Source organism: Nocardia coffeae, from assembly GCF_019890715.1.
GTDB lineage: Bacteria > Actinomycetota > Actinomycetes > Mycobacteriales > Mycobacteriaceae > Nocardia > Nocardia jiangxiensis.
The window spans coordinates 228,995-286,665 of the sequence record NZ_JAINZY010000010.1 but is presented as its reverse complement, the minus strand read 5'-3'; the positions used below and the strand labels follow the sequence as shown (position 1 = coordinate 286,665).

At 68.3% G+C, this 57,671-nt stretch carries 49 protein-coding genes (2 of these 49 running past the window's edge); 20 read left to right on the top strand and 29 right to left on the bottom strand.

Translation table 11 applies throughout. From position 1 onward, the window contains the following. The 3 genes in view from K7711_RS31780 to K7711_RS31770 are tightly spaced (at most 49 nt apart) and all read right to left on the bottom strand, a layout consistent with a single transcriptional unit that may run on beyond the window. Positions 1–331, bottom strand: the start of a protein-coding gene (locus tag K7711_RS31780) for an ABC transporter permease (protein WP_222973860.1). 707 nt of this gene lie to the left of the window's left edge; the window shows 331 of its 1,038 coding nt (coding positions 1–331); it begins with the start codon at positions 329–331; its stop codon lies beyond the left edge, outside the window. Next, positions 328–1,890, bottom strand: a complete 1,563-nt coding sequence (locus K7711_RS31775) for an ABC transporter substrate-binding protein (RefSeq protein WP_222973858.1) — start codon at positions 1,888–1,890, stop codon at positions 328–330. Before K7711_RS31775 ends, K7711_RS31780 begins: the two co-directional genes overlap by 4 nt. 49 nt (positions 1,891–1,939) lie before the next feature. After that, positions 1,940–3,277 carry an LLM class flavin-dependent oxidoreductase gene (locus tag K7711_RS31770; RefSeq protein ID WP_308015042.1) on the bottom strand — a complete coding sequence of 446 codons (1,338 nt, stop codon included), beginning with the start codon at positions 3,275–3,277 and terminating at the stop codon, positions 1,940–1,942. A gap of 122 nt (positions 3,278–3,399) precedes the next feature. Here K7711_RS31770 and K7711_RS31765 point away from each other — a divergent pair, with 122 nt between their 5' ends. Continuing rightward, on the top strand, positions 3,400–4,269 hold the full coding sequence (locus tag K7711_RS31765) for a LysR family transcriptional regulator (protein WP_222973854.1): 870 nt from the start codon (positions 3,400–3,402) through the stop codon (positions 4,267–4,269). Positions 4,270–4,505: 236 nt separating this feature from the next. On the opposite strand, the gene K7711_RS31760 is transcribed toward K7711_RS31765, so the two are convergent. The 5 genes from K7711_RS31760 to K7711_RS31740 are packed head-to-tail and all read right to left on the bottom strand — an operon-like array spanning position 4,506 to position 9,594. After that, complete coding sequence (locus tag K7711_RS31760; protein ID WP_222973852.1) at positions 4,506–5,555, bottom strand: ABC transporter substrate-binding protein; 1,050 nt, start codon at positions 5,553–5,555, stop codon at positions 4,506–4,508. Positions 5,556–5,586: 31 nt separating this feature from the next. Continuing rightward, positions 5,587–6,438 carry a bifunctional 5,10-methylenetetrahydrofolate dehydrogenase/5,10-methenyltetrahydrofolate cyclohydrolase gene (locus K7711_RS31755; protein WP_222973851.1) on the bottom strand — a complete coding sequence of 284 codons (852 nt, stop codon included), beginning with the start codon at positions 6,436–6,438 and terminating at the stop codon, positions 5,587–5,589. A gap of 11 nt (positions 6,439–6,449) precedes the next feature. Continuing rightward, a complete protein-coding gene (purU, locus tag K7711_RS31750) occupies positions 6,450–7,346 on the bottom strand; it encodes a formyltetrahydrofolate deformylase (protein WP_222974117.1) in 897 nt (298 codons plus the stop codon). 5 nt (positions 7,347–7,351) lie between these two features. After that, positions 7,352–8,215, bottom strand: coding sequence for a methylenetetrahydrofolate reductase (locus K7711_RS31745; RefSeq protein WP_222973849.1), 864 nt, complete (start codon positions 8,213–8,215; stop codon positions 7,352–7,354). Further along, the gene (locus K7711_RS31740) at positions 8,212–9,594 is read right to left on the bottom strand and encodes a hypothetical protein (RefSeq protein ID WP_222973848.1); all 1,383 of its coding nucleotides are present in this window, start codon (positions 9,592–9,594) and stop codon (positions 8,212–8,214) included. Before K7711_RS31740 ends, K7711_RS31745 begins: the two co-directional genes overlap by 4 nt. Positions 9,595–9,840: 246 nt before the next feature. Here K7711_RS31740 and K7711_RS31735 point away from each other — a divergent pair, with 246 nt between their 5' ends. Beyond that, positions 9,841–11,127, top strand: coding sequence for a PucR family transcriptional regulator (locus K7711_RS31735; protein WP_222973846.1), 1,287 nt, complete (start codon positions 9,841–9,843; stop codon positions 11,125–11,127). After that, a complete protein-coding gene (locus K7711_RS31730; protein WP_222973845.1) occupies positions 11,109–12,005 on the top strand; it encodes a methylenetetrahydrofolate reductase in 897 nt (298 codons plus the stop codon). Before K7711_RS31735 ends, K7711_RS31730 begins: the two co-directional genes overlap by 19 nt. A 9-nt stretch (positions 12,006–12,014) precedes the next feature. Here the strand turns inward: K7711_RS31730 and K7711_RS31725 are convergent, their stop codons facing one another. The 3 genes from K7711_RS31725 to K7711_RS31715 all read right to left on the bottom strand — a co-directional run bounded on the left by K7711_RS31725 (position 12,015) and on the right by K7711_RS31715 (position 14,562). Further along, the gene (locus tag K7711_RS31725) at positions 12,015–13,094 is read right to left on the bottom strand and encodes a DUF3349 domain-containing protein (RefSeq protein WP_222973844.1); all 1,080 of its coding nucleotides are present in this window, start codon (positions 13,092–13,094) and stop codon (positions 12,015–12,017) included. 95 nt (positions 13,095–13,189) lie between these two features. Continuing rightward, positions 13,190–14,119 (bottom strand): universal stress protein, encoded by a 930-nt coding sequence (locus K7711_RS31720; protein ID WP_222973842.1) that lies wholly within the window; start codon positions 14,117–14,119, stop codon positions 13,190–13,192. Positions 14,120–14,136: 17 nt separating this feature from the next. Then, positions 14,137–14,562 carry an Hsp20/alpha crystallin family protein gene (locus K7711_RS31715; protein WP_235748077.1) on the bottom strand — a complete coding sequence of 142 codons (426 nt, stop codon included), beginning with the start codon at positions 14,560–14,562 and terminating at the stop codon, positions 14,137–14,139. 227 nt (positions 14,563–14,789) lie between these two features. Between K7711_RS31715 and K7711_RS31710 the strand changes: the two genes are divergently transcribed. Both K7711_RS31710 and K7711_RS31705 read left to right on the top strand, forming a co-directional pair. Next, the gene (locus tag K7711_RS31710; RefSeq protein WP_222973840.1) at positions 14,790–16,256 is read left to right on the top strand and encodes a bifunctional aminoglycoside phosphotransferase/ATP-binding protein; all 1,467 of its coding nucleotides are present in this window, start codon (positions 14,790–14,792) and stop codon (positions 16,254–16,256) included. A gap of 24 nt (positions 16,257–16,280) precedes the next feature. After that, entirely contained in the window at positions 16,281–17,108 is an 828-nt protein-coding gene (locus K7711_RS31705; protein WP_222973838.1) for a sigma 54 modulation/S30EA ribosomal C-terminal domain-containing protein, read from the top strand. On the opposite strand, the gene otsB is transcribed toward K7711_RS31705, so the two are convergent. Next, the gene (otsB, locus tag K7711_RS31700) at positions 17,092–21,189 is read right to left on the bottom strand and encodes a trehalose-phosphatase (protein ID WP_308015041.1); all 4,098 of its coding nucleotides are present in this window, start codon (positions 21,187–21,189) and stop codon (positions 17,092–17,094) included. The genes K7711_RS31705 and otsB overlap by 17 nt on opposite strands. Before the next feature lie 196 nt (positions 21,190–21,385). Between otsB and K7711_RS31695 the strand changes: the two genes are divergently transcribed. The 3 genes from K7711_RS31695 to K7711_RS31685 all read left to right on the top strand — a co-directional run bounded on the left by K7711_RS31695 (position 21,386) and on the right by K7711_RS31685 (position 24,444). After that, positions 21,386–22,519 (top strand): site-2 protease family protein, encoded by a 1,134-nt coding sequence (locus tag K7711_RS31695; RefSeq protein ID WP_222973808.1) that lies wholly within the window; start codon positions 21,386–21,388, stop codon positions 22,517–22,519. Positions 22,520–22,901: 382 nt separating this feature from the next. Further along, positions 22,902–23,342 carry a pyridoxamine 5'-phosphate oxidase family protein gene (locus tag K7711_RS31690; RefSeq protein WP_235748076.1) on the top strand — a complete coding sequence of 147 codons (441 nt, stop codon included), beginning with the start codon at positions 22,902–22,904 and terminating at the stop codon, positions 23,340–23,342. Between the two features lie 160 nt (positions 23,343–23,502). Then, positions 23,503–24,444, top strand: coding sequence for a universal stress protein (locus tag K7711_RS31685; RefSeq protein WP_222973805.1), 942 nt, complete (start codon positions 23,503–23,505; stop codon positions 24,442–24,444). Positions 24,445–24,449: 5 nt separating this feature from the next. Here K7711_RS31685 and K7711_RS31680 read toward each other — a convergent pair whose 3' ends face one another. Next, positions 24,450–25,085, bottom strand: a complete 636-nt coding sequence (locus K7711_RS31680; protein ID WP_222973803.1) for a CBS domain-containing protein — start codon at positions 25,083–25,085, stop codon at positions 24,450–24,452. A gap of 52 nt (positions 25,086–25,137) precedes the next feature. Then, on the bottom strand, positions 25,138–25,764 hold the full coding sequence (locus tag K7711_RS31675; protein WP_222973797.1) for an Rv1733c family protein: 627 nt from the start codon (positions 25,762–25,764) through the stop codon (positions 25,138–25,140). Between the two features lie 173 nt (positions 25,765–25,937). Here K7711_RS31675 and K7711_RS31670 point away from each other — a divergent pair, with 173 nt between their 5' ends. From K7711_RS31670 to K7711_RS31650, 5 genes are all read left to right on the top strand, one after another. Continuing rightward, on the top strand, positions 25,938–26,912 hold the full coding sequence (locus tag K7711_RS31670; protein WP_222973795.1) for an Acg family FMN-binding oxidoreductase: 975 nt from the start codon (positions 25,938–25,940) through the stop codon (positions 26,910–26,912). 151 nt (positions 26,913–27,063) lie between these two features. Continuing rightward, positions 27,064–28,770: a GAF domain-containing sensor histidine kinase gene (locus tag K7711_RS31665; protein WP_222973794.1), complete on the top strand. Its 1,707-nt coding sequence runs from the start codon at positions 27,064–27,066 to the stop codon at positions 28,768–28,770. A gap of 147 nt (positions 28,771–28,917) precedes the next feature. Continuing rightward, positions 28,918–29,793 carry a DUF302 domain-containing protein gene (locus K7711_RS31660; protein WP_222973790.1) on the top strand — a complete coding sequence of 292 codons (876 nt, stop codon included), beginning with the start codon at positions 28,918–28,920 and terminating at the stop codon, positions 29,791–29,793. An 85-nt stretch (positions 29,794–29,878) separates the two neighbouring features. Further along, the gene (locus K7711_RS31655) at positions 29,879–30,877 is read left to right on the top strand and encodes an Acg family FMN-binding oxidoreductase (protein WP_222973788.1); all 999 of its coding nucleotides are present in this window, start codon (positions 29,879–29,881) and stop codon (positions 30,875–30,877) included. Continuing rightward, positions 30,874–31,521 (top strand): response regulator, encoded by a 648-nt coding sequence (locus K7711_RS31650; RefSeq protein ID WP_222973786.1) that lies wholly within the window; start codon positions 30,874–30,876, stop codon positions 31,519–31,521. The genes K7711_RS31655 and K7711_RS31650 overlap by 4 nt, the downstream gene beginning before the upstream one ends. Positions 31,522–31,524: 3 nt before the next feature. On the opposite strand, the gene K7711_RS31645 is transcribed toward K7711_RS31650, so the two are convergent. The 5 genes from K7711_RS31645 to K7711_RS31625 all read right to left on the bottom strand — a co-directional run bounded on the left by K7711_RS31645 (position 31,525) and on the right by K7711_RS31625 (position 37,581). Next, positions 31,525–32,433: a universal stress protein gene (locus K7711_RS31645; RefSeq protein ID WP_222973784.1), complete on the bottom strand. Its 909-nt coding sequence runs from the start codon at positions 32,431–32,433 to the stop codon at positions 31,525–31,527. A 10-nt stretch (positions 32,434–32,443) separates the two neighbouring features. Next, positions 32,444–34,846 carry a phosphoketolase gene (locus K7711_RS31640; protein WP_222973782.1) on the bottom strand — a complete coding sequence of 801 codons (2,403 nt, stop codon included), beginning with the start codon at positions 34,844–34,846 and terminating at the stop codon, positions 32,444–32,446. After that, positions 34,843–35,781 carry a universal stress protein gene (locus K7711_RS31635; RefSeq protein ID WP_222973780.1) on the bottom strand — a complete coding sequence of 313 codons (939 nt, stop codon included), beginning with the start codon at positions 35,779–35,781 and terminating at the stop codon, positions 34,843–34,845. Before K7711_RS31635 ends, K7711_RS31640 begins: the two co-directional genes overlap by 4 nt. A 385-nt stretch (positions 35,782–36,166) precedes the next feature. Then, positions 36,167–36,901: a GAF domain-containing protein gene (locus K7711_RS31630; RefSeq protein ID WP_222973778.1), complete on the bottom strand. Its 735-nt coding sequence runs from the start codon at positions 36,899–36,901 to the stop codon at positions 36,167–36,169. A 44-nt stretch (positions 36,902–36,945) separates the two neighbouring features. Next, positions 36,946–37,581, bottom strand: a complete 636-nt coding sequence (locus K7711_RS31625; RefSeq protein WP_372460209.1) for a GAF and ANTAR domain-containing protein — start codon at positions 37,579–37,581, stop codon at positions 36,946–36,948. A 654-nt stretch (positions 37,582–38,235) separates the two neighbouring features. Between K7711_RS31625 and K7711_RS31620 the strand changes: the two genes are divergently transcribed. Then, positions 38,236–38,988 (top strand): response regulator transcription factor, encoded by a 753-nt coding sequence (locus K7711_RS31620; protein ID WP_222973774.1) that lies wholly within the window; start codon positions 38,236–38,238, stop codon positions 38,986–38,988. Continuing rightward, positions 38,969–40,882, top strand: coding sequence for a sensor histidine kinase (locus K7711_RS31615; protein ID WP_235748075.1), 1,914 nt, complete (start codon positions 38,969–38,971; stop codon positions 40,880–40,882). The genes K7711_RS31620 and K7711_RS31615 overlap by 20 nt, the downstream gene beginning before the upstream one ends. A gap of 255 nt (positions 40,883–41,137) precedes the next feature. Here the strand turns inward: K7711_RS31615 and K7711_RS31610 are convergent, their stop codons facing one another. The 3 genes from K7711_RS31610 to K7711_RS31600 all read right to left on the bottom strand — a co-directional run bounded on the left by K7711_RS31610 (position 41,138) and on the right by K7711_RS31600 (position 44,686). Continuing rightward, a complete protein-coding gene (locus K7711_RS31610) occupies positions 41,138–42,682 on the bottom strand; it encodes an AMP-binding protein (RefSeq protein WP_222973772.1) in 1,545 nt (514 codons plus the stop codon). An 8-nt stretch (positions 42,683–42,690) separates the two neighbouring features. Next, positions 42,691–43,818, bottom strand: a complete 1,128-nt coding sequence (locus tag K7711_RS31605) for a DUF5938 domain-containing protein (RefSeq protein ID WP_222973770.1) — start codon at positions 43,816–43,818, stop codon at positions 42,691–42,693. Positions 43,819–43,882: 64 nt separating this feature from the next. Continuing rightward, the gene (locus tag K7711_RS31600; protein ID WP_222973768.1) at positions 43,883–44,686 is read right to left on the bottom strand and encodes an SDR family NAD(P)-dependent oxidoreductase; all 804 of its coding nucleotides are present in this window, start codon (positions 44,684–44,686) and stop codon (positions 43,883–43,885) included. Positions 44,687–44,916: 230 nt separating this feature from the next. Between K7711_RS31600 and K7711_RS31595 the strand changes: the two genes are divergently transcribed. Further along, positions 44,917–45,582, top strand: a complete 666-nt coding sequence (locus tag K7711_RS31595) for a TetR/AcrR family transcriptional regulator (RefSeq protein ID WP_222974111.1) — start codon at positions 44,917–44,919, stop codon at positions 45,580–45,582. Between the two features lie 105 nt (positions 45,583–45,687). On the opposite strand, the gene K7711_RS31590 is transcribed toward K7711_RS31595, so the two are convergent. After that, the gene (locus tag K7711_RS31590) at positions 45,688–46,578 is read right to left on the bottom strand and encodes a helix-turn-helix transcriptional regulator (RefSeq protein WP_222973766.1); all 891 of its coding nucleotides are present in this window, start codon (positions 46,576–46,578) and stop codon (positions 45,688–45,690) included. 339 nt (positions 46,579–46,917) lie between these two features. On the opposite strand from K7711_RS31590, the gene K7711_RS31585 reads away from it, so the two are divergent. From K7711_RS31585 to K7711_RS31575, 3 genes are all read left to right on the top strand, one after another. After that, on the top strand, positions 46,918–47,955 hold the full coding sequence (locus tag K7711_RS31585) for a zinc-binding dehydrogenase (RefSeq protein WP_222973764.1): 1,038 nt from the start codon (positions 46,918–46,920) through the stop codon (positions 47,953–47,955). 122 nt (positions 47,956–48,077) lie between these two features. Further along, positions 48,078–48,920, top strand: a complete 843-nt coding sequence (locus K7711_RS31580) for an SDR family oxidoreductase (protein ID WP_222973763.1) — start codon at positions 48,078–48,080, stop codon at positions 48,918–48,920. A 237-nt stretch (positions 48,921–49,157) separates the two neighbouring features. Then, positions 49,158–50,369, top strand: coding sequence for a GNAT family N-acetyltransferase (locus tag K7711_RS31575; protein WP_308015038.1), 1,212 nt, complete (start codon positions 49,158–49,160; stop codon positions 50,367–50,369). A gap of 18 nt (positions 50,370–50,387) precedes the next feature. On the opposite strand, the gene K7711_RS31570 is transcribed toward K7711_RS31575, so the two are convergent. Genes K7711_RS31570 through K7711_RS31550 form a run of 5 tightly spaced genes read right to left on the bottom strand, consistent with a single transcriptional unit; the run spans position 50,388 to position 55,678 of the window. Further along, positions 50,388–51,731 (bottom strand): LLM class flavin-dependent oxidoreductase, encoded by a 1,344-nt coding sequence (locus K7711_RS31570; RefSeq protein WP_222973757.1) that lies wholly within the window; start codon positions 51,729–51,731, stop codon positions 50,388–50,390. Positions 51,732–51,770: 39 nt separating this feature from the next. Further along, positions 51,771–52,526: an ABC transporter ATP-binding protein gene (locus tag K7711_RS31565; protein ID WP_372460206.1), complete on the bottom strand. Its 756-nt coding sequence runs from the start codon at positions 52,524–52,526 to the stop codon at positions 51,771–51,773. Then, the gene (locus tag K7711_RS31560; protein WP_222973755.1) at positions 52,502–53,347 is read right to left on the bottom strand and encodes an ABC transporter permease; all 846 of its coding nucleotides are present in this window, start codon (positions 53,345–53,347) and stop codon (positions 52,502–52,504) included. The genes K7711_RS31565 and K7711_RS31560 overlap by 25 nt, the downstream gene beginning before the upstream one ends. A gap of 4 nt (positions 53,348–53,351) precedes the next feature. Beyond that, positions 53,352–54,437: an ABC transporter substrate-binding protein gene (locus K7711_RS31555; RefSeq protein WP_222973754.1), complete on the bottom strand. Its 1,086-nt coding sequence runs from the start codon at positions 54,435–54,437 to the stop codon at positions 53,352–53,354. A 53-nt stretch (positions 54,438–54,490) separates the two neighbouring features. Continuing rightward, positions 54,491–55,678: an ROK family transcriptional regulator gene (locus K7711_RS31550; RefSeq protein WP_222973752.1), complete on the bottom strand. Its 1,188-nt coding sequence runs from the start codon at positions 55,676–55,678 to the stop codon at positions 54,491–54,493. A gap of 354 nt (positions 55,679–56,032) precedes the next feature. Here K7711_RS31550 and K7711_RS31545 point away from each other — a divergent pair, with 354 nt between their 5' ends. After that, positions 56,033–56,998 (top strand): TauD/TfdA dioxygenase family protein, encoded by a 966-nt coding sequence (locus tag K7711_RS31545; RefSeq protein WP_222973750.1) that lies wholly within the window; start codon positions 56,033–56,035, stop codon positions 56,996–56,998. Between the two features lie 54 nt (positions 56,999–57,052). On the opposite strand, the gene K7711_RS31540 is transcribed toward K7711_RS31545, so the two are convergent. Beyond that, a protein-coding gene (locus K7711_RS31540; protein ID WP_222973748.1) for a CoA transferase subunit B crosses the window boundary here: on the bottom strand, positions 57,053–57,671 show its 3' portion. 47 nt of this gene lie beyond the right edge of the window; 619 of the gene's 666 nt are visible here — the last part of the coding sequence; the start codon falls outside the window, past its right edge; the stop codon is at positions 57,053–57,055.

Here is a 57,671-nt window from a genome sequence, read left to right as displayed (position 1 = left end):
CGGGGACCGTGGTGAACCACGATTGCCCGAGGTCCCCGTGCAGCGCGGCCCGGACCCAATCGAGGTAGCGCACCACGAGCGGCCGGTCGAGCCCGAACTGATGGTTCAGCCGCGCGATGTCCTGCGGCGTCGCGGTCTCGCCGAGCACCACGGCAGCGGGGTTGTTCTTGCTCAACGCACCCAGCGCGAACGTGATCACCGACGCGAGGAACAGCACGGTGACCGAGGTGAGGAGCAGGCGCGCGAACCGGCGAACCGGGGCCAACAGCCTGAAGGGCGTGCGCCTCGAGGCGACCGACGGATCGCCGGGCACCGATGTCACTGCCGTCATGCGGGAACCCCTTCCCAACGGAGCAGACTCGGGTGTTGTTTCAGCGGCGCAAGCGATTTGCGTCGAGCGAGGATGCTGGGCACCTCGTACAGGAAGGTGTTGGGGAACCGGGTGACCGCGATGCGCGTCGCCTCCTGCAGGGTCGCGGGGTACGACGGAGCATCGGTCGGGGTCGCGGCGACTTTCGCCAACTGCGCGACCAGCTCCGGGTCGCCCGACCGCGCCGGATTCATCAGTCCGGTGGAGCTGAACAGGACCTGGAACGCCTGCACCGGCGACTCCCGGCCCGCGAAACCGTCGTAACCGAGCGCCTTGCCGCGATTGAGGTAGACGATCTGCGTCCACTGCGACGTCGGCACCGGGTCGATGGTGAGCTCGATCCCGATCTCCGCGAGTTGGGCCTGAATCTGTTCCACCGCAGCCGGAATCGGGGCCGCCGCCGACAACGTGGAGCGCACCTTGCCGGACAGCCCGGCATCGGCGAGGATCTTGCGCGCCTTGGCGGGGTCGTAGGCGAACGCTCGCGTCAGCGCCGGGTTGAAGCCGACGTACCCCTGCGGGAAGGGCTGATAGTCGACGTCGCCGATGCCGAAGTTGGCGATCTTCCTGATCGCCTCGCGGTCGATACCGTACTTCAGCGCCTCGACGACGGCGGGGTTGTCGAACGGCGGCTTCGAGGTGTTGACGTCGAGCACGGCGACGTACATCGAGTCGAGCACCTGCACCTCGAGACCGCTGGCCTGGGCCGCCTTGATGCCCGAGGGCGGAATCTTCGCCACGTCGTACTGTCCCGAGGCCACCGATGCGACGACGGTCGCCGGGTCAGCGGCGGGATAGAGCAGGAACCGGTTGATCCCGATCTGATCCGCGAGGTGGAAATGCGGGTTCTTGCGCAGTTCCGCGTGGTCGTTGTCGACATAGGAGGTGAGCGTGAACGGCCCTGACCCGGCGGGCCGGGTCGCGAGAGCATGCGCGTCCTTCTCGAACACCGCGGGGTTGACCACCATGCCCGTCTTTCCGGCGAGCAGCAGCGGGTACTGGTAGTTGGTCCCGGTCAGATCGATGACGACATCCAGGTCTCCCTGCGCCGCAACCCGTTTCAGGTCGGCGATCTGCGGGGCGATGAGGGAGCCCGGCGCGGATCGCCCGCGTTGGATGGACTTGGCCACCGCCGTGGCGTCCAGTGGCGAGCCGTCGGAGAACTTCAGCCCGGGGCGGAGGGTGAACGTGACCTGGGTGCCGTCCTGGTTGTAGGACCACTTCTCGGCGAGCCACCCGACCGCGTTGCCGTCGCCGTCCAACGCGGTCAACGCGTCGTAGGCGAGCGAAAGCATAGTGACGTCGGAGCCGGCGGAGGAGGTCACCGGGTCCCAGGTGGTCGGCAACTGCCAGGCCCACGACACGGTGCCCGGACCGCCGCCGCCGACGGAACCCGCACCGGCATCACTGCAGGCCCCGAGGGCGAAGAGGGCGCCGGCGCCGAGGCCGAGCCGGAGCATCGCCCGGCGGCTGACGGTGACGGGAGCGGAGCGATCGGTCCGCTGAACGCTGAGAGACATGGACGGAGCTGGTTCCTTCTCGGGAGGGCGACGGGTGTACCCGGCGGCGTCAGACGGCCGCGCTGTAGCGGTTCGGCGGGACCGGCAGGCCGAGGTGACCGCGGAGGGTCTGCGCGGTGTACTCGGTGCGGAACACGCCGCGCTCCTGGAGGATCGGCACGACCTCCTCGACGACCCGGCGGAAGTTGGCGGGATGGTCGACGGCGATGTTGAAGCCGTCGCACGCGCGGGCCTGCCACCACTCGATGAGCTTGTCCGCGACCGTCTCCGGGGAGCCGACGAACTCGCTCTTGCGCCGCTCGCGGGTGGCCTCGACCGCCTGCCGCAGTGTCCATCCGTTGCGCTGGGCCCGTTCGGTGATCGATTTGGCCTGGGTGTAGAAGGAGCGTTCGCCGTGCACCAGCGCCTCGGCCGGGAACGGCGCGTCGAGGTCGTAACCGGTGAAGTCGTGCCATCCGAAGGGTCGCCCGAACTCCTCGAGCGCCGCGGTGAACGTGTGGTCTGCCGCGTGGTTCGCGGCCTCGATCTCCCGCGCGTCCGCGTCGGTGTCGCCCACCACGATCTTCACGCCGGGCAGGATCAGCAGATGGTCGGGGTCGCGGCCGAAACGCTGTGCCGCCCTGCCCTTGATGTCGTTGTAGAACGCCTGCCCGGCAGGGATGTCGGCGGCGTGGGTGAAGATGCCCTCGCCGACGCTCGCTCCCAGGTCTCGCCCCTGATCGGAGTCGCCCGCCTGGAAGATCACCGGGTGCCCCTGCGGCGAGCGGACCAGATTGAGCGGACCCTGCACCCGGAAGAAGGCGCCGTCGTGGTCCAGCCGATGCTGCTTGCTGCGGTCGAGGAATCGCCCGGTCGCCCGGTCCCGCACGAAGGCGTCGTCCTCGTACGAATCCCACAGCGCCCGAGCGAGTTCGACGAATTCCTGCGCTCGCCCGTATCGGGTGTCGTAGTCGTAGTGCTCGTCGAGCCCGTAGTTGCGCGCGGTGCCCGCATCACCGGTCGTCACGACGTTCCACCCCGCGCGACCGCGCGAGATCAGGTCGAGCGAACCCAGCCTGCGCGTCAGGTTGAACGGGCTGTTGAAGCTCGTCGTCGCCGTGCCGACCAGCCCGATCCGGCGGGTCTGCACCGCCAGCGCGCTCAGGAGCGTCAACGGCTCCAGGCGGTTGAGGTAGTGCGGCGGCGAATACGGCGTGATGAACTGGCTGTCGACGATGAACACCAGATCGAACAGGCCACGCTCCGCCAGTCGCGCCATATCGGTGAACCAGTCGATGTTCACGCTCGCGTCGCCGGGAATTTCCGGATCCAGCCAGAGAGTATGAGTGCCCGGACCACCGGTCCCGTAGGGAACGGCGCCCAGATGAATCTGCCGTCTGCTTCGCACGCCGCTCCATCCCATTGATTTCCTGCCTCATCGAAATTACGGGAATTCGCGCGGCCTATCCAACGAGCATTCATGATGAGAACCATCACGATTCGTAATGAGAGGGCATAATCGTGAGAATCATGCAAAAGAATCTCGACATCGCTCCGTTGCGAAGCTTCGTGGCAATCGCGGATTGCGGCGGTTTCCAGCGAGCGGCGACACATCTGCACCTGAGTCAGGGGGCGGTCAGCCAGCACGTGCGCCGACTGGAGGATGCGGTCGGCCGCCGGCTGGTACAGCGGTACGGCCGCGGCTCGCGGTTCACCCCCGACGGCGACGAACTCCTCGTCGTGGCCCGGCAGATCCTCGACCTGCACGACGACGCGCTGCGCCGCTTCGGCACCGAGGCCGAGGGCGCCATCACGATCGGGTCGACCGAACACGCCGCCGCACAGCTGCTACCGGCCCTCGCGACCGCGATCGAACGCGCGGCCCCGCGGTTGTCGTTCCGGTTCCGAATCGACCGCGGCATGGCTCTGCGGGAGGGCCTCGCGAGCCGCCGGATCGACCTCGCACTGCTGCTCAACAGCGACGATCCGAACGTGATCCGCGTCGGCGAGCTGGAGCTGACCTGGTATTCCGCCCCGGGCTGGCAGCTCCCGCCCCGGCCCCATCCGGTGCCGATCGTCGCCTTCGACAGTCCCTGCGCACTGCGCAGCCGCGCCTTGGAGACCCTGTCCGAGGTCGACCTCCCCGCGTCGATCCGCGCCGAGGCGCCGCAGCTGGGCGGCGTGCACGCAGCGGTCGCGACGGGCGTCGGAGTGGCGCTGCTGGCCACACTCGGACAGACGCCCGAAGGGCTCGTTCCGCGCTCCGACCTCCCCGCCGCCAAACCATTGCACCTGTCTGTGGGGGCACGTCCGGGCCTGCCCGCGGCGACGGCGAAGATTGCCGCGGACGCATTACGCCCACTGCTTTCACCGCACCTACGTTTGGCCGCGGGAGCATGAGCCCTGACGCACGGCCACTGTTGCAATCATGACGATTTGAATAAATCCGTTTCCTCGGACCGGAATTCCTTGGGCATAATTCGTTCGAATCGCCGTGATTTTATTTATTCGCCGGGAGAACCTTCCCATTTTCTCGGTGAAGCACCACTTCCCGCAGCGTGCCGAAACCAGCAGTGCCGCAGATGTTCTCTCGGCGGACCGTACTGTGACCGGGTAACCGCCCTCCCGGAGCAGGGTCAGCTCGGCAGGTACTCGTTGGTCCAACTGGTCGGCGGTAGCTTGGCGCCCCGAGGGACCGCGTTCGTCTTCTCGATGAAGTCCATGCTGGTGTTCCATCCGTCGACGCTCATCGCGCCGGTCTCGGGCCAGTCCACCTGCCGCAGGCTCGCGAGCAGGACCGGATCGGCCATGGTGGAGAACGTCGACTTCACGATGTCCACCACGTCGGACTCGTGACCGCGGATGTACGCGCTGCCCTGCTGGACCGCCCGCACGAAACGACGCACCAGCGCGGCGTTCTCGGTGGCATAGTCCTTCCGCACCGCGACGATCTGGCCGTACCCGGTCCGGGGCACCGACCACGCGGGCACGGTGTCCGGACCCGCCACCACGACCCCGTCACCGTCGTGCTGCACCGCCAGCGGAGTGGGTTCGGAGGTGACGAACCAGTCGATCTGATTTCTGGTCAGTGCCGCTTTGTCGGCCGCCGGGCTCGGCAGGGACACGTAGCGAACGGTGCCCGGGGACACCCCGTACTCCCGCAGGAAGATGCCCGCCTGTCCCTGCGTGGTGGTCGAACTCGCGCCGCCGGTGGATCCCCGCAACGCCGCGGCCACCTGCGCGGGTGGTGTGCTGCCGGTGAGATGGTGCGCCGCCGCGAATTTCGTGCTGACGATCAGACCGAGCGGGGCACCCGCACCGTCCATGGACACGGCGAGTTGCGGGATCTTCCGGTTCACCGCGTTGATGAAGGTCGTCGGGCTGGAGTTGAGGAATTGCACGGAGTTCGATTCCAGCGCAGCAGCATCCAGCGACGAGGGCAGGTCGACGAACTCGACCTTCAGCCCTGCCGCACGGAAGTACCCCTTCGCGTCGGCCACCCGTAGCGGCGCGTCGAAGATCGTGTCCGCGACGCCGACGGTCACCTTCGTGGCGCCGTCGGCCTCGCCGGAACCGCAGGCCGCGAGCAGGCTCGAGCACAGTGCGAGTACCGCGGGGATCACGATGCCCGGCCGGACGCCCCTGCCGCCGAGGCGTCGTTGCCTGTTCGTGTCGATGATGCCCATGGGCCGGCCTTTCCGTTGTCGCACAAAATAATCAGCTGAACTCGCGCGCCCACTCGGCGGCCCGGACCGTATTGGCCATGAGCATCGCGATCGTCATGGGGCCGACTCCGCCCGGCACCGGAGTGAGCCGATCGGCGTGGCCCACGAGTTCGTCGGCACGCACGTCACCGGCCAATCCCTCGGGTGTGCGGTGGATTCCGACATCGACCACCGTGGCGCCGGGTTTCACGTGCTCCGGCCCGATCAGTCCGCGCACCCCGGTGGCGACCACCAGCACGTCGGCCGCGCGGGTCACCGCGGCCAGGTCCGCAGTGCCCTTGTGCGCCACCGTGACCGTGGCATCCCGGTTCATCAGCATCTGCCCCATCGGCCTGCCCACCAGATCCGATCGGCCCACCACGACGGCGTTCGCACCGGCGAGGGTGACCTTCTCGGAATCCAGCAACTCGATGACACCGGCCGGTGTGCACGGCCGCAGCCCGAACTGATCACGCGCCAGCAATCCGGCACTGAGCGTCGTCAGCCCGTCGACGTCCTTGACCATCGGGATCCGATCGATCAACGCGGCCGCGTCCAGCCCCGCGGGCAGCGGCAGTTGCAGCAGGATCCCGGACACCGCCGGATCCTCGGCCAGCGCGTCGATGACCGACGCGATCTCCTGCTGCGAGGCGCTCGACGGAACCGCCCGGTGCAGATCACGCATGCCCAGCGTGCGCACCGTCCGTCGTTTGCTCGCCACGTACACCGCACTCGCCGGGTCCTGCCCCACCAGAACCGTGGCCAGCCCCGGCGCGGTATCCGGCGTGAACGACGTCGTGATCTCCTGCGCGACCCGCTCCCGGATCCGTCGCGCCGCGCCCGTGCCATCGATCCATCGCGTCACCCGAACCCCCTTCACGCGAAGACGATCGTGTGGTTGCCCTGCCGGAAAACCCGGTCCTGCGCATGCCAGGCCACAGCCCGGGACAGCACCGCGCGCTCCACATCCGCCCCGCGACGCTGCAGTTCCGCGGCACTGTCCGCATGCGATACGCGCACCACGTCCTGCTCGATGATCGGACCCTCGTCCAGATCCTCGGTCACGTAGTGTGCCGTCGCGCCGACCAGCTTCACCCCGCGCTCCTTGGCCTTCAGGTAGGGCCCGGCGCCGACGAAGGCGGGCAGGAACGAATGGTGGATGTTGATGATCGGCACGCCGACGCGGTCGATGAAATCTCCCGACAGGATCTGCATGTACCTGGCCAGAACGACGAAGTCGACGTTTCCGCGCAGCAGGCGCAGGTGCTCGGCTTCCGCGGCGGACTTGTCCGGCCCGGCGGAGGGCACATGGAAGAACGGGACCCCGAACGCACGCACCTCGGCCGCGGTATCGGCGTGGTTCGACACGACCATCGCCACCGATACGGGTAGTTCACCGCGCCGGTGCCGCCAGAGCAGATCCAGCAGACAGTGCTCCGACTTCGACGCGAAGATCGCCACCCGCTTGCGCACCGCCAGGTCGCGCAGGGTGAATTCGAGGTCGAATCCCTCGCGCAGCACCGTGTCCAGATCCTGCCGGACCGCGGGCAGCACCTCGGGCAGATCCCGCGCGGAGAACACCGTCCGCTGGAAGAACGCGCCGCCGCTGGGATCATCGGAATACTGGTCCAGCGACACGATGTTCGCGCCGTGCCTGCTCAGCACATCGGTCACCGCCGCGACGATGCCCGGCCGATCGAGCCCCTGCACCGTGAGCGATGCCAAGGGTTCCCGCCTGCCGATCGTCGCGGTGGCGGGCCGGACATCCTGCACCGCCGTCACGACACCGCCTCCTCGCCGAGACGTGCGGTGAAGTCCGCGATCCACTCCACCGTGGCTTCCACTCCCCCGAAACTGTAGAAATGGATCCGCACGTCACCGTGCCGTTGCGGTTCCCACCGCCGAGCCAGATCCCGCAGGAACCGGTCCGGCCCCGCGGTACCCATGAGGTTGGTGAGCGAGAACCCGTACTTGCGCACGATCCCGGCACTCGTGCCCACCCCGAACCGGGTCGCGTACCGCACCAGGCGGCGGATGCCCGCCGGGCCCGGCACACCCACCCGGATCGGCAACGTGATCCCCCGCGCCCGGACCTGTTCGACCCAGTCCAGGACCGCGTCCGAGTCGAAGCCGAACTGGGTGACCACCGAGCCTCCCAGCCCCATCTCCGCCAGCAGTGCGGCCTTGTCCTCCAGCGCCCGCCACAGCACGTCGGCGGGAATGTCGGGATGACCTTCCGGATATCCGGCGATGCCCGCCTCGGCCATGCCGAATCGTTGCGGCACAGCGCTTTTCAGCACCGACAACGCGTCCGGGTACGGCCCGAACGGGACCGCCGGATCACCGCCGACCACGAACAGCCGGTCGGCGGCGGACACGTCGGCGAGGCCCGCCAGGAACTCCTCGAGCTCGTCGGGTGACCGCAGCCGCCGGGCCGCGACGTGCGGCACCGGGATCAGTTCGAGGGCCCGGCACACACCGGCCGCCTTGACCCGCGTCTCCAGATCCTCGCTGTCCAGGTAGGTCAGGTGCACCCGCGTTCCCCGGGGGATGTGCGCCGCGGCCGCGGTCAGCCGGTCGATGTCCTTTCCGGTGATCTCCAGGGAGAAATCCGTCAGCAACGAGATCTCGTGCCCGCTCATGACTGCGCGCCGCGGTAACGGGTGCGGGCGAAGCTGTCCAGCGGGGCGGCCTCGACGGTGGCGCGAATCTCGACCTGGTCGTGCGGCTCCACGGCAGGCTTGTCCGACACCGGATCCTCACCCCACACCACGCGTACTTCGGTCCCCGGGCGCGCGAACTCCTCGTCGACGACCGCGAGCGATACGACGGCCTGATCACGCACGACGTATCCACAGTCCATCGAGATGCCCACCCGCCGACCGCCGACCAGCACCTCGTCCATCTGGAACTGGCCGTACCGCGCCTTGGGCAGCGAGAAGTACTTGTAGGTGGGCCCCGGCGTCCACAGCGAGGAGAAGATGCGCCCGGCGTCCTCGGGGTGCCACACCAGAGTCACCTTGTGCCGCTGCGGTCCCTCGGCCCGCGCACGCAGAGCGTCCATCCCCACGAACTCGTGGTCGAACTTGACGTGTCGTCCGTAGCCCAGGTCGTAGGGGGTGACGTAGTAATCGGCGACATTCCGCGAGAAGAGGCTGCCCGCAAGCGAACCCGCGCTGTTCGCGGGGAGCCACTGGCGATAGCCGGTCAGGCTCGGGTCGGTGTGGATGGCGGGCATGGGGCCCGGGATCCATCCCGATTCCAGATTCGCCGTCGAGTAGGCCACCGACCCGACCTGCTTCATCCCGAATTCCTCGCCCACGTCCAGGATCGCCGCCCGCACCGCGGGCCCGTCCGCCCAGGGACCGAACAGCTCGAATCCGACCTGTCCGGCCATGCCGTGGCGGATGGCCCGCACGTGCTTGCCTGCGATGGTGAAGGCGGTCATGCCGAAGAACCGCACCTCGGGCATCGGCGCCCCGGTGAGTTTCTCCACCAGGGACGCGGTCGCGGGGCCTTGGATCTCGTAGCGGTAGAGCTTGGGCGGCAGTCCACCGCGCTCGACGGACTGCGGGTCACGCTCGACCGTCACGTCCCAGTCGCCGGTCAGCGCGTTGTATTCGACCCAGTCCAGCGCGGTGCGGCGACCCACGAGATCGGCCGACCGGTCGCTCAACCCCACCAGGACGCAGTCGCCGATGTAGTGCCCGTCGTTGTTGACGGCCACGAACTGCTTGGCCTTGTTGTCGCCGAACGTGGCGAAGCTGTTCACGCCCAGGTGCTCCAGCAGCCGCACGGTATCCGGGCCCTCGACGAACAGGTCGACCATGTGGTGCGACTGATCCATCAGCACACACGAGGTGTGCCACGCCAGGGCTTCCTCCCGCCAGTTGGTGAATTCGGCCGGGACGAAACCGAATCCGTGCGAGAAGGCACGGCGCGCCTGGTTACGCATGAGTTCGACCGGGTTGCCCACCCGCTCGATCGCCGCCTGAAGGCTTTCCTGCACTGCCTCACCCACGTTGTTCCTTCCTTCGACGGGATGCGCCGGGCGATATCTCCGGCGCCCGGCTCAGGATCGCAAGGCGGACATCCCCGGCACACGGTCCTCGACGCCAAGACCAGCGCCCGGCGAATTGTGTTCGGGCACAAATGCCCTGCGCAGTGGCCTGCGGCTTCGTTCGGTGGTATCAAAGTCAGGACCAACCCACGTCCGGGAGCGCCGCGCGATCAGCCCGGGTGCTGTCCACCGGGGAGAGAAGTGCCGATGAGCGTTCCGGACAGCACGGTGATGGACCTGCATCAGATCGTGGCGTTGTGCAGCGAGCTGTCCAGTGTGGCGACGGCCGATGGCGATCTCGGTCAGATCGTCGCCCTGGTCGCCGGTCGTGCCGGGGTGTGGGCCGCGGTGGTGGACGATTCGCTGTCGGTGCTGGAGCTCAGCGGCGGCCCCGAACCCGACGAAGCCGATCTGCTGGCCACGGCGCTGGACGAGGACCGGGAAACGGTGTCGCAGTTGATCTCCGCCGCCGCGCAGATGCGCCGCGCACTCTCCCTACCAGCCTTCGGCGCCTGGGCCGTCTCACTCGTCGTCGCGCCGATCCTGGTGGGCAACGACGCCGTGGCCTACCTCCTGACCGCGGGACACGACGCGGACGAGACCGGTGAGGACACCCGCATCATGGTGACCGAGCACGCGGCCATGGTCAGTGCCGTGATTCTGGGGCGCCGCCGGGTCGTCGCCATCGCGGCGGGGCGCGCACGCCGCGAACTGTTCGACGGGCTGGTCCTGGTCGGGGATCGCACCGCGGCCGACATCGACGGCTGGGCAAGGCATCTGGGCATCGAACCGGGGCATCGCCAGCGAGTGCTGCTGATCGCGGTGGACTCGCCCGAGGGGGCGCCGGCGCCTGCGGTCACCGATCTCGTCGAGCACCTGATCACCGCTCGCTGGCCGACCGCGACGGTCGTCAACCGCGGTACCGAGGTCGTCACCCTGGTACCGGGTGACGACGACGCGGGCCTCGCGCGCAGACTCGGCGGCCTGGCGAAGTTGTGCCGGGAAACGGTCACCGCGCGCTTCCCCGGGATCCGGATCGTCGCGGGCCTGAGCGATCCACACACCGGTGCGGCCCGGATCAGCACCTCCTACGAACAAGCCCGGCGCGCGGTGGACATCGGGCGAACCTTCCCGGGACTGTCCGAGGTCGTCGTCTTCGCCGACCTGGGCGTGCACCGGTTGCTGGCCCAGGTGCGTGACGTCGCGGAGCTGGGCCGATTCACCCGGCACGTGCTGGGTGACCTGCTCGACTACGACCGGGCCAACGGCACCGATTTCGGTGCGACGCTCGCCGTGTACTTCCGGGAGAACGGCAGCCCGCAGCGGGCGGCGGCGCTGCTGCACACCCACCCGAACACCGTCGCGTACCGGCTCCGCCGGGCAGCGGAGATCGCCGGGGTGGATCTGGGTTCGTATACTGATCGCCTGGCGGTGCAGCTGGCGCTCGAGATCCTGAACGGCCTAGGCGGTGACCTGTGCGCGACCTCATCCTGAACGCCCGGGGGGCGCCGATACTGGGAGCCTACGTGGTGCCGCGCGAGGCCGACCGGGAACAAGCGGCACGGGCCGCGGCCGCTGTCCGCGACGCCGGGGCAGATCTGGTCGTCACGGCCACCTCCGGCCCCGAGCGGTCGCGATACACCAGCACCAACCAGGCGATCGACCTGGCCGCCACCTGTCACGGCAGCACCGGCGTAGCCACCGTCGCCACCGTCACCACCTGGAGCCGCACGGTCATGGCGTTGCAGGCGCATCTGCTGGGCGGCCACGCACGGGGTGTCACCCGGCTCGTGTGCGGCAACGGCAGTGCGCCCAGCGACGAGGCGTCCTGGGGCGAGGGCCGGTGGGCCGTCGACGTGGTCGAGCTGATCGAACTGCTCGGCAACCTCAACGAGGGCATCGACCGGCACGGCCTGCGCCTGGAAACCCCCACGCATTTCGACATCGGCGTCCGCATCCGCGCGGTTCCCCGGCTCACCGCCGAAGACCGGACCCGCATCCGCCGCAAGATCGACGCCGGCGCGCACTTCATCGTGACGAGCCCGGTCTACCGTCCCGAAGCTCTCGAACCGCTGCTCGACGTGATCGACGGCGACGTCCCGGTCGTCGCGACGCTGCACGCGCTGGGCTCGGCCGCCGAGGCGAACCTGCTGCGGCACGAACTCGCGCCGGACTGCATCCCGGAGATACTCGTGCACCGCCTGGAACGCGCGGCGGACGGCGCGGCCCAGGAGGGCGGGAACATCGCCGTCGAGATCGCGGCCGACATCGCCAGCGCAACCCAGGGCCTGCTGCTGTCCCGCTCCGACCGGCCCGATCTGGTGTCGCGGGTCAAGAACGTCCTGCCGCGTCCGGTGGTCAACTCACCGTGAGTGGCGGGTTCACACCGCCTCGTCGCTGCCGGGCTCGTCGTCGTCTTCCGACTTCCGTCTCGGTTCGCCAACGGTTTCGCCGGTGGCCAGGAAGACGATGCGACGGCCGACCTCGACAGCGTTGTCGGCGAACCGCTCGTAATAGCGCCCGATCAGCGTCATGTCGACCGCGGCGGTGATCCCGTGGTCCCACGCCGGGCCCAGGACCGTGGCCAGCAGCTCTTCGTGCAGGTCGTCCATGAGATCGTCCTGCCCCTCGAGCGCGCCCGCGGTCTCGGGGGTCGGGGATTCGAGCACGGTCGCCGCACTGGTGGCGATCTCCACGGCCACCCTGCCCATCCGAATGATCAACGGCCGCACCGGCTCCGGGACCGTGGGCTCGGGATGACGGCGGCGCGCGGCGGTGGCGATATGGGTCGCGAGCACCGCCATCCGCTGCAGGTTGCCGGTCAGCTGGGCAGCGGTCACCACCTGCCGTAGCTCCCCCGTCGCGGGAGAATCCAACGCCAGCAGCCGGATCGCTTCGGCCTCGACGTCCCGCGCCATGGCCTCGACGCCACCGCCGAGGTCGATCGCGGCCTGCGACTGTTCCAGATCACTCGCGACGAGCGCGTTCGTCGCGGTCGCGATCGCGGCGCGATCCCGCAGGCACATCTCGTGCAGCAACTCGGCCAGCCGCTGCAGATCGCGATATCGGATCCGAACATTCGACTCACCCCCGCCCGACCCGTCGGCGTCGGCCGGAACATGTAGCGGCAGAACAGATTCGGCGGCTTCCCCGGACGAACCGGCCTGCCAGTCCGCGCGCACCGGCCAGCCGCCCGACCGAAGCCGATCACGCACCCGCGCGAGATCCGATTCGCTGGGCAACTCCTGGGTGTGCCGGGTGATCGCCACACCGGCGTCGACCCGCTCGGCCGGCAGCGCCCCCTGCACGATCAACTGGTCCACGACCTGATCGATCTCCTCGTCGCTCAACCGCCGCCGCAGCACCGCCAGCAACGGCACATAGTCCTGCGCCGGCACCCCCTGCGGATATCCGGCCCGAAGCCACGCCACGATCCGGGCCAGAAAATCCGACCATTCCACCACTGACCTCCCGTACCGTGCCCGGTCGTCTCGACGACGCAACGTCTTCGACGAGAAGTCTGCCGCAGTCACGGCACCGAGTACACCGGAGCGGCCTACGGTGAGCCGATCACATCGCTCCCCCGCCCCCGCTCCCGCACGACGATCACCGGGCAGCGCACCGATTGCACCAGTGCGGTGCTCGTGGAGCCGAGCAGCAGGCCGGTGAAGCCGCCGCGGCCGTGGCTGCCCACGACCAGCAGTTGGGCGGAGTCGGACTCGGTGAGCAGGGCGCGGGCGGGGGCGTCCCGGACCAGGATTCGGCGGACGGTGACATCCGGATACTGCTCGCCCCAGCCGGCCAGGCTCTCCGCCAGCGCCGCGTCCTCGGATCGTTTCGCCGATTCCCATGCCGGAAGGGGCACATACGGTCCCGTCGTATCGCTCCAGGCGTGCAGCGCCACCAACTCCACTTTTCTTCGGGACGCTTCCTCGAAGGCGAGGTGGAGGGCGGGCTCGCTGTTGGCGGTGCCGTCCACGCCCACCAGGACCGGGTACTCGAGCAATACCGGGTCGGTCGCCGAATTCTCGTGGACGACGGCGACCGGGCAGTGCGCGTAGTGCAGCACCGCCGAGGAGACCGATCCCAGCAGCATCCGGCGGATGGCGCCCAGACCGTGGCTGCCGACGGCCATCATCCAGGCCCGGCGGGACGATTCGAGCAGGAAGGGAATCACCGGCTCGGACACCACCGCGCTGGTGATTTCCAGATCTCCGGGAACGACGGTGCTCGCGACGCGACGAGCCTTCACGACCACACGCTCACCCTCACGGCGCAACTCCTCCAGATCGATACCGGCGCAAACGCGTGCGGGGCCGAAACCGGCGCGCACGGCGGTCGAGGTGACCACGTGCAGTCGACGGCGATGCAGGGATGCCTCGGCCGCAGCCCAGGCCACGGCCTGGTACGACGCGTCCGAGCCGTCGACCGCCACCACCACGGGGTCGCTGGATCCCGCTGTGTACGAGTAGGATTCGGTGGTCATCGCGCGATCTCGCACGGCTATTCGCCGGACTTGACGTCGACCCTGGTGACCTTCTCCTTCGATTCGCCCACGGGAACGCTGACGGTCAGGATGCCCTTGGCGTAGCTCGCCTCGATGCCCTCGTCCTTCGCGCCCTCGGGCAGGGAGACAGTGCGTTCGAACACGCCGTAGTTGAACTCCGAATGCCCCGTCTCCTCGTGCGTCTCGGTGCGCTCGGCCTTGATGGTCAGCAGCCCGGCGTGCACGGACACCTCCACGTCCTTGGCCGGGTCGATGCCGGGGATCTCGGCGCGGACCACGTAGTGATCGCCGGTCAGGGACTCCTCCACCCGCAACATGTGGTTGCCGAACACCGGCGCGAGACCGGGAGTGAACGCATTCCACCAATCGGTGAGATCGGGTAGCAGCGAACCCGGACGGTGACGGGCAGGAAGCAGGTTCATGATCACTCCTCGGATAGGTGGCGGTACCGGTTCCTACCTGGTCGATTCCACCGTTCCGGAGCTCCCGCTCCTAGAGCACCGCGTCGGCACACCACAGTGACCGAAGTCCTCGAGTCCGGCAGAACCGACATCCGCACCACCGATCGCCCATGCAGAGGCCACATGATGCACGGTCAAGTGACTTTCGCCCATCACGAAAACGACGACGATCGGCGAAGCTGGTGACGATGGAACCCAATGTCGCCTTCGCCGCGCTCGCCGAAACCCATTCGGCCGTGGTCGTACTCTTCGGGGATCAGGCGTACAAGATCAAGAAGCCGGTTCTGACCGACTTCCTCGATTTTTCCACCCGTTCCGCGCGCGAGGTCGCCTGCGCTCGCGAGCTCGAGCTGAACCGTCGATTCGCCCCCGACGTCTATCTCGGCATCGCGCGGCTGACCGAACCCGCCGACAGCGCGGGCGAGCCGGTCCTGGTGATGCGGCGGCTACCGGAGGCCACCCGCCTGTCGGATCGTCTGGCCGACCCGGACGTCGTCCGCGATACGCTGCCGACCCTGGTGCGACAGGTGGCTGCCTGGCACGACCGCGCTCCCCAGGGGGTCGACGTCGACAGCGCGGCAACCGTGGACGCGGTGCGCAGGCGGTGGCGGTGGCTGCTGTCCGGACTGCGCTGTCCCCCGATCGAGCCCGCGGTGGTGCGGAGCCTGGCCGACTCGGCCATGCGCTATCTCGACGGCCGCAAGGCGCTGTTCGACAAGCGAATAGCCGCCGGTCGCATCGTCGACGGCCACGGCGATCTGCGCGCAGAGGACATCTTCGTCACCGACGACGGTGTGCGGGTGATCGATTGCCTGGACTTCGACGACGAGCTCCGCCACGTCGACCGGATCGACGACGTCTGCTTTCTCGCGATGGATCTCGAGCTGCGCGGCCACCCCGAGCTGGCCGCGAAGTTCGTCGACGACTATCTCGAGCTGACGCACGATCCCGCGCCGGAGTCGCTGCGGCACCACTACATCGCCTACCGGGCGACCGTGCGCGCGAAGGTCGAGTGCGTGCGCCAGCAGCAGGGCGGCGCGACCGATTCGGCGGCGAAGGCCGTCGCGCACGTGGAGATCGCGCTGCGGCATCTCGCCGCCGGCGCGGTCCGGCTCGTGCTGATCGGCGGGCTGCCCGGCACCGGAAAATCGACGGTCGCTCGCCGCCTCGCGGACGCCACCGGCGCGGTCCTGGTGTCCAGCGACCGCGTTCGGGCCGATGCCCGCGCCCGCGGCGTGCTGGCGGGCGGAAGCGGCGAATACAACCAGGGCGCCTACACACCCGTCGCGCGGGAACACGTCTACGCGGTCATGCGCGCCGAAGCGCAGGCACTGCTCGAGACCGGACGCTCGGTCATCCTGGATGCCAGCTGGATCGATGCCGAACAACGCCGCCACGCCGGCCGCATCGCGACCGATGCCTCCGCAGATCTGATCGAGATATGTTGCAGTGCACCGCAATCGATCGCCCACGCACGGATCGCCGCCCGCACCGGATCCGCTTCCGAGGCAACCCCGGCGATCTCGGACGCGATGGCCGAGGATCACGCGGCGTGGCCCGACGCGGTCGTCCTGGACACCACCACATCGCTGGAGAACACCACCGCCGCGGCCCTGCGTGCCTATCGCCGAGCGGATCGGGGCGGACCGTCATGACCGCCGTGTATGAGGAGCGTGACCATGAATACCGGAGTGATCCTGCCGTCCGATCAGGGGCCGGGCGGTGGTGAACCCTTCGAGATAGGACCCGATGCCGATGAACGCCTCGCCGTACCCGCCATCGATGTTCGCCTCGGTGACCGAATACCACTCATGTTCGGCGATCATGCGCGACAACGCATCCGCAGAGCGGTCGATCGAGCCCCGGCACCGATAACGTCGATTCGCGTGCGGCTGTCGGACCATCACGATTCGGCGGTGGCCAACCCGTTCGTCGCGCAGGCGGACATCGCGACCTCGCGGGCGATCCGCGTGCAGGTGACCGGCATGACGCTCCCCGAGGTGGTGGAGGCATTGCAGGCACGCACGCGCTCACGGCTGCGCAGCCTGGCCCGTTCCGGCGCACTGCGATGGGAACGCTGCGGTCCGCAGGCCTCGACACTGCTCTATGTGCGGCCGGTTCGTCAGCGAACTGTGGTGCGCACCAAGTCCTTTCATCTGTACCACCGCACCGCTGCGGACGCCGCGATCGATATGGCGCTGATGGACTACCCCTTCGAGATGTTCCACGAATCGGGTGTGCGGACCGAGAGCTTCCTGTACCAGACCGCGAAGGGCGACTATCGACTCACCCGGCTCGATCCGCGGCCGCCCTCGATCATCCCCGGCGATCTCCCGATCACCGTGAACAAGGCTCCCGCTCCGGAGCTGGACCGGTACGAGGCACTGGACCGACTCGCGTTGAGCGGAGCGCCGTTCCTGTTCTACCGCGACCGCGCTCTCGCACGCGGGTGCGTCCTGTATCACCGCTACGACGGGTACTTCGGATTCATCACTTCACGCCGGTGATCGGCGCGGACGAGCCGGAAAACGGGCGAGTGGGCCATGTCGCCGCCCGTTCATCGGACGTGCCGCAGCGACCGTCGAGCAGCAACCGCACCGTGGCTCCCGCGGCGAGCCGGTGCCGCTGACCGTCGAATTCGATGGTCAGCGCCGCGGCCGGGCCTGGTTCGGAAGCGACCTCCAGGACGTCGGTATCGATGCGCACGGTGAGCCGGTGGCCGCGACAGCTCATCGGGAAGCTCAGTTGCCCGAGCGCGCGCGGCCAGCGCGGGTTGAAGATCAGCCGACCGCTCCGGATCTCCAGCCCGGTGAAACAGCGTTGCAGCAGATCGATACTTCCGGCCATGGCGGCCAGGTGGATGCCTTCGGCCGTGGTGCCGCCCTGGATGTCGTGCACATCGGAGTTCAGCACCATGTCGAAGAAGGTCATCGCCTGATCGCGGTTGGCGCGGGCCAGGACCCAGGAATGTACGACGGCGCTCAGGGTCGAGCCGTGCGAGGTGCGCGCCAGATAGTAGTCGACCGTGCGCGGGATCGCCTCGGGTGCGAGCCGATACCCCATGTGCCCCAGCAGATCTCGTAGTTCGTCGGCCGAGAGCAGATAGAACAGCATCAGGACGTCGGCCTGTTTCGCGGCGCGATACCGGTTCACGTCGTCGCCTTCGGCCTCCAGGATTCGGTCCAGGCGGCCGATCTCGCCGTACCGCGCCCGATAGGCGGGCCAATCCAGTTCGCGGAGTCGGTCGTAACCGGCGAACTGGCTGATCACCCCCTCGTGGAACGGGACGCACAGCCGATCGGCGACCGCGCGCCACCGCTCGGGATCCTCCGGGGGGATGCGCAGCGATACCAGGAGTTCGGCGCGGCTGCGCGCGGGCATCCGATGCAGCGCGTCGCGAGCGCGCCGAATCACCCACGCCGCCATGACATTGGTGTAGGCGTTGTCGTCGATGCCGAGGTCCGGCGCGTCGGGATAGCCGGAATGGAATTCGTCCGGGCCGATCACTCCGCGGATGTGGTACCGGTCGTCGCGATGATCGTAGGTCGCGGTGGCGGCCCAGAACCGCGCGATCTCGACCAGCAGTTCGGCGCCCATCCGGACCAGGAACTCCCGATCGCGGGTGAGTTCGTAGTACTGCCACACGTTGTATGCCACGGCGATACCGGCATGGTGTGCGCGTCGGCTGGGGTCCGGGGTCCAGTGTCCCGAGCGCGGGTTCAGATGCAGACGCTGACTCTCCTCGCGGCCGTCGCTACCGGACTGCCACGGGAAAAGCGCACCCGCGCAACCTATTTCGCGGGCCAGTCGACGCGCCTCGGGCAATCGGTGATACCGGTATTCGAGCAGTGATCTCGCCGCGGACGGAAATCGCAGATTCAGCACCGGCAGCACGAACAGCTCGTCCCAGAAGACGTGGCCGCGATAGGCCTCCCCGTTCAGGCCGCGCGCCGGGACACCGGTGTCGAGGAACGCGGTGTGCGGGGACACCGTCTGCACCAGATGCAGCAGGTGCAGCCGTAGCGTGCGGGCCGCGGACGCGCTGCTGTCCAGGTCGATCCGCAAGCGCGCCCACAGGTGCTCCCAGGCCAGGGCGTGGCCATCGAACAGTGCGTCGAGGTCGTCGTCGGTCTCGAGGGCACGTCGCGCCTGGTCGCCGGGGGCGGAGATCGCGTGATCGCGGCCGGTGTAGAGGGCGGCGATCTTGTCCACCGTCACCGACTCCCCCGTGCTCAACTCGACGTCGGCATCGCCTCCGGACAGCCCCGCTTCCGTGCACGGATGCCACACCACCGGCAGGTCGATCCCGTTCGTGCGCAACCGGGTTCGCGTCCCGGTGGCGATCGGGATGCCCGACTGACGCGTGCGCACGAGGGCCAGCACGGTATCGGGTGCGGGCCGGAACACCTCGGCAGCGTCGAGATGACGTCCGGACAGGTTCCGGTACCGATCGACCAGCCCGTTCCGCACGGACGTGTCGATGCCAGAACGAATCGTCAGGATGCCGCTCCAGTTCTCGGCGGTGATCCGGATCTGCAGACCGCAGAGGTGCGGTGCGTGCATGGCCGCGAACCGGCGCTCCGAGACCGAGGTGACCCGTCCGGCACTGTCGCGGAACCGTAGACGCCGGGTCAGGACGGCGTACCGCAGATCGAATTCGGTTCGGTAGGAAAGTAATTCGACCGCATCGAGGTCGTATCGGGGGCCGTCGTCGATGCGCCAGGTGACCGGCAGCCAGTTCGGCAGATTCACCAGGCTCTCGTTATCGATCTCCTGTCCGGCGACCGTGTCGCGCACGCGGTCGTAGATCCCGGCGGCGTAGGTGCCGGGATAGTGGTGCGGGCCCGCCGTGGAATCGGGCGTGGCCCCGCGGACGCCGAGATACCCGTTGCCGACGCTGCACAGCGCCTCGCGCAACGTCTCCGTCGACGGGTCGTACCCGTCGAAGGCCAGAATCCACGACTCCGGCGCGGCGGAGGTGTTCGGCTCGCTCAGCAAAGTGGTGAGCCGGGCGAGCAGATCGCGCACGCGGGCGGGGCCCTGGACACCGAATTCGGCCGCGGTCCGCCGGTCACCGGCGTCATCGTCGCGCACGCACACGGTGATTCCGGCCGCACCGATTGCGTCGAAGGCGTCCTCGTCGGTCAGGTCGTCCCCGGCATAGACCGGAATACCCGGTGCGACAAGGTGTTCCAGAATCCAGCCGACCGCGCGGCCCTTGTCCCAGTCCACCGGTGGACGCAGTTCGGTGACCTTGCGCCCGGCGGCCACCCGCAGGCCCGCCTCGTGGCCGACGCGATGCACCGCGGCCAGCACATCCGCGACCTGCCGCTCGGGAACCGAACGGTGATGCACGGCCACCACGAATCGCTTGTATTCCACGACGACGCCGGGAATCTCCCGCAACTCGTGGTCCAGCCGATCCGCGGCGCCACCCAGGGCGGCTTCGGCGGCAGCACCCGCCGCATGCCGATGCCGACGTCCCTGCGGCGACATCAGTTCGAAGCCGTGACATCCCGCGTACCAGATGCCGGGGATGCCGACGCGGGCGCGCAGATCGTCCAACTCCCGGCCGCTCACGATGGCGATCGGGCATCGTTCGGCGAGTTTCGCGAGCACCTCCGCCATCCCCTCGTGCAGCGTCGCGGCCACCGGGTCGGCGACGATATCGGACAGCGTGCCGTCGAAGTCCAGCAGTACGACCGGCTTCCCGGTCTGCAGTCGATCCGCGATCCGCGGCCAGAACTCCAGTGCGTCAGGGATTTCCGACATCCGGGGGAATCCGCTCCGCAGCCGCACCTGCGCCAGGTCGGTCACGATCTCGTCGGCGCCGCACGCACGCAGGCGGTCGGCATGGCCGATCCGATCCACGCCGATGACCAGACCGAAACCGCCGCGCCGGCCCGCCGTCACACCGGCCTCGGCATCCTCGACGACCACGGTCCGTTCCGGTCGCGCGTGCAACCGATCGGCGGCCGCGAGCAGGACGGCCGGATCCGGTTTGCCGCGCAGCCCGAGTTCGTCGGCGACCACGCCATCGATCCGAACGGGAAACAGCTCCGCCAGACCCGCCGCGGCCAGCACCTCGGCGCAGTTGCGGCTGGCGGTGAACACCGCGGTCGCGATCCCGGCATCGCGCAGGCATCGGACCAGCGCGACGGTGGAATCGAACGCGGGCACGCCGTTTCTGGCGATGCGCCCGAGGAACAGCTGATCCTTCCGCTTGCCGAGACCACAGACGGTCGCGGCGCCCGGCGGATCCGAGGGATCCCCGTGCGGCAGAACCACCCCCCGCGCCGCGAGAAAGTCCACGACCCCGTCGGCGCGCGGCTTGCCGTCCACGAAACGCTCGTAGTCGCTCTCGGTGAACGGTGACCGGTTCTCTCCCGGCAGTACCGGCCGGCTGCCCAGGAACGCGTCGAACAGCTCTCGCCAGGCCGCCTCGTGCATCGATGCGCTGTCGGTGACGACTCCGTCCATATCGAAGATCACCGCGTCGTAAACACGGGAGTCGATCAGCGGGCCCGCCGAATCCTGCTCGTGCACCAGTCCAGCCTGATCCGCGCGGGAGCTCCCGACCAGGGCCACAGGTCGACAATCGATACGGCGATCGCGGGCCGGCACCGCGGCGGATTCGGACAACGGGGACATTGGTCCTCGGTGCAGAGGATGCCCGGCCCTGCTTTTCGCACGCGCGTTCGCACAGGCTGTGTCCATGGACACGACCGCATGCCGAATCGCCCCCCTCCGCGTTCGCCGATTCCCACCCCCGGAGCGCTGACCCATGTTGCACGGAACCATCCCCGTCGGCCGCATCGCGGGCATTCGGATCGGCGTGCACTGGTCGCTGCTGATCACCGCGGCGTTGTTCGCAGGAATTCTGCGCACCGAACTCCCGCACCGGGGCAGTCCGGTGACGAGCTGGGCCGTGTCGGTGGCCGGGGCGGTCGTGCTGCTGGCCTGCCTCGTCGCGCACGAGCTGGCCCATTCGGTCGCGGCCCGGCGACGCGGCGTTCATGTCGACCGGATCGTGCTGTGGCTCCTGGGTGGAGTGTCGGAGTTCGCCGACGAGCCCGGCGACGCCCGCACCGAGCTGCGCGTGGCACTGGCCGGGCCCGCGACGAGCATGTTGATCGGGCTGCTCTGGTATGCGGCAGCGGTGGTGACCGCGCCGGTGGCCCCGTCCGGCATTCTGGTCGAGGCGTTCGGCTGGCTCGCGGTCATGAACATCGCCTTGGCGGTGTTCAATCTGCTGCCCGGTGCGCCACTGGACGGCGGGCGGGTGGTCCAGGCCCTGATCTGGGCCCGGACCGGAGACCGACTGCGTGCGGCGACCACGGCCGCGCGCTGTGGCCGGGTTCTCGGGGCCCTGGTGATCGCGGCGGGAGCGGTCGAGGTGATCGTGGCCCGGCATCCGGCCGGGCTGTGGCTGATCCTGCTCGGCTGGTTCCTGCGCACCTCGGCCAATGCCGAAATGTCCGTCGCCGGACTTCGACATCGGCTGGGCGACATCATGATTGGCGATGTCATGACGAGTCCGCCGCTGGCTCTGCCGATCCGCTGGCCGGTCGCGGACGTGCTGCGCTCGCACGCCGCCGACAGCGGACACCGTGTCTTCCCGCTGATCGACCCGGCGGGTCACCCGGTCGCGCTGCTGGCCTGGTCCGATCTGTCTCGCGTCTCCCCCGCGGCGCGCGCGACAACCGAGCTGTCCGCGCTGGCCCGGCGGCTGCCACCCGCCGCCGTGGTGCACGAGGACGAACTACTCGCCGACGCCGCGACCCGGGTACTGCCGCGCCCCGGACTGGATGCGCTCGTCGTGGTCGACGAATCCGATCACCCGACCGGGATCGTCACCGCCACCGACCTCATCGCCGCGTGCGACCGTTCGACGCTCGGACTTCCGCTGCAAATGTAACCAAAGTCGCTGTGCCAGCATAGCTTCGGAAGATCGGACCGCGGCCGTCGGGACGGTCCGGAGCCCCCCGAACCAAAGGACCAACGCCCCTTCGACAAGCGACCACCGGACCTGCCCCGCACGCCCGACGCGTCGCACCATGAAAACACCCGCGGGAAAACCGGTGGGGCCGACCAGCGAACACAGGTTCATCCGCTACCGATTCGGGGTATTCCCACCCTCGATGACCCCGGTTTCGTACGTCGGCCCGTGGTTCCGGTACGCGACTCTCTGTGAAGGGCACCGCGTACCGGCGAAGAAGTCGAGTACGACGAGGTAGAGAAAGAGACGGTGCGCCATGGTGACGTCCGGGATAGATGGTGACCGCCGCCCACACCGCCCGATGCCCATCAGCGATTCGGAGGCCATGCAACTGCTCGCCACCACGTCCTACGGACGGGTGGTCTTCACCAGAGATGCACTGCCCGCGATCCGGCCGGTCAACCACCTGATAGAGGACGGCATGATCATCGTCCGGTCCCGGATCACCTCCCGGCTCACCGCGGCCGTGCGGGCGGATCAGAAGGTGGTCGTCGCGTACGAGGCCGACGATATCGACCCGATCCGGCATATCGGCTGGTCGGTCGTGGTAACCGGTATCGCGCGCACGGTCAACGAACCGGACCGGATCGCCCGGTACGAGGATCTGCTCGTGTCCTGGGTCGACCGGATGATGGACGTCGTGGTGGAGATCGAGCCGTCCATCATCAGCGGTATGCGCCTGGACGGAATCGGCAACGGCAACGGATTCGGCAACGACCACCGCATCGCCGAATCCGGTTGATCCGCAACGATTCTCGCTCGGAACGTCCTCGAACCGCCGCCCGGCAGCAGGGTGCCCGAGGACCGCACATCCGGTGACCTTCGGCCGTGCCGCGCCGGAGCGGCCGGAACGACGATGGGTAGTCGAGGCACACCCTGTCGACGGGATTCAGGAGGCCGCGATGACAGGCATACCCGGCAAACGCAGGACGGCCCGGCTCGACGACGACATTCATCAACTGGTCTCGGCGAAGGTGGTCGTCGGCATCGACGAATCCTCCGGTTCGGACACCGCGCTGCGGTGGGCGGTGCACTACGCCGGCATTCACGGACGCGGGCTGCACATCGCGCACGGCATGAACACCGCGGGCGTGACGACCGTCGGCGCCTATGCGGTGAGCAGTCCGTGGGTGCTCGACGAAGCCCGCGCCAACGGCGAATCCGTCGTCGCCCGCGCCGCCCAACTGGCCCGGTTGCTGGCCCCCGACCTGCCGATCACGACCGAGTTGGTGGCGGACGGCGCAGCCACCATGCTCATCGACCGCAGCGACGCCGCCTTCGCGGTGGTGCTCGGCGCGACCGGGTCGACCGGGACGCTGGGCCACCTGGGTTCGACACTGCTCGCGGTCGTCGCCCATGCGCACGGCGCCGTCATCGTGGTCCGCACCGACCCCGACGCCGGTGACATCGTGCACTACTCCGGGCCGGTCGTGGTCGGCGTCGACGGTGGGCCGCTCAGTGACGCGGCCGTCGCGGCGGCCTTCGCCGAGGCCGCCCAGCGCGGCACCGACCTGGTCGCCGTGCACGTGTGGAACGACCAGAACTTCGGCCATTACGCGGGGTACGACACGGTCCGGCTGCCGGACGGCAACCCGGGCGAGGCCGAGAACGCCGTGCTGGCCGAGCGCGTCGCGGGATGGCAGGAGAAATTCCCGGACGTCCCGGTGATGCGGGCGTCGTATGCGTTCGCACCCGCGGTCCATCTGCAGACGTGGTCACAATCCGCACAGCTGGTGGTGGTCGGTAGCCGGGGTCGCGGCGGCTTCGCCGGGCTGCTGTTCGGCTCCACGGTCAATACCCTCGTCCAGCACGCACGGTGTCCGGTCATGGTCGTGCATCCGTGAGTCTTTCAGCCGATGGTCTCATCGGCCTTGCGCTGCAACCATTCCGACAGCGGCGGCGCCTTCGCCTGTCCCGGCGCCGGCGGCGACTCGGGAACGGTGTGCGCGTCTTCGACGCCCTCCACCGTCATGGCCAGCGCGGACACGGTGCGCTGCTCGTCGGCGTCGGCGAACCGACCGCGGATACTCACCCGGCCGTCGGCGACGGCGATGGTCCACTGCCTGCGGCTGCCGGTGTAGCTGTCCAGGCGGGCGCGAACTTTCGATTCGATCGAGGCGTCGTCACAGATCAAGGCGCGCAACAGATCTCGCCGAGCCACGATGCCGACGAGCACTCCGGCCTCCACCACCGGCATGGACCGCAGATGCAACGCCAGCATCCGCGCGGCGATGACGCCGGTGAGGGTACCGGGTTCGACCACCTCGGCCGGACTGGTCATCGCCGCCTCGACGGTCGATCCGGTGTGCGCACTCTCCGCGGCGAGAGCATCGGATTCCGAGAGCATGCCCACCACGTGCTCACCGTCGTCGACCACCGGAAGCGCCGCGAAACCGCGCTCGGCCAGCAGGGCGATCGCCTCCCGCAGCGGGGTCTGCGGCCGCACCGTCACCACGGGACGGCTCAGGATGTCGCGAGCGTACATGATTTACCTCCTGTTTGCTTATGCCACAATGGTTTTCGGGAAATCTCGGCGCTCACGGCATGACCGTCCCGTTCCGATCGACCAACCTCCACTCGGCTTCCCACCGGACGCTGCGCCGCCAATCCAGCAGTCGGTCGACGCCCCACGTCGCGAACACGACGGCCGTGACGACCACGGCCAGCAGGGCGACCGCGGAGCCGATGCCGCGGAAGGCGGCCGCGCTGGTGGGCAGTGGACCGGCGGACGGCCTGCCGTCCGGCCCGAGCCACACCTGCACCTGGCCCCCGCGCCGCGCCGTGGCCGGCACCATCACTGTCGCCGAATCCTTCTTCCCGTCACGGATCCACACGACCGGCGCGTGCCAGTCCTCGTCGACCACGACCCCGGAGCCGCGCGCGGCGGTGCTGCTGACCGCATCCGCCGGATCCGCCTCGAGCGTCCCGGTCACCGCGGTTTGCGCGGCATTGCCGGCCTTGATCTGCGTGACCGCCTGCGTGTACAGAGCTGTGCCGAACGAGCAGGACACCGGCACCGCCGCGAGAATCACGAGTGCCGCGAGGATCCGGAGGACAGCCTGTAGCCGATCCGAGGACCGCAGCAGCGGGTTCCGGCACCACGGCCAGGTGATGCGGTGCAAGCGTGGTGCGGAGGGTGTCCCGGTCGGGTGGATGCTCCACATGACATATGTCCTCTGCTGTACCAATGCTCCAGTCTCAGCATTGCCTGCGCAGGCGCCGTCCGGCACGGCCGAATGTCACCGGAGCGGCGCTGAATGGGAAGGTATCGGCGGCCCTGCCACTCGAGGCCCTAAGACCCCTCCCACACGGCCCGGCGCGGCAATAGCGTGAATCCATGACCGTGCTCGCCGCCGACGTCGTCGCGAAGGTGGTTCGTTCCGCCGGGCAGGCCCCGTCGCTGCACAATTCGCAGCCGTGGCGCTGGGTGTTCGGCGGCGACCATCTGGACCTGTACGCCGTACCCGAAAGGATGCTGCCCACCACCGATCCGACCGGCCGCCAGATGTTCCTGAGCTGCGGTATCGCCCTCGGCCATCTCCGCACTGCGCTGAGCGCGGCGGGCTGGCGCCCGACCGTCGCGTACTGTCCGGATCCGAACCGCCGCACCCATGCCGCCACGGTCCGATTCGCCCCGCACCCCTCGGTCACCGACGACGAACGCGATCGGGCCGAGGCCATTCGCGAGCGGTACACCGACCGCCTGCCGATGCGGCCGCCGACCGGCTGGGCGGACTTCGAAACGGTCCTGCGATCGACCTTCGATCCGGCCGACGCGGTGCTGGATGTGGTCCCCGAAGCCGGTCGCGCCGTGCTGGCGCACGCCAGTAGCCTCACCGCCGCGGTGCGTTATCGGGACGCGGAGTATCAATCCGAACTGATGTGGTGGACCGGAATCGCCGACCCGGACGCCGGAATTCCCGAGTCGGCGCTGTTGTCGGCGGACGAGCGCGCCCGCGTGCCGCTGGGCCGCAGCTTTCCGCTCACCGAACACCGTCCGCGCCGAACCGCGTTGCCCGATGCGGCGACCGTGCTCGTACTCTCGACCGATTCCGACCGGCGGGCGGATCTGCTGCGGGGCGGCGAGGTGCTCTCGACGGTCCTGCTCGAATGCACCGTCGCCGGTTACGGCACGTGCGTGCTCACCCATCTGACCGAATATCCGCGCAGCCGCGACATCGTCCGAGATCTCATCGGTGACACGGCGCTGCCGCAGGCCCTGATCCGCGTCGGCAGGCCGGCCCCCGACAGCGAGCGGGAGCCCCGCACGCCACGCCTGGCGCTGGGCCAGATCCTGCACGTCACCGGGTGATCTTCCCGGCTCCCGCACTCTGGTCCGACACGTGCAAGCATCCGCTGACACGGCTGCTGTCACCGCCCATCCCTTTGGCTAAACTGTGGGTGTTCTCCCAAGATCGTCGATTCCGCCCGAGACCACAGGATCCACAGCGGAAGGGGTCGGCATGCCGCAGTCCTCGGATGCGTATTCCGTGCGTGAGACACTCTCGCAACTCCGGTTGCGGGAACTACTCGACGAGGTCAAGGACCGCATCGAGCAGATCAGTGATGCCCGAGAGCGGATCGACGGACTGGTCGAGGCCATGCTGACGGTCACCTCCGGACTCGATCTGGACGAGACGCTGCGCACCGTCGTGGATACAGCGAGGACCCTGGTCGGCGCGCGCTACGGCGCGCTCGGCGTGCGCGGGCAGGGACATGAGCTGACCCAGTTCATCTATCAGGGTGTCGACGACGCCCAACGCGCCCTGATCGGCGATCTCCCGCAGGGACGCGGTGTGCTCGGCGTCCTGATCGACGAGCCGAAACCGATTCGGCTGGACTGCATCTCGGATCACCCGTCGTCGGTCGGCTTCCCGCCGAACCATCCGCCGATGAACAGCTTCCTCGGCGTGCCGATTCGCATTCGCGACGAGGTGTTCGGCAATCTGTACCTCACCGAGAAGCTCAACGCCCAGCCCTTCACCGACGACGACGAGATCGTGATGCAGGCGCTGGCGGCCTCGGCCGGTGTCGCCATCAACAACGCCCACCTCTACGAATCGGCCCGCAGGAGACACGCCTGGATTTCGGCGACCCGCGATCTGACCGCCGAATTCCTCGCCGGCGCCGGCTCCGGGGAGGTGCTGGGCCATCTGGTCGAACACGCGCGGCAGCTGACCTCCTCGGCGCGGGCGATCCTGGCCGTCGATCCCGACCCGGAGACCCCTGCCGATCAGGTCACCCACCTCGACATCACCGGCGTCACGCCCTCCGGCCCGATCCCGGCGAAGGTGGCGATCACCGGGACCGATATCGGCCGGGTTTTCCGCACCAGAACCGCACAGCGGTTCGCGACCGGTCCGGGCGACGCGATGCTCGGCGACGGGCCGGTGCTCCTGGTCCCGCTGTACACCGGGGATACCGCACTCGGCGTGCTGATCACCACGCGCCCGGCAGGAGCGGTGGACTACACCGACGAGATCCTCGATCTGGCAACGGGTTTCGCCGGTCAGGCGGCAGCGGCGATGCAGATGGCCGCCACCCGGGAGCGGGTGGAGGAATTGAGCGTGCTCAGCGACCGTGACCGCATCGCCCGAGATCTGCACGATCAGGTCATCCAGCGACTCTTCGCCGTCGGCCTGCTGCTACAGGGCACAGTGCCGCGCAGCAACAATCCCGAAGTGCGGCAACGGATCAACGAGGCCGTCGAAGAGATGCAACAGGTGGTCCAGGAGATCCGCACGACCATCTTCGACCTGCACAGCAGCGATCCGGTATTCAACCACCTGCGGCGGCGTATCGATGAGGTGATCCGGCAGTACACGTCGGATACGGCGATCGCGACCTCGGTGCGCGTCACCGGCTCGCTGTCGACCCTGGGCAGCGGACTGGCCGATCACGCCGAGGCGGTGATCCGCGAGGCGGTCAGCAACGCCGTGCACCACTCCGGCGCCGACCATCTCACGGTCGAGATCCACATAGGCGAGGATCTGAGCATCATCGTGGAGGACGACGGCCGCGGCATCCCGCCCGACCGGGCGCCCAGCGGTCTGGCCAATCTGGCGATCCGCGCGAAGCAGTGCGGCGGCTCGTTCGACATGACCCCGGCGGCGAATCCCGGCGAGCTGGGTCCCGGCACCCGCCTTCGGTGGACCGCGCCACTGCGCTGAGGTCGGCAACAGATGGACCAAGGGCACCGCACAACCGACGAAAAGCCCTGTGCTGCCCACGCGGTTGCGCGTTGACTGACCGTTGTGCGGACATCGGTCACGGCTCGGCCGGCACAGCCAGTGAGCGGACCGGCACCGGGAGGCGGCATGGAATATCGAGTGAACGTGTGCGAGTCGACGCCGCAGACCATGCTGCGGCTGTCCTGGGAACTGCGTCCGGACCAGCTCGGCGCGGATATCGCCGCCGGGATGCGCGAGTTGACCGCGACCACCGATCGCATCGGCCTGACCGCCTGCGGGGCCCCGACGATCACCTATCGCGAGGACCCCGACCCCGACGGGAGCATCGCGGTCGACTTCGGGGTGCCGGTGGATCTGGGCACGACTCTGGGCCCGTGGTCTCCCGCCGAGGTGGTCACGGAGCCGGGAGTCCTGGTGGCGCGCACCTGTCACCGTGGCGGATACGATCGCCTGGACACGGCGTACCGGGTGCTGGACGAGTGGATACGCGAGTGCGGATATCGGCCCGCAGGTCCCCCCACCGAGGTGTATCTGATCGGTCCCGAGGAGACGAACGACCCGCGACGGCTGATCACCGAAATCCGGATACCGGTGACCAGGCCCCCGGTCATCGCCGTACATGTGGACAGGCCGTTCCTGGAGGCGGTCGAATTCACCCGGCAGGCACTGGCGCGACTGGGTTTCGAGGTCGTCGCCGAGACCGATCTGCAGGCGCTGCTGCGCGGCCGGCTCGGCAAACACATCGAGGACCACCTGGTCGTGCACGCGTGCCATCCAGCGCTCACCGCACGGGCGCTCGGCACGGATCCGCAGGCGGCCTGGATGTCCTCGGTACTGGTGGTGGTGCGGGCGGACGGCGTCGGCACGCTGGTCGAAGCCCGCGATCCCACCGCCGTGCCGGCCGCCTTCACCGGCACCGCCCTCGCGGAGATCGCCCGAGAACTCCACGACCTACTCGCCGAGGCACTGGGCACGCTGCGGCTGTCCGGGACGGTGCGATGAGCTGACGATCGAGAGAGGACCATCGGCCCGCCACCTGGCCCGAAAGGCCGTATCAGCCGCTGCCGCCAGCGCGGAGGCTTGCTTTATGACTGCAAGCGATCACCTCACCACCACACCCGATGTCCGCACGATCGAGATCGTCGTAAGCCGGGCCGCCCGTGCTCCGTCGCTGCACAACTCCCAGCCGTGGCACTGGATATTCGACGGCGCCCGCTTGCACCTGCGCTCGGATCCCGATCGCCGACTCCCCGCCGCCGACCCGCACGGCCGGCAACAGATCATCAGCTGCGGCACCACACTGCATCATGCGCGCACGATGTTCGCGGCGCTGGGCTGGCACACCGACACCACCCGGATGCCCGATCCGGATCGACCCGATCATCTCGCCGTCGTCGACTTCCGGCCCTGGGCCGACCCGCCCGCCGGTATCGCGCGGCGCGCGGCGGCGATCGAGCACCGGCACACCGATCGGCTGCCCATGCTCCCGCCCGCCGGGTGGACCGATCTGCTTCCGGCGCTGACCCGCCTGGTCACACCGCACGAGCTCAGCTTCGATGTGCTCGACGACGAGATCCGCCCCCGCCTCGCGGAGGTGTCGGAGCAGTCCGCCGCGGCCCGCAAGTACGACATGTTCTATCAACAGGAATTACGTTGGTGGTCAGGACATTCCGGACCGTCGGAGGGCGTGCCGCCGACCTCGCTGACCTCCGATGCGGAGTTCGCGCGCGTCGACGTGGGCCGCTCCTTCCCGCGGGCCCCGCATTCCGAGCGGCGCGCCGACATCCGTGATCACTCCAGGCTCGTGGTGCTCAGCTCGTACGAGGATTCGATGCCGCAGTGGCTGCACACCGGCGAGGCGCTGTCCGCGGTGCTGCTCGAATGCACGGCGGCCGACCTGGCCACCTGCCCGCTGACGCACATCACCGAACTGCCCGCCGGACGTCAGGTCGTCGCCGCGCTGCTGCCGCACCCGGCGTCGCCGCAGGTGATCATCCGCATCGGCACCGCACCCGACACCCAGCCGCAACAGCCGACCCCGCGACGCCCGCTCGCCGAGATCTTCGAGCTGGGGACACCACAATGACCACGGTGTTCCTGGTCGACGATCACGAGATCGTCCGGCGAGGACTGATCGATCTGCTCGAGCAGGATCCCGAACTCACCATCGTCGGCGAGGCGGGCGATGTGACCCACGCCCTGGCCCGGATCCCGGCATTGCGTCCGGACGTCGCCGTACTGGATATGCGGTTGCCCGACGGCAACGGGATCGAACTGTGCCGGGAACTGCTGTCCAGGGTCGATGGGCTGCACTGCCTGATTCTGACCTCGTTCACCGACGAGCAGGCCATGCTGGACGCGATCCTGGCCGGAGCCAGCGGTTACGTCGTGAAGGACATCAAGGGTATGGAGCTCGCGGCCGCGATCAAGACGGTCGGGTCGGGGCGCTCACTGCTGGACAACCGGGCCGCGGCCGCGCTGATGGACAAGCTGCGCCGCAACACTCGCCCCGACGGCCCGCTGGCGGATCTCACCGAGAAGGAACGCATACTGCTGGATCTGCTCGGCGAGGGACTGACCAACCGGCAGATCGCCCAGCGCATGTACCTGGCCGAGAAGACGGTCAAGAACTACGTCTCGCGCCTGCTGTCCAAACTGGGCATGGAACGCCGCACCCAGGCCGCCGTGCTGGCGACGAAACTCCGTGCGGAGGAAGCGGATTCGCGCTGAGCCTCAGCTCTCTTCCGCCCGGACGACCACGATCGGGCAGCCGACCGAGTGCACCAGCGCATTGCTCGTGGCGCCCAGCAGCATCCCGGCGAAGCCGCCGCGCCCGTGACTGCCGACGACCACCAGCTGCGCGGACTCCGCCTGCTCCAGCAACGCCCGAACGGGCCTGTCCTGCACCACGATCCGCTGTACGGACACGTCCGGATACTGCTCGGACCAACCGGCCATGCTCTCGGCCAGCACCATCTCCTCGCTGTCGCGCATCGCGGTTTCCCAGTCCGCCGACATCGGGCGGGTCACCGGGATGTCACTCCAGGCATGCACCGCGGTGAGACCGACCTTGCGCAGTGACGCCTCCTGGAAGGCCACCGCCAGCGCGGGCCTGCTGTTACCGCTCCCGTCGACGCCGGCCAGCACCGGTCGGCTTGCATCCGTCGGATCCACCGTCTGCCGGTAGTGGATGACGCCGACCGGGCAGTGCGCGTGCCGGAGCACCGCGGTGGTGACCGAGCCGACCAGTCCGCGGCGCAGCGCGCCGAGTCCGTGGCTGCCCAGCACCAGCATCCGCACGGTGCGGGATCGCTCGAGCAGATCCGGAATGATGCGCGACCAGCTCACCTCCGTACTGATCGGCGGCTCCTCGCCCGGTGCGGCGGTGTGTGCGACCCGGGCCGCCTCGGTAAGTATCCGTTCTCCGTCGGACCGCATCCAGTCGGTGTCCGCATCGGTCAGCAGCGCGCCGGGCCCGTACTCCGCGGGCAGCGCGATCGAGGTCACCAGGTGCAGCCCGCAGCCGTGCAGTGCCGCGGCGTCGGCGGCCCAGGCGGCGGCCTGATACGACACCGCCGAACCGTCCACCGCCGCCAGGATCGGCGGGTTCGGCTGATGCGGCCGCACGACCGGTCCGGTCATGATGTTCTCCTCACGATGTCGGCGCCATGGCATCCGACGCGCCGCAGGGCCACTGCCAGTCCCGGATCTCGGGCGGATCCGTACCGAACCGGCGCGCGTAATCGTATGCGCGGGAGGACCATTCGAGCAGTTGCTCACGCAGATGGCCGATCCGATCGGCGACCCGGGGCACCTGTTCCAGCGCCGCCAGCGCCAGGTGGTACCGATCGATCCCGTTCATCGCGCACATCTGGAACGGCGTGGTCGTGGCGCCGTTGTCGTGGAAACCGAACACGTGCAGATCGTCGTGTCCCGGACGCCGGTAGGTGAGCTGATGGATCAGCCACGGATAGCCGTGATACGCGAAGATCACCGGCCGGCGCGGCGGGAAGATCTCGGTGTAGGCGGTATCGGATATGCCGTGCGGATGACGGTCGGGCGGGAACAACCTGGTCGGATCCACCACGTTGACCACGCGCACCGCCAGGGCCGGGGTCAGCTCGCGCAGCAGCGCCGCGGCGGCCAGGGTCTCGCGGGTCGGCACATCACCGGCGCAGGCGAGCACCACCTCGGGGCTGCCGTGCAGATCCGAACTGGCCCAACTCCACACGCCCAGCCCCTCGGCGCAGTGCCGTCCGGCCTGGTCGGCATCGAGATACTGCAGAGCGGACCGGTCACCGCCGCCGACGACGACGTTGACCCGGCCGCGACTGCGCAGGCAGTGCTGGACAACGTGCAGCAGGCAGTTCGTATCCGGCGGCAGGTAGACCCGGCAGACCTCGGGCCGTTTGCTCAGCACGTGATCGATGAAACCCGGATCCTGGTGGGCGGGGCCGTTGCGGTCCTGCTGCCACACATGCGGGGTCAGCAGGTAGTTCAGGCTCGGAATCGGTTCACGCCAAGGGAATTGCGCGGCCTGATGCAACCACTTCGCGTGCTGCACCACCATGGAATCGACCACGTGGGCGAAGGCCTCGGAGGTCGAGAGCACCCCGTGTCGTCCGGTGCGCAGATAACCCTCGAGCCAACCCTGGCACAGCTGCTGGGACAGCACGTCGAATACGCGACCGTTCGTCTCCAGCCGGTCCTCGCTGTCGCGGGTCCCCGCCCGCCAACGGCGGCCGGTGACCTCGAGGATGGCCTCGAGCCGCTCGGACGGCTGTTCGTCCGGCGAAAAGTACAGCAGCTCATAGGGATTGGCCACCAGCGCGTCCCGGAGGTATTCGCCGAGCGCCCGGGAGCCGCGCTCGGCCGTGCCGCCCGGTGCGGGCACCCGGACCGCGTGCTCGCGTACGGCCGGTAGCCGCAGATCCCGCTGCGTGCGGCCGTGCGCGACGGGAGCGGCACTCATCCGGAAATCGCCCTCGGGGTGCAGCTGCCGAATCTGTCGCGCGGGCGTGCCATCCGGCTCGAACAACTCCTGCGGCCGGTACGAGCGCAACCAATCCTCCAGCAGCGCAAGATGTTCGGCATTGTCTCGCACCCCCGGCAGGGGCACCTCGTGCGCCCGGACCGTACCTTCCACCGGAAGTTCGTCGACGGTCACCGGACCGGTCCAGCCCTTCGGCGTGGACAGCACGATCAGCGGCGGTCGGGCATTGCGCGCCCCGATGTGCAACCTGGCATGTTCCCGGATCTCGTCCAGCCGATCGAAGACCTCGTCCAGCACGGACCGGTACCGCAGGTGGACCGAGCGGGGATCGTCGCCCTCGACATGGATCGGATCCCAGCCGTATCCGCTCAGCACCCCGTCCAGATCCCGCCGCGGGATCCGTGCCGGCAGTGCGGGACCGGCCGCCTTGTACCCGTTCAGATGCAGGATCGGCAGCACGACGCCGTCGTGGACCTGCCGCAGGAACAACGGCGCATTCCAGCTCGTCGCCAAGGTGCCGGTCTCGGCCTCCCCGTCGCCGATCACGCAGGCGGCCACCAGATCCGGATCGTCCAGCACCGCGCCGGTCGCATGCGCCAGCGAGTAGCCCAGCTCGCCGCCCTCGTGGATCGAGCCCGGCAGGTGCGGCGAGGCGCACCCCGGCACTCCGCCGGGAAAGGCGAACTGCCGGAACAACTCCCGCATACCGGCCGCATCCTCGGTGACCTCCGGATGACGTTCGCTGTAGCTGCCCTCCAGCCACGCGGCCGCATTCAGGCCCGCCGCACCGTGTCCCGGACCGCAGACGAACAACATCCGACGACGACGGTGCATGATCACCCGATTGAGGTGCGCGTACGTCAGCGTGATGCCGGGCACGCTGCCCCAGTGCCCGATCAGCCGCGGCTTGATGTGTTGCGGCAGAAGCGGTTCGGTGAGCAACGGGTTGTCCAGCAGATAGATCTGCCCGGCCGCGAGATAGTTCGCCGCCCGCCACCAGGCATCCAGATCCGCGACCGATCCGGTGGTTCCGGCTGTCGCGGAGGTCGGCGCCGCGGTCATGAACGACTCCGCTCGTCGGGGTGCGCGACCATCACCGGGCAGCGGGCATGCTGCACCAGCGCATTCGACGTCGAGCCCAGCAGCAGACTCGCGAGCCGGCCGCGCCCTCGGCTGCCGGACACCACCAACCGCGCGGACCGCGACCAGGCCAGCAGGGTCGCCGCCGCATCGGTGGGATAGACCCGGCTGTTGACCAGCACGTCGGGATACTTCTCCCGCCAACCGGCCAGCCGTTCGGCGACCAGCGCCTCCTCACGTATTTCGACGTTCGGCGGCGGATACAGCGAGTAGGACTCACCGGCGTACCGACCGAAATTCATCTCGTCCCAGACGTGCACCGCCACCAGTTCGGCCCTTCGCTCGGCGGCCTCCTCGAACGCGACCGCCAGCGCGCGCTCCCCCGCCGGGCCGCAGTCCAGCCCGACCACGACCGGTCCTTCCCGGCGGACGTGCCCACCGGCTTCGGGATCACCGCGCACGACCACCGTGATGCCCTCGGCGTGCGAGGTCGTAGCCAGCATCGTCGAACCCGCGTGCGCGGCCAATCCGGTCGCCCCGGACGCGCCGATCACCACCAGATAGGCCGTCCCGCCGTACCCGAGCAGCATCCGCACCGGATCCGACTTGGACACCTCGGTCCGCACCCGCAGCCCCGGCGCGGTGTCCAGCGCACGCTGTGCGCAGCGCGTCACCAGATCCACGCCGCGCGCCCGCAAGGTGTCGAGTACCGACGGTTCCAGGACGTCGTACGGCTCGAATATCCGCCGCATCTCCGCCAGATCCAGCCCGTGCACGATACGCAACTCTCGCCCACGCTGCGCCGCTGTCTCCGCAGCCCAGGTCACGGCGGCGTCGGCGGCCTCGGAGCCGTCGACACCGACCACGACCGGCGCGGTCGCCAGATGGCGCGTGTCCTCCTCGAATCGAACGCTCATCACCGATACCTCGATCGATCACCGGACGATGTACTGCTCCCAGCGTCACCCTCGACAGGCTCGCGCCCAAAGGGCCGAAAGGCCCGGCGAACCGGGCACACCAGCACCGTGTCCGGCACACCGGGCTCGGGCCGGGGTGCTCGGGAAATTCGTTCGTTCGAGAAGCCGACAGGCGAGGCCACGCGGTCCGGCCGCGCACGGCGTCACGACCCGCGACCGCACGACCAGCAAGCGCTCGATCCGACATCGGGCAGCGAAATCTGCTCGGCCACAATACTTTCAAGCCAATCGAAACACACCGGCATACCCGGCGGCAGCGGACGAACCATCGACCTTCGTCCCCCTGCTGCGGCTATTTCATCGGCCCGGGATGCGAGAAGTCACCTCAGATGGACGGGTCCAGCTCGACCCAGTCGAACGTGCCGTTGGTGATGTCCCGGGACAGGACCGCGATCGGGATGCTGCGCGCGCGGGCATGCCCCTCCAGGAGAGCCGCGGCACGGTCGGCATCGACATCCAGCCGCCCGGACGTCAGTCCGAGTGCGTGCTCGTAGCGAACTCGATCGTCCAGGATGGCGAGAGCGCGGCGGGCCAGCAACTCCTGCCGGGTCTCATCGCTCTCCTGGCACAGCGACAGAGTCGTCAGATCGGCGAGGGTGCGCACGAGCGCCCGATGGTCGGCGTCCAGGGTGCGGTGCTCGTGATAGAACACGGCCAAACTGCCGACCGGAACCTCGCCCAGCACCATCGGAGCGGCGTAGCAGGCACGATAACCGATCGCCATGGCGTCTCGGCTCAGGCCGGGCCACTGACCGTCTTCACCGATATTCCCCGAACCGACAACGTCCATCGTGGCCACGCTGTCGTTCCAGGGGCCGCGCTGGGCGTGATCCTCGAGCAGGCGAACGACCAGCGACCGATCGTCCGCCGAGGACAGCACCTGCATCCCGCCACGCGGATCCACGATCATGACCGCCGAGGTCGCGGTATGCAGTGTCTGGGCGCATATCCGATCGACCAGCGGCAGTGTGCTCGCCACATCAGCGTCGCGAACGAGGTTCGCGGTGATCTGCGCCAGCGGCTCCACCAGCGCCTCCTGCACGCCCCGTTCGTCCGACATGTTCACAAGCTTACGATTTCGCGTCGTCTCGGTGTTCTCCTCGTTCATTCGGCAGCCCCGTCCAGGTGTATGCGCCGTTCGAGAACGTCTCGGGCGACGTCCAGCAGCGGCCGTTCGGCGGCGAAAGCGAATGCTCGCAGGCGCACGAAGGCCTCATCGATCGCGATACCCATCTGCGCGGCGATCATGCCCGTCGCGACGTTGATATCCCGACGAGTTGTCGCCAGAGGGGGGATGTCGAGTCCGCTGCCCGCACCGTCGTTCACAGCAGCGGCATCCTCGATGAGGGCGTAACTGATCAAGGCCGCGAGCAGCGCCGCATCAGTCGTCGATCTGGACGACAGGGCGCCCGGTCGACGGCGATACAGATCCAGCACGCCTAGCCGGATGCCACCGACCTGCAGCGGAAATACGAACATCGCACCGATCCCGAGACGAGCGGCTTCGGGCACGAACACCGGCCACCGCTCACCCTCCGCGGCGACGTCCTCGACCATCGCGGAGGCGCCGGTGCTGAATGCCGTCCAACCGGGTCCTTCACCCACGACGACCTGAGTGTCCTCGATCAATTCGGCGAACGCGTCACTCACCCCCAGCAGGTCCATCGACCTGTTCGCGTCGTACAACACCAATGCCGCCGAATCGATGCCCGGTACGGCATCCCGACAGGCCGCACACACTTGACGTGCCCAGTCGTGGTGTCGGCGTGAACGTCGGATCGCAGCTACCGCCGTACGCAGCCGCCCCCGCACTCGTTCTTCCACTGGTCCCTTCCTGGGTTCCCACGACACCGGCCGCAGAGCGTGGAGACCCGACAGCCACTTCGTTGCCGGATATCACCATGAGGCTAACCGAATCGCCGCGCTGAGCTGCACCGACCACGCAACTTCGACCGAACGGAAACATGCGACGACCGCCGGCGCATCCATCATCCCAACGCGAGCCCGGCACCCATAAGGGCCGAAAGGCATCCCTCGGCCGGGCGATGACGCCGAGCGTTGGGCAACACGAGGGCATACACGAATGCTCGCCGAAAATACCGAGCGGACGAATCAGCGTCACGAATTCACAGCCGATTCATAGTCGCCGGAAGAATTCACAGCCGGACAATATCCACGGCAATGGTGATGCACAGCCGAATCGGACACAGTGAATTACGGAAAACGTCTCCGTCGAGGCTTTCACATTCCAATATCGACGTGACCTCGGTCACTCTCACCACGTGTTCCTGCGGACCGAACACGCAGGCAGGAAGCCTGTGAAAATGTACAGCCCGCTGTTTCACAGCGTGCGCACAGGTGCGGGATAGCTGACACAGATGTTGTGTCCCCACAATGTCCCGCGTGTACGCGACTGGCATTCCCTTCCCGACCGAACGCTCGGCTGCGCACGACGCCGAGCGTGCTCCCGTGACGGTGCTGCTCGTCGACGACGAAGCGATGCTGACCGAAATGATGGGGATGGTGTTGCGTTTCGCGGGATGGGAGGTCGTGACGGCCGCCGACGGGCGCACCGCCGTCGCGAAGGCCCGCGAATTACGACCCGATGTGGTGATCCTGGACGTGATGCTGCCGGATATGACAGGTCTCGAGGTGCTGACCCGGATGCGGGAGCACCAACCCCACCTGCCGGTGCTGCTGCTCACCGCGAAGGCCACGGTCCAGGACCGCATCGCCGGTCTCACCGCCGGTGGCGACGACTACGTCACCAAACCGTTCAGCGTCGAAGAGGTGGTGCTGCGGGTGCGCGCCCTGCTGCGCCGTTCGGGAGGCGAATCCCCGGAGCCCGGCGCCCGGCTGCTGGTCGGTGATCTGACGCTCGACCAGCACAGCCACGAGGTGCACCGCGACGGCGAGCCGATCACGTTGACCGCCACCGAATTCGAGCTGCTGCGCCTGTTCATGCGCAACCCGCGACGGGTGCTGAGCAAGACCCACATCCTGGAACAGGTGTGGAGCTACGACTTCGGCGGCCGAGCCAATGTCGTCGAGCTGTACGTCTCGTATCTGCGCAAGAAGATCGATAACGGCCGTGCCCCGATGATCCACACCATGCGCGGCGCGGGCTATGTGCTCAAACCGGCGTGAGTCCCGCCCGCGCACACGCTGGTCGCTGCGTACCCGGCTGCTGACCGGACAGGGGCTGCTGCTGGTGGCCGTGGTGGTCGGCATCGGCGTGGCCAGCGAGATCGGGCTGCAGAAACTCGTGCTGGATCAGCTCGACGCGCAGGTGATCGAGCTACAGGATCGGGCGCTGCTGGAGCTGGGCGGCGGGCCGCGGCTGGGGCCGCCGCCCGCGCAGGCCACCCCCTCGACCTCGCCCGTCACCGCCGCACCGCCGCCTGCCACCGCCGCACCGTCTGCGGCGCCCACCGCGCAGCAGATGCCTTCCAGCAGCGATACTCCGGAGCCGAATACCGTTGCACCCGAACGTGAACCGAGACCTGCCGCCCCGGGAGCGCCCGGTGGCCGTGATCAGCATTCCGGCGATCCGGCGAGCGGACCGGCTTCACCGGGCAACGTCCGGTTGGATCAGCCCGCGACCGACACTCCCGCCGCACCCGGACGGGGCGGGCACGACGGCGGGCCACCACCCGGTCCGGCCGGTTCGCCGCAACATGGCGGACCAGCGGGCGGAGGCGGGAACTCGACACACTCGGCGCAGGTGTCCCCGCAGCCGGACACCCCGGCCCCCGAACCGAGCCCGGTCTTCCTGGGCCGCGGCGGAATTCAACCGGGCGCCCTCGACGCGATCATCGATCACGGCACGGTCGTGGCCGCCGGGCGGATGGGATTCGACGGGATCCCGAACAACCTGTCGGATCGGGCCCGCAGCCGCCTCGCTTCGCTCGCGGTCATCGGTCACCCGACCACCGTGACCCTCGACGGCGTCGGAAACTACCGGGTGATGGTCGATCCGACGTGGCGGGGCACGACGGTGGTCACCGGACTGCCGATGGCGGCGGTCGACGCGACCCTGATGCGCGGGCTGATGATCTCCGGCGGCATCACCGTCGTCGCCCTGATCGTCTCGATCACGGTGGGGATCTTCGTGATTCGACGGGCCCTGGTCCCCCTGGAACGGGTCGCCGGAACCGCCGCCCAGGTGGCCGATCTGCGGTTGGACCATGGCGAGGTGGCCCTGCCGGTCCGGGTCCCGGCCGCCGACGCCGCCTCGAATACCGAAGTGGGCCAACTGGGTTCGGCGGTCAACAAGATGCTCGACCACATCGCGAACGCACTGTCCGCGCGCCACGCCAGTGAGACCCGGGTGCGGCAGTTCCTCGCCGACGCGGGCCACGAGTTGCGCACCCCGTTGGCCGCCATCCGCGGCTATGCCGAACTGGCGCAACGCAATCGCAGCCTGGTGCCCGCGTTCATCGCCACCGCGATGGTGCGGCTGGATGCGGCGGCCCGGCGGATGTCGGACCTGGTCGAGGACATGTTGCTGCTGGCCCAACTGGACGCCGGACGTCCGCTCGCGCACGAACCGGTGGATCTGTCGCGGCTGACCGTGGACGCGGTCGCCGATGCGCACATCGCCGACCCGGACAAGACCTGGGATCTGGATCTGCCGGAGGATCCGGTCGTGATCCACGGCGACAGCCTGCGGTTGCACCAGGTCCTGGCCAACCTGCTGACCAACGCCCGGGTGCACACCCCGCCCGGCACGATGGTCACCGTCTCGCTGGAGACCGATGAACGGGCCGGTGCGGTGTGGTGTGTGTGCGACGACGGGCCCGGCATCCCCGACGATCTGCAACCGGAGATCTTCGAGCGGTTCGCCCGCGGCGATCCCTCCCGATCCCGGCACGCGGGCAGCACCGGACTCGGCTTGTCCATCGTCGCCGCGGTGGTCAAGGCGCACGACGGCACGATCAGCGTCGACAGCGCCCCCGGGTGCACGGCCTTCACCGTCCGCCTCCCGGTCGGCGATACTCATAGCTCAGCCATAGATCGGCCACAGCTCGCACCGAAATAGCACCGACAGGGTGACTGGCGTTCGAATGCTCAACCTGGAAGGTCACCACATATGTTTCCGCACGGTTCCCCGGTTCCGCCCCCGTTTCCTCCCTTCAGCACCGGCAGCGCCGTGATCAACGGGCTCCACGGTCTGCTCGGCTTGTTGTTCACCGGTTCGTTCGGGCACGGAGGCTCGTTCTGATCGCACCGGCATAGACCGGACGCCCGATCCGTGGACGGCGCTGTCCACGGATCGGGGAACCGGCGGAGATGCTCAGGTCGTGCGCGTGTCCAGCATCGTCGCGCGAACCTCGCCCTTGAGGATCTTGCCGACCTTGGAACGCGGTAGCTCCGACCAGATCTCCACCTCCTTGGGGGCCTTCACACTGCCGATCCGCTGCTTCACGAAATCGATGATCTCCTCCCCCACGACCTGCTGCCCGACGCGCAATTCGACTGCGGCGGTGACACGTTCGCCCCATTTCGGATCGGGAAGCCCGACCACGGCCGAATCCTTCACCGCGGGATGGGCCAGCAGAGCCTGTTCCACCTCCGCCGAGTAGACGTTGAACCCGCCGGTGATGATCATGTCCTTCGCGCGGTCCACGACGAACAGCAACCCCTCGTCGTTCAGATAGCCGATATCGCCGGTGTGGTGCCACCCGAAAGCGCCGACTTCCGCTGTCGCCTTCGGATTTTCGTGATAACCGTCCATGACCAGCGGTCCGCGCACGACGATCTCGCCGCGCTCACCCCGGGCAAGCAGCACGCCCTGCTCGCCCATGATGGCGACCGTGGTCAGCGGCGTCGGCCGTCCCGCCGAGGTGAGCCGCTCGGTCGCCACCGACCCGTCCGGGCGGAAGTGCTCGGCCGGCGCCAGTGTGGCGATCATGTTGGGCGCCTCGGTCTGCCCGAACAGCTGGCCCAGCACCGGTCCGATCCGCCGCAGCGCCTCCTCCAGCCGGGTCGGCGACATCGGGGCCGCCCCGTACCAGAGGCATCGCAGCGAACTCAGGTCCCGCTCGTCGAGATCCGGATGATCGAGGACGCCGTAGATCACCGTGGGCGGCAGGAATGCATGCGTGATGCGGTGCCGCTCGATCAATGCGAGGAACTCGCCGATATCGGGCGCGGGCATGATCACGACCTCACCGCCGAGGCTGAGGATCGGAAAGGTCAGCACGCCCGCCGAATGGGTCAGCGGCGCGAGCGCCAGATACCTCGGCCGATCCCCGAACGGATAGCTCATCAGCGCCAGCGCCGTCGAGGTCATCATGTTGTCCTCGGTCAGGCGCACGCCCTTCGGCCGCCCGGTGGTTCCGCCGGTGCCGGCCAGCATGCACAGACCGCCCTCGGGTCGGCGCGACTCGTCGGGTTCCGCGGGATGTGCGGCGACCCAGTCGTCGAATCGCGTCGCCCACTCGACCTCGCCGTCGAGGCAGACCAGCCACTCCAGGTGTGGCAGATCTCCGCGGATCCGGTCCACGAGCCCGGCGAACTTCTCCTGGAAGAACAGCAGCCGGCAGCCGAAAAGATCGAACAGCTGCCGGTTCTCGTCGGCCTCGTTGCGAGGGTTGACCGGGCACCACACCGCGCCCGCCCGGGATATGCCGAATACGCAGGTGAGTGCGAGCGGGTCGTTGGCCGCCAGCACCGCCACCCGATCGCCCGCCCCGACGCCGGTGTGCTGCAGCGCACCGGCGATGCGGACGGATCGATCCTGGACTTCGCCGTAGCTGACGGTCACGCCGCCGGTCGTGAGGCATGGTTCCGCACGACCGAGCGACGCGCCCTTGTCGAGATAATCCGCGAGACGCATCGTCGACCTCAGTGGTGAACCGTGACAATCGGATCCAGCACGAGCCCGAACGCCCGCAACGTGCCGAGCAGTTCGCGGTGTCCGAAAGCCTGACAGCTGGAAGCGAATCCGACGCGTCGCGGCGGAGCCTGCACGAGTGCGGCGGCGGCGTGCGCGTTGAGCAGAGCCGTCTGCTTGTAGTTGCAGTTGCCGTGAATCACGCAGTGCGCACGCCCGAGCGGACCCGACGCGTACACCGAATCCAGCGAGGTGTTGATCCGCGGATTCTCCCGCGGCGGCATCTCGCTGCGGATCGCCGCGGACTGCTCGTCGATGATCCGGTACTTCTCCTCCTCCGACTTGCCCTCCATCTGCTGCAGCGCCGCGGCCACCAGCACCGGAACACCTTGCATCAGTGGACGATTGAACACACCGCCCAGCGCGCGGGCGTTGGCGACGCGCGGATCGTTCTTGAACCACACCGGGTGCGAGGTGCCGCCCCACGGCAGCGCCAGGCCGAGTTCGTGCTGTCCGGGCACGCTGACCGTGTACAGCCCCTCCTCGGGCGGCCACTCGACGTACTCGTTCTGCTCGAGGTAGTACGCCTTGGCGAAGGCCGCGTTGGTGAGGATGGTGTTGGTCGAGGCCACGGTGGGGTGGCCCTTCCAGAACACCTGGATGTCGAGAGTGTCCAGGCCCGGATTCTCCAGGCAGATGTTCGCGGCGATCTCACCGATCGAATACATCTGCGCCAGACCGGGCGTGAGAAGCAGTCCGCGCGAGGCGAAGTCGGCGCCGTACCGAGCCTCCGCATCGATCATCCAGTTCTGCTCACCGTTGGTGTCGGTGTAGTGGGCCCCGATCTCCAGGCATGCCTGCACGACCTCGTGGCCGTAGCGGGCGAAGGGACCGACGGTGTTGAGCACGACGCCCGCGCCGCGGAATGCCTCGGTCAACGCGGCGGTGGTGTGCTCGACCTCGACGATCTCGTGGTCGACGGTGTCGATGCCCGGGACGGCGTCGACCGCGGCCTTGACGCGCCCGTGGTCGCGCCCGGCGGCCAGGAACGGAATGTTGTACTCGCGCAGGTACTCACAGATCAGACGGCCGGTGTAGCCGGAGGCTCCGTAGACGACGACGGGCTTGTCGGTAGGCATGGCTGAACTCCTCGGAGAATTCTGGTGTCGGTGAAAGTTGTTGCAGTAAAAGGCGATTGCAGCGCTACATGCCCATGCCGCCGTCGACGGGCAGGCCCGCTCCGGTGATGAACTTCGCCGCGTCCGAGGCGAGGAAGACCACGGCGTCGGCCATATCGTCGATCTGGCCGAGGCGGCCGAGCGGGGTCAGTTCGGCGACCGCTTGCGCGGCGGCCTCGGGCGAGGGGAAAAGACCGAGTTCGGCGCAGTCGACGGCGAGCTTGTTACCCATCGCGGTCGGGGTCAACGCCGGGTAGATGCAGTTGACCCGGACGCCGTATCCGAGCTTGCCGGATTCGGCCGCGGCGACCCTGGTCAGGCGGTCGATGCCGGATTTGGTCGCCGAATACATGCTGATGCCGGGGAAGGCGATCGTCGCGGCGACCGAGGCGATGTTGACCACCGCTCCGCCGTTCCCGGCCGCGCCGCCGGGACGCATGGCGCGAAAGGCGTGCTTGATGCCCAGGGCCGTACCGAGCAGGTTGACCTCCAGCATCTTCGACGCCGCGACGGGATCCAGATCGACCAGCAGATCCGTGACCTCGATACCGGCGTTGTTCACGACGATGTCCAGCCCGCCCAGGGCCTGCACCGTCGTGCCGACCGCCGCCTCCCAGGCCGCGTCGTCGGTGACGTCGAAGGCGACGAACTCGGCCTTGACCCCGCTCTTTCGGAGGGCCTCGACGGCCTGCTGACCACCCTCGACGTTGACATCGCCGATCGCCACCGAGGCGCCCGCCGCCGCCAGCGCCGCCGCCATACCCGCCCCCAGGCCCTGCGCCCCGCCGGTCACGAGTGCGGTTCGTCCGGCCAGGTTGTAGCTCGTCATATCGATACCTCTTCATTGAGATCCGCAAGCGTCGCGGACTTGCGAGTGCGATGTGAGACACAGTCATCGAGCAATGTGTCGCAGGCCACACTAAGTGGAAGTCTTGACAGTCGTCAAGACTTTCCTTGACAGTCGTCAAGAGTTTCTTGGACACTCGTCAAAAGGATGTCGCACCGACACCGCTACACTCACAGGACAGATATGACGTGACCCGGCCGACAGGAATCGACGTGACGCAGGTCGCCGACCCCAAATCCCGTGTGGAAGAACGCGCGCGCGACAAATTCCAGGCGCGGCGCACCGAGCTGGCCAGGGCCACTCTGCACACGCTGGCCGAACTCGGCTATGCCCGCACCAGCCTGCGGGAGATCGCGCAGAACTCCGAGTACTCGCACGGCGTGCTGCACTACTACTTCTCGGACAAGCTCGACCTGATCGCCCACGCCGTGCGCGAATACGAGGCGGTCTGCGTCACGCGATACGACGAGGTCGTCGCCACGGCCGACAGCGCCGAGCAGTTGCGCACCGAATTCGCCGCCACCTTCTTCGGCACGCTGCAGGCCGACGCCGCCGTCCACCGCCTGTGGTACGACCTGCGCAACCAGAGCCTGTTCGACGACTCCTTCCGCGCCGACGTGCTCGACATCGACGCCCGCCGGGAACAGATGATCTGGCGCGTGGTCTCGCGCTACTGCGAATTCTCCGGCGTCGAATCCACCCTGAGTTCGGCCACCGTCTACGTCACGATCGACGGGATCTTCCAGCGCGCGCTGCTGCACCACATCGCCGGGCGCACAGCGGAGATCGACCAGGCCCGCGATCAACTGGACGCGGTGTTCACCCTCTTGACCAGCGCCGCACCCGGATCCAGCGAAACTTCGACGAAGGCCGGTTGAGTCGGCGCGGTCTGCGCATCACGAATCCGCACTGGCTCAACCTGATTCATCGCAGAGTATCCGCACCGAGCAGCTGCGAATTTCATCGCCGGCGCCGGGGCCTGCTCATTCGTCGACATTGCGGGCGACCTGCTGGTCGGCTCGGTCGACGGTTGCCGCCCAGGAGGCCAGGAGCCGCAGGCCGTCGGCGGACGGAGTGCCTGCGGGCGCGGTGTAGACCAGCAGCGTCAGGCCCGGGTGCGCGGGGAATTCCATGGCTTCGAAGTCCAGTTCCAGGCGGCCCACCTCGGGGTGGCGGAGGTTCTTGTGGCCGGTGCGGTGGAAGCGGACGTTGTGCGCGGCCCAGCGGGTGCGGAATTCCGCACTGCACGTGGACAATTCGCCGATCAGCTCGATCAACTGCCGGTCGTGCGGGTTGTGTCCGGCCTCGGAGCGCAGCATCGCGGCGATATCGTCCGCGGCGCGATCCCAGTCGTCGAAGAACTCGCGCGAGGCGGGGTCGAGATAGATGAAGCGGGCGTTGTTGGCGGGTCGGCGCGGGTCCGCGAGCATCGGCGCGTAGAGCGCTCGCGCGAGGCGGTTGGCGGCGAGCATGTCGTGGCGCGCGTTGCGTACCCAGGCCGGGGCGTCGGTGACGGCGTCGAGGAGTTGCCGCAGGCCCGGGGTGATGCCGGTGGCGGGTTTCGAGCGCCGCTGCCGGGCCGGTGTGGGCGTCGCGGCGCGGGCGAGATCGAACAGGTGGGCGCGTTCGGCATCGTCGAGTTGCAGGGCGCGGGCGAGGTTGTCCAGGACGACATCGGAGGCTCCGGCGAGGTTGCCGCGTTCCATCCGCACGTAGTAATCGATGCTCACCCCGGCCAGCAGGGCGACTTCTTCGCGACGCAATCCGGCAACCCGGCGGTTTCCCCCGTAGGCCGGCAGTCCGGCCTGTTCGGGAGTGATGCGGGCACGACGGGAGGTCAGGAACTCCCGCACCTGCACTCGGTGATCGTCCATGGTCTCCACGGTAGGCGGCCCACGGCCGGTCGAGGGAGGTACTGCGATTACCTGGAAGATCCGTGACTCCCACGACCGCGGTTCAGGGCGTGTACTCGAAGCGTGATCACGACCGATGAGCCGACCTTCGCCCGGCGATGCCGCGGCGATCGGAGTGAAGATCGGCTCGATCCTGCCGGACAACTGCAACACTGAAGGTTGCTGACGTGTAGCTACCTCGGTGTCCGGAACACCGCCCAGCAGAACGACCGGCCCAGATTCGCAGCCGCGAGATCCGCGCACACCGCTGTTCATCACAGCGACAACGACATACATCCGAATTCCCCTAGGAGACTGCTCATGCGAGCGACCTACATGTACGGCCCCGGCGACGTCCGGGTCATCGACGTCCCCGACCCGATCATCCAGAACCCGACCGATGCGGTCGTGCGCGTGGTGCGCAGCTGCATCTGCGGCTCCGATCTGCACCCCTACCACTCGATGCCGCCCACTCCCGAGGGCAGTTCCATGGGCCACGAGTTCGTCGGCATCGTCGAAGACATCGGCAGCGATGTGCACACGGTGCGCAAGGGCGATTTCGTGATCGCACCGTTCGCCTGGTCGGACGGCACCTGCGACTTCTGCCGCGAGGGTCTGCAGACCTCGTGCCGACACGGCGGGTTCTGGAACGCCGGCGACGTCCACGGCGGCCAGGCCGAAGCGGTGCGCGTACCACTGGCCGACGGCACCCTGGTCGCGGTCCCGGTCGCCGAGGACTCACCGCTGATCCCGTCCCTGCTGACGCTGTCCGACGTGTACGGCACCGGCTACCACGCCGCGGTCAAGGGCCGTGTCGGTCCGGACACCTCGGTCACCGTGATCGGCGACGGCGCGGTCGGACTGCTGGCCGTGCTGTCGGCCGAACAGCTGGGCGCACCGCACATCATCCTCATGGGACGCCACAAGGACCGCACCGACCTCGGACGCGAGTTCGGCGCCACCGACATCGTCGCCGAACGCGGCGAGGAGGGCATCGCCGCCGTCCGCGAACTCACCCGCGGCGACGGCACCCACGTGGTCATCGAGGCCGTCGGACATATGCCCGCCTACCAGCAGGCCATCGGCGTCGTCCGGCCCGGCGGCGTGATCAGCCGCGTCGGCGTCCCCCAATACGCCGACGCGCCGATCGGTTTCGGCACCCTGTTCGGTCCGAACATCACCCTGACCGGCGGTCCCGCGCCCGCCCGCGCCTACATCGACACCCTGCTACCGGGCGTGCTCGACGGCAGCGTCCACCCGGGCAAGGTCTTCGACCGCGAGATCGATCTCGACACCGTCCCCGAGGGCTACCGCGCCATGGACGACCGCGAAGCCCTCAAAATCCTCGTCCGCGCCTGACCCGCACCGGCCGTTCGCGAACCGGCGGCCGGTGCGATCCCCAAGTCCCCCACTCGATCAACAGCCCACTCGCCGCCGGCACCCACCATGCGCGTGGCTCCCCGGTGAAGGAGGACTCACCCATGACCGAACGCACCTGGCTGATCACCGGCGTGAGCAGCGGCTTCGGCCGCCGCCTCACCGAACAGCTACTCGACCGCGGTGACCGAGTCGTCGGAACGGTCCGCAACCCCGACGCCGTGGCCGATCTGGTCACCGCGCACCCCGACCGGTTCCGCGCCGAAATCCTCGACGTCCGCGACACCACCGCACTGCGCGCGGCGGTCGACCGCACCGTCGAGGACTTCGGCCGCATCGACGTCGCGGTCAGCAACGCCGGTTACGGATTGTTCGGCGCCGCAGAGGAACTCGCCGATCAACAGATCGACGACATGATCGCCACCAACCTGACCGCCTCGATCCAGCTGATCCGCGCCGTCATCCCGCACATGCGCACCGCCGGGGGCGGACGGATCATCCAATTGTCCAGCTACGGCGGACAAGTCACGTTCCCCGGCAACTCGCTCTACCACGCCACCAAATGGGGCATCGAGGGCTTCGCCGAAGCCGTCGCCCAGGAAATCGCGCCCTTCGGCATCGGCGTCACCATCGTCGAACCCGGCGGCGCGCGCACCGAATTCCGCTACCGAGGCGCACAGGTCGCCGACCCCCTGCCCGCATACGACGGCAACCCCGCCCACGCGTTCCACCGCATGCTCGACCCCGCCAACGGCCTGGCCCCCGGCGATCCCGCCCGCATGGCCACCGCCATCATCGACAGCGTCGACACCACACCCGCACCCCTGCGCCTGGTACTCGGCTCCCAAGCTCTGACCAGCACACTCGAAACCCTCCGTCACCGCATCGCAGGCTTCGAAGCCCAGACCGACCTGGCCGCCGCCACCGATTACCCAGCCGGACAATGACATCGGAACTCAGCCACAGTGGGCCCGCGGGCCGGTCGTCGGAGAGAGTCCCAACCGTCGGGCGCCTTGTCTTTCTTGTAACTGTCGGTCCCGCCCCAGAGGATGCACTTTCCCGCAGCGCTGATCTTGACGGGTCCCCCGGCCCGACTACGTCAGCGAGTGGCTCGTCGAGAGGTCGGCGCTTCGTCGGCTACCGTCCGATATGTTGCACTACAACCTATTTCGGGAGGTCAACCAGTGCCGGACAACCAGGCGCCCATCGAGTTGCAGGTGGCGACGAGTCTCGACGACATCCGTTCGGCTGCGGCGATATTCCGCAGCGCGATGGTCGGCCTGCCGCCGCTGCCGCCGGATGCCGAGGACCTGAGCGAGCTGGGCCGCACGCTCACCGCCCGCCTGGACGGTGGGCTGGTCGGCGCGGCGGACTCCTATACGAGTGGACTCGTGGTGCCGGGCGGGCATCGGATTCCGCATGCCGCGGTGACTCATGTCGGCGTGCTGCCCACGCACACCCGCCGCGGTGTGGTCAGCGCCCTGCTGCGACGTCAGTTGGGCGATATCGCCGCGCACGGGGAGGCCGTCGCGACGCTGCGCGCCACCCAGGGCGGAATCTACGAGCGGTTCGGCTACGGCGTGGCCAGCTCGTATGCCACGGTCGAGGTGGATCGGCGGCGAGCCCGGTTGCGGGAGAGCGTGCCCGACGGTGGACCGGTGCGCTACCTCGCCCCGGACGAGCAATGGGAGCAGTTGGCGAAGATCTACGACTCCACCGCGGTCTCGTGGACCGGGGCGATCGATCGGCCGTCGTACTGGTGGCGGCTACAGGAGCTGTGGACCCGCGATACGAGCTGGACCGCAGTGCACGGCGAGCCCGGCGCCGAGGACGGGTTCGTGCGGTACCGCCCCCTCGACTCCGCGGGCTGGCCGCGTAATCCGCAGCGCGCCATCGTCGTCGACGATTGGGTCGCCACCACCCCGGCCGCGTATCACGGCCTGCTGCGGCATCTGCTGGCGCACGACATCGTCGACCGGATCGAATTCACCTTCGCCCCGGTGGACAGCCCGTTGCGGCACATGTTCATCGACGAACGCGCCGTCACGGTGACGGGAATTCACGACGAAACCTGGTTGCGTCTGGTCGATGTGCACACCGCGCTGTCCCGGCGCGACTACCGACCGGGAGATCCGGTGACCCTCGCGATCACCGACCCGATCCTGCCCGCCAACACCGGCGCCTACCGCATCGGCCCCGAAACAGTGTCGCGCGTCGACTCCCCCGCGGACCTCACCACCGACGCCGCGACACTGGCGACGATCTACCTCGGCGGATCCACCTGGCGGCAACTGGCACTGGCCGGCCGGGTCACCGAGAACCGCAGTGGGGCAATCGAAGACGCGGACACGCTGTTCACCACCGGAGTGCAACCGTTCGCGGGAACGTATTTCTGAGCACCGCGTCGACCCGGCTCACTGCGCGATCACCGCGTCGGCCGCCACCCGGTACCGATTCTCCGGACGCGCCAGCCCGTAGTGTCCGCGCAGGGTGGACTCGGTGTACTCGGTCCGGAACAGGCCGCGCTCCTGCAGGATCGGCACCACCCGGTCCACGAAGATGTCCAGCCCGGAGGGCAGCGCGGCCGGCATCACGTTGAATCCGTCGGCCGCACCGTCGGTGAACCACTCCGCGATGGTGTCGGCGACCTGTTCCGCGGTGCCCGCGAAGGTCCGGTGACCGCGGCCGCCGCCGAGACGGGCGATCAACTGCCGCACTGTGAGTCGCTCGCGGCGAGCAAGATCGACGATCAGCGTGAACCGGCTCTTGGCACCTTCGATCTCGTCCTCGGTGGGCAGGTCGGCGGGCAGCTCACTGTCGAGATCGAGCGCCTCGACGGGCAGGTTGAATCGCTCGGCGAGGGCGCGGCGCCCGAACTCCGGCCGGATCAGGTTGGCGAGCTGGTCGTCGAGCTCGCGCGCATGCGCCTCGGTATCACCGATGACGGGGACGATTCCGGGCAGAATCTTGACCGTGTCGGGGTCGCGGCCCAGTCGGCGAGCCCGGTCCTTCAAGTCGGCGTAGAACTGTCTGCCGTCCTCGAGGGTCTGCTGCGCGGTGAAGACCGCCTCGGCGTAGCGGGCCGCGAATCCCTTGCCGTCCTCGGACGAACCCGCCTGCACCAGAACGGGATACCCTTGCGGCGAACGCGGCACGTTCAGCGGCCCGGCCACCCGGAAGAACTCGCCGACATGGTTGATCTCGCGAACCTTGTCGGAGTCGGAGTGGATGCCGAGTTCCTTGTCGCCGATATAGGCGTCGTCGTCCCAGCTGTCCCAGAGTTTCGTTGCCACGTCGACGAATTCGGCGGCCTTCTCGTAGCGCAACCGATGGTCGGGAACATCGTCGAGGCCGAAGTTGCGAGCCGCGTCGGCACCGGCGGTGGTGACGATGTTCCAGCCCACCCGGCCACCGGATACCCAGTCCACCGAGGCGAAGCGGCGGGCCAGGTTGTAGGGATCGTTGTAGCTGGTCGAGGCGGTGGCAACGAGTCCGATCCGGCTGGTGCGCAGCGCGATCGCGGTCAGCAGGATCGTCGGCTCCAGTTTTCCGACCGGCCGACGACCCGGATCTCCTTGCAGCACCGGAGAATCGGCGAAGAAGATCGAGTCGAACCTGCCGCGTTCGGCGGTCTGCGCCAGCCGGATGTAGTGCTCGATATCCAAGTGCGCCAACGGGTCCGACTCGGGCAGCCGCCACGACGCCTCGTGGTGGCCGGTGGACATCAGGAACGCGTTCAGATGCAGGGTTCTGCTCATCGGGACAGGAAATTCCTTCCGGTAGTGGGGAATCGGCGCTCACGCCGCGATCGGATCGGCGCCCAGCGCACTCAGCAGCGACCGGCGGAGCTGTTGGAACTGCCGCCCGGCCGGGTCGCGCGGGCCGTCGATATCGATGTCGATGTCCACGCCGATGCGCCCGCGGTCCAGGATCAGCACCCGCTCGGCCAGGGTGATGGCCTCGTCGACATCGTGGGTCACCAGCAGCACGGTCGGGCGATGGGCCGCGACCAGGCGATGCAGCAACGCGTGCATGCGCATGCGGGTCAGCGCGTCGAGTGCGCCGAAAGGTTCGTCGGCCAGCAGCAATTCCGGCTCGCCGACCAGCGCGCGAGCGAGCGCGGCCCGCTGCTGCTCGCCGCCGGAAAGTTCACCGGGCCAAGCTTTTTCACGTCCGGCCAGGCCCACTTCACCCAGCAGCGCCGAGGCCGCTGCCCGGCGCGAACGAGGCTGGCCGAACAGGATGTTCGGCAGCACCCGCTTCCAGGGCAGCAGCCGCGAGTCCTGGAACACCATCGATGTTCGCGAGGGCACCCGTAGCAGGCCCTCCCCCGCGACGCCGTGGTCGATCCCGGCCAGTGCCCGCAACAGCGTGGACTTACCGGACCCGCTCTTACCGAGCAGCGCCACGAACCGGCCCGCGGGAATCGTCAGATCGACGTTGTCGAGTACGGCTCGCCCGCCGAACCTGCGGGTCAAACGGTCCAACTGCACACCCGCACCGATATCGGCGGGTTGTTCGGCCGATATCAGTCGGCCAGAGTCTGCCGCCACGACAACACCTTTCGCTCCAGGATCCGGATTCCCGAATCGCACAGCAGGCCGAAGATCCCGTAGACCGCCAGGGCGACGAGGATGACGTCGGCCTGGCCGTAGTTCTGGGCGTCCTGCATCATCTTTCCCAGGCCGTCGGTCGCATTGACCGACTCGACCACCACGAGCACCAGCCAGGCCGTATTCACCGCCAGCCGCAATCCGAGGAAGAATCCCGGTAGCGATCCGGGAATCACCACCTGCCGGATGAAGTCGAATCGGGAAACACTCTGAATCTCCGACAATTCGACGAGGCGCCGATCGATGCCGATCAATGCCGAATGCGTCGGCACGTAGAGGGTGACCGCGACGGCGAGCATGATCAGCACGGCCTTGAAGCCGTCGCCGATACCCAGCCACAGGATCATCAACGGCACCAATCCCAGCGTGGGGATCGAGCGTTTGAGCTGAACGACACCGTCCACCAGGGATTCTCCGACCCGCGAGAGTCCGGCGATGAGGGCGAGCGTCGTACCGATCAGCACGCCCAGAACCACCCCGGTGCCCACCCGCTGCACGGACACCGCGATATTGCTCAGCAGCTGACCGTCGGTGACCAATTCCCATGCGGTCGCCACGACCGTCCACGGCGCGGACAGTTTCCGCGGATCGAGCAACCCGAGGTATGCCCCTGCCGACCAGGCCGCGAGCAACAGCACCACGCCGAGCAACCTGGCGAACGGGACCTGCCGACGCAGACCGAGGCGGCGGCGGGCAGGTCGTGCGGTGAAACCGGCTGCGGGCGCGGGCAGCGCGGACAGATGTGCGGAGACGACGGTCATGAGCTCACCCCTGTGCCTGGGTGCGATATTGCGCAGCCACCGCTTGCGCGGCGATCTTCTCGAATCGCCGGTCGAACAGCTGGTGAGCGTCGAAGGATTTCCCGAATGCACCCGAGCCGGTGATCAAATCGATCGTCTTCTGCTCCCAGTCGATCGATCCGTCCCAGCTCTCCGGAAAATACGGGCGTTCGGTCGTGGCCATGATGCGGCGGCCGTCGGACTCGCCGACACCCTGATTCCGGACGTAATAGTCGGCGATCCACCGGTCCTGGTTCTCCCATTCCCAGACCTTCGCGCGAGCCCAGAACTTGACGAATTGCGTTATGGCCGCGAGCTTCTCGTCATTGCCGAGCACCGAGGTCGGCGCCCACAGCACGCTCAGTGCGTCGACCGCGTCGGACTGCACCGTGGTAGCGCCCGCGGACCGGTACTGCGCGAGGTATTTCGTCAGCGATGGTTCGGCCAGCGGCGCCACATCGACCTGTTTGCCCTGTAGCGCGGTGAGGAACTGCGGGCTGTTGAGTTGGACGAGCGTGACATCTTTCGTGCCGAGCCCGGCCTGTTGCAGGCTCCGCAGCACCACACCGCCCTGGGCCTGGCCGGGTGAGAAGGCGATCTTCTTACCGCGCAGATCCTGCAACGTGTGGACAGCGCTGCCCGGGGCGGTCGCCAGGCCGTAGTTGGGGGTGCTGCGCCAGAGCACGGCGACGATACGGGTGTCCAAACCCTGCGCGTGGGCCTGGATGGAGGGAATTCCGGCGTTACTTGCCAATTCCACCGCGCCGCCCTTGAATGCCTGGATCACATCCGGCCCGGCCGAAACATTCGGCCAATCCGACACGGTGAACGGCAGTCTGCCGATCTGACCGCTACTGGTCAGGGCGACCTGCATATCGGTTGCCGAGATCTTCAGCGACGTGCCGGGCGGGACGTCGGCCGGGAGCGGCTTGCTCAGGTCGGCCGACCCGCCGGAAGTTGCACAGGCCGAAGTGGCACAGGCTGCGATCGACACCACGAACAACGCCGAGCCGACCCTGCGGGTCAGGCGCGTCCGCCGCGTCGGCCGTCCCGGTTCGATGAGCTTTCTCATCTGTCGATCGTCGCGAATTATGTTGCGGCCCACAATATTCGACCGACTTAAAATTACCGGGACTCGAACTGCGGCGCCGTCGCCTCCACTCTGTGCGCACCGAAACCGTCCGCTGCGACCGCGAGCGGATCGGTGTAGAGGCGATGCAGCAGTACCGTCGCGGCGGCAATCTCCAATGAGCGCCCCGGGAACGATGTGCCCGTGATGCGGTGCCGGGCGGACGAACGCATCTGCGCCCGTGCGGCGATGGCGTCGAAATAGATGGCGCGCACCGCGGGCAGGCCGGTGAAGGCCCGGTCGGTGATGATGAGCGTCTCCGGATTCAGCACGTCGAGCAGGGCGGCGGCCACCGCGGCGAGCCCGCGAGCACGTTCCTCGAACAGGGCATGCGCCCGCGGGTCGGTTTCGGCCGCGGCGATCAGCGCCGGAATCGTGGGGCTTTCGACGAGCCGCAGTGCGCCGGCGCGTCTTTCGAGCGACCGATCGGAGTAGGCGTCGAGCAGGCCCGTCCCCTCGGATCCGCGGCCGGACGGCACGAGGGTGGCCAGCGAACCGGCGGAGGAGCCGGGGCCGTAGTGGACTCGGCCGTCGACAGCGAAGGCGGCATCGATGACATTGCCGACGAAAAGCACCGCCGCCGAGGCATCCGAGCCCAGGACACCGAACAACTGTTCCGCGTGCACCATTGCGCGAGCATGGCTGTCGAGTTCGACCGGCAGTCCGGTCAGCCGCACCAGCAGGTCCCGAATGGGCGTGTCCTGCAGGCGCAGCAGCGGATGCGACAGCACCACACCGGCCTCCGGGTCGACCCAGCCGCCGGTCGCGACGCCGACGCCGAACAGTCGGATGCCGCCGGGGAGTTCGTGGCGCAGCGCAGCGAGCGCGGTGGCCGCGTCCGCGACCAGATCATCGCCCTCGAGCGTGCGGTGCGGAACCACCGCGTCGGCCACGATGGTCCCGGCGATGTCGATCACCGCGATCCGGGTCTGGCTGGCCGCGAAATGGATCGCCGCCACCGCATTTCGCCGGTCGAGCTCCAGCGGCGAATGCGGGCGGCCCACTCGCTGCGAGCGGTCCGCCGGGGGAGATTCGCGCAGCAGACCCGCATCGAGCAGCGCCCGGGTCCGACTCGTCACCGTCGCCGGGGACAGGCCCGCGTGCGCGGCGATCACCGAACGCGAGGCACTGCCCGATTTCAACAGTGCGCGTAGCACCGCGCCCGCGGCCGTCGGCCACTGCATCGCCGGTCTCATAGGCCTCGGTTCCGTCCGGTCCCCGTTCGTCTCGGCCCGACCATACGAGACCGGGCGGCGTTCGGGACCGTTCCGCCTCAGCGTGATCCGAACTCGGGCGAATCGGGCGATCGGCGGTCGCCCGACCGGCCGGGATTCCATTTCGGAACCGGCCCGAATTAATTTGCCGAGAAAAATAAATATCGCGGATATTTGAAATCACAGCGAAGGCAACGAGTGCGGTTCAGGAGTGGGCGGAATTAATATCCAATGCACTGCGGAGGTCGAACAAGCTGTCCCCCAAGGTATTCCGGCACAGGTCGCGACGGTCGACCGGATGCATCCCGAATGGAGCACAGAGACATGACAGAAACCATCGAACATGTGGATACCCTCACCGTGCGGCGGGTTGCCGGACATATCGGTGCGGAAATTTCCGGTGTCGACCTGAGCCGTCCCCTCGACGACGAGACCGTCGCGCGGCTGCGCCGCAAACTGCTGAAGTACAAGGTGCTGTTCTTCCGCGATCAGCATCTGGGCCACGCCGAGCAGATCGAGTTCGGCCGCCGCTTCGGCGAACTCACCCACGCGCACCCGCACGAGGACGCGCCGCCGAGTGACGCTCCGCAGATCCTCACCATCGACCCGAAGAACTACGAGAAGCGTTACGGCAAGCCGCAGGCGGAATACCAGCAGCGCCAGTACACCTACTACGGCGGCTGGCACACCGATGTCACCGCCGCGGTGAACCCGCCGGCCATCTCCATCCTGCGCGCGGAGGTGGTGCCGGACTTCGGCGGTGACACCACATGGACGAATCTCGTTGCGGCGTACGAAGGTTTGTCGGAGCCGCTGCGCGCCTTCGTCGACGGACTGCGCGCGGTGCACCGCTTCGGCGCGAGCCGCACGGCCGCCGGCGACGACGCCCAGTCCCGCCGGATCCAGGACAATCTGCTGATCTCCGAGCACCCGGTGGTGCGGGTCCACCCCGAAACAGGTGAGCGGGCCCTGTTCGTCAACCCCGGCTTCACCGATCACCTCGTGGGGCTGTCCCCCGCCGAGAGCCGCAAAATCCTCGAGTTGCTGTTCGAGCACCTCAGCAGCGCCCAGTACACCGTGCGGTTCCGCTGGGATCCGACCAGCCTCGCCGTCTGGGACAACCGCGCCACCGCCCACCTCGGCCCGCAGGACCTCGGACATCTGGACGTGACCCGGACCCTGCACCGGGTGACGGTGGTCGGCGACCGCCCGGTGGGTCCGGACGGATTCGTCTCGCAGATCATCGCGGGCGAGGAATTCAAGACCGAGGCGAATGTCAGAGTCTCGTGAGCAATCGAGTCTCGTGAGCAATCGGCGGCCCACCGGCCCGGGGCCGCCGCTTTCTCATACCGCCACTCGTACCGGGGCCGCAGTGGCGGCGAGTACCTCGTCGACGGTGATACCGGGCGCGGTCTCGACGAGTTCCAAACCCTCCGGAGTCACGTCCAGTACGGCCAGATCGGTGATGATGCGCTGCACGCAGTGCTGACCGGTGAGGGGCAGGGTGCAGCGGGACACGATCTTGGGATCGCCCTTGCGGGTGCGGTGCTCCATCATGACGATCACCCGGCGCGCGCCGTGCACCAGATCCATCGCCCCGCCCATACCCTTGACCATCTGTCCGGGAATCATCCAGTTCGCGAGGTCGCCCGTGGCGCTGACCTGCATGGCGCCCAGGACCGCCACATCGACCCGCCCGCCGCGGATCATTCCGAAGGAATCCGCGGAGTCGAAGAAGGACGCGCCGGGAACGACGGTGATCGTCTCCTTACCGGCGTTGATCAGCTCCGGGTCGACGTCCTCGTCCAGCGGATAGGGGCCCACGCCGAGCACGCCGTTCTCGGAATGCAATACGACGGTGATGTCCTCGGGCAGGTAGTTCGGCACCAGGGTGGGCATGCCGATGCCGAGATTCACGTATTCGCCGTCGTGCAACTCCCGCGCGACCCGCGCGGCCAACTGG

Coding starts and splice junctions, on each gene's coding strand:
- K7711_RS31605 (WP_222973770.1), bottom strand. CDS start 43,818: ATGCCTACCGACAAGCCCGTCGTCGTCTACGGAGCCTCCGGCTACACC.
- K7711_RS31695 (WP_222973808.1), top strand. CDS start 21,386: ATGTTGCACGGAACCATCCCCGTCGGCCGCATCGCGGGCATTCGGATC.
- K7711_RS31545 (WP_222973750.1), top strand. CDS start 56,033: ATGACAGAAACCATCGAACATGTGGATACCCTCACCGTGCGGCGGGTT.
- K7711_RS31585 (WP_222973764.1), top strand. CDS start 46,918: ATGCGAGCGACCTACATGTACGGCCCCGGCGACGTCCGGGTCATCGAC.
- K7711_RS31670 (WP_222973795.1), top strand. CDS start 25,938: ATGACCGTGCTCGCCGCCGACGTCGTCGCGAAGGTGGTTCGTTCCGCC.
- K7711_RS31580 (WP_222973763.1), top strand. CDS start 48,078: ATGACCGAACGCACCTGGCTGATCACCGGCGTGAGCAGCGGCTTCGGC.
- K7711_RS31705 (WP_222973838.1), top strand. CDS start 16,281: ATGAATACCGGAGTGATCCTGCCGTCCGATCAGGGGCCGGGCGGTGGT.
- K7711_RS31775 (WP_222973858.1), bottom strand. CDS start 1,890: ATGTCTCTCAGCGTTCAGCGGACCGATCGCTCCGCTCCCGTCACCGTC.
- K7711_RS31645 (WP_222973784.1), bottom strand. CDS start 32,433: ATGACCGGACCGGTCGTGCGGCCGCATCAGCCGAACCCGCCGATCCTG.
- K7711_RS31745 (WP_222973849.1), bottom strand. CDS start 8,215: ATGAGCGGGCACGAGATCTCGTTGCTGACGGATTTCTCCCTGGAGATC.
- K7711_RS31690 (WP_235748076.1), top strand. CDS start 22,902: ATGCCCATCAGCGATTCGGAGGCCATGCAACTGCTCGCCACCACGTCC.
- K7711_RS31715 (WP_235748077.1), bottom strand. CDS start 14,562: ATGAACCTGCTTCCTGCCCGTCACCGTCCGGGTTCGCTGCTACCCGAT.
- K7711_RS31660 (WP_222973790.1), top strand. CDS start 28,918: ATGGAATATCGAGTGAACGTGTGCGAGTCGACGCCGCAGACCATGCTG.
- K7711_RS31570 (WP_222973757.1), bottom strand. CDS start 51,731: ATGAGCAGAACCCTGCATCTGAACGCGTTCCTGATGTCCACCGGCCAC.
- K7711_RS31760 (WP_222973852.1), bottom strand. CDS start 5,555: ATGGGCATCATCGACACGAACAGGCAACGACGCCTCGGCGGCAGGGGC.
- K7711_RS31720 (WP_222973842.1), bottom strand. CDS start 14,119: ATGACCACCGAATCCTACTCGTACACAGCGGGATCCAGCGACCCCGTG.
- K7711_RS31635 (WP_222973780.1), bottom strand. CDS start 35,781: ATGAGCGTTCGATTCGAGGAGGACACGCGCCATCTGGCGACCGCGCCG.
- K7711_RS31765 (WP_222973854.1), top strand. CDS start 3,400: ATGCAAAAGAATCTCGACATCGCTCCGTTGCGAAGCTTCGTGGCAATC.
- K7711_RS31615 (WP_235748075.1), top strand. CDS start 38,969: ATGTGCTCAAACCGGCGTGAGTCCCGCCCGCGCACACGCTGGTCGCTG.
- K7711_RS31650 (WP_222973786.1), top strand. CDS start 30,874: ATGACCACGGTGTTCCTGGTCGACGATCACGAGATCGTCCGGCGAGGA.
- K7711_RS31620 (WP_222973774.1), top strand. CDS start 38,236: ATGTCCCGCGTGTACGCGACTGGCATTCCCTTCCCGACCGAACGCTCG.
- K7711_RS31675 (WP_222973797.1), bottom strand. CDS start 25,764: ATGTGGAGCATCCACCCGACCGGGACACCCTCCGCACCACGCTTGCAC.
- K7711_RS31630 (WP_222973778.1), bottom strand. CDS start 36,901: ATGTCGGACGAACGGGGCGTGCAGGAGGCGCTGGTGGAGCCGCTGGCG.
- K7711_RS31600 (WP_222973768.1), bottom strand. CDS start 44,686: ATGACGAGCTACAACCTGGCCGGACGAACCGCACTCGTGACCGGCGGG.
- K7711_RS31665 (WP_222973794.1), top strand. CDS start 27,064: ATGCCGCAGTCCTCGGATGCGTATTCCGTGCGTGAGACACTCTCGCAA.
- K7711_RS31550 (WP_222973752.1), bottom strand. CDS start 55,678: ATGCAGTGGCCGACGGCCGCGGGCGCGGTGCTACGCGCACTGTTGAAA.
- K7711_RS31560 (WP_222973755.1), bottom strand. CDS start 53,347: ATGACCGTCGTCTCCGCACATCTGTCCGCGCTGCCCGCGCCCGCAGCC.
- K7711_RS31680 (WP_222973803.1), bottom strand. CDS start 25,085: ATGTACGCTCGCGACATCCTGAGCCGTCCCGTGGTGACGGTGCGGCCG.
- K7711_RS31590 (WP_222973766.1), bottom strand. CDS start 46,578: ATGGACGATCACCGAGTGCAGGTGCGGGAGTTCCTGACCTCCCGTCGT.
- K7711_RS31555 (WP_222973754.1), bottom strand. CDS start 54,437: ATGAGAAAGCTCATCGAACCGGGACGGCCGACGCGGCGGACGCGCCTG.
- K7711_RS31710 (WP_222973840.1), top strand. CDS start 14,790: ATGGAACCCAATGTCGCCTTCGCCGCGCTCGCCGAAACCCATTCGGCC.
- K7711_RS31735 (WP_222973846.1), top strand. CDS start 9,841: ATGAGCGTTCCGGACAGCACGGTGATGGACCTGCATCAGATCGTGGCG.
- K7711_RS31610 (WP_222973772.1), bottom strand. CDS start 42,682: ATGCGTCTCGCGGATTATCTCGACAAGGGCGCGTCGCTCGGTCGTGCG.
- K7711_RS31640 (WP_222973782.1), bottom strand. CDS start 34,846: ATGACCGCGGCGCCGACCTCCGCGACAGCCGGAACCACCGGATCGGTC.
- K7711_RS31685 (WP_222973805.1), top strand. CDS start 23,503: ATGACAGGCATACCCGGCAAACGCAGGACGGCCCGGCTCGACGACGAC.
- K7711_RS31655 (WP_222973788.1), top strand. CDS start 29,879: ATGACTGCAAGCGATCACCTCACCACCACACCCGATGTCCGCACGATC.